Here is a 57,671-nt window from a genome sequence, read left to right as displayed (position 1 = left end):
GTCCAGCAGGCACGCGAACGCCTCGAAAAAGCGGGCTACGAAACGATCGTTTTTCACGCGACCGGAACGGGTGGAAAAGCGTTGGAACGGCTGATCGAGGAGGGTGTGATCGACGCCGTCCTCGATATTACGACCACGGAGCTTGCTGACGAATTCGTCGGTGGCGTGTTGAGTGCTGGACCCGACCGACTCACTGGGGCCGGTAATCGTGGCATTCCGCAAGTCGTCTCGGTTGGCGCGCTCGATATGGTTAACTTCGGCCCTATGGACGACGTTCCCGATGCGTTCGCCGACAGAACACTGCACGAACACAACCCACAGGTAACGCTGATGCGGACGACCCCTGAAGAGTCCAAGGTGCTCGGACAACGAATCGCACGGAAGCTCAACGACGCCACCGGACCGAGAGCAGTTGTGATTCCCACTGAAGGGATCTCGATGCTGTCCGTCGAGGGTGAGCCGTTCTACGATCCCGATGCGGACGCTGCCCTGTATAACTCCTTGCGAGCGAATCTGGACGATGCTGTCGAACTGATCGAGGTTGCCACAGCGATCAACGACGAGGCGTTCGTCAGTGCGGTCGTTCAGAAACTTGAGGCATATCTCGAATCAATGCCCACAAATACGTAAGACCATGGTACACTCACACGCTCGATCACAGCTCTCGTTCTTTGTGCATCCGGCTAACGATGTCGATTCGCTCGACATCACTGGTGTTCTTGAGGACGTCAATCAGCTTTCCATCACGCATGATAGCAATCCGATCAGCGATATCGACGACAATATCGATTTTATGAGAGATGAGAATGCCCGCCTTTCCCTCCTCGGGAATCCGTCTGACCAGATCGATGATCTTGTCCGTTCCCGTGGTAGAGACCTCGGAGGTGGGCTCGTCTAGGATGATCGTCGGCGGATCCCTGATCAAAGCGCGCGCCACGGCCACGGCCTGTTGTTGGCCACCAGAAAGCTCTTCGACGGGTGATTCGGGATCGAAATCGAAGCCGATCTCCTCGAGCAACTGATTGCTCTCTTCGACCATCCGTGCCTTGTCGATTTCTCGCAACAACGACCCCCTGAGGCCGGGCTTGCTTGGCTCGTGACCCAGAAAGATGTTCGTCGCGGCGTCGTTCGTCGGCGTGAGATGCTGGCCCTGATACACCGTCGCGATCCCCGCCTTTTCGGCGTCTTTCGACGACGTGAAACTGCGCTCGACGAGTCGGTCGTCCGATCTGACGTAAATCTGCCCCGCCGTGGGCGTGAGCACGCCAGAGAGCATTTTCACGTAGGTTGACTTTCCAGCGCCGTTGTCACCAGCGATCGCTAAGATTTCTCCGCGATTGATCTCGAGATCCACGTCGATGACCGCGTCGATCGCCCCGAAGGATTTCGAGAGTCCGTCGGTTTTGAGGACGGTTTGCGTGTTCGCTTCGTCGGTTGTCTCCGAATTGTTCGGTTCGGATCCGTCAGTTTCTGTGTGCGATGTGGTGCTGTCGGTCATTGTCATCCATTAGAAGTTGTTCTGTTGCCAGTTACGGAGCTCGCTCCAGGTGTTGCGTTCGATTGCGTAGTCGACGTTTTGCTTATCAACAAACGTGACGCCGAACTCTAAGTGTTTCATTTCGACACCACGCTCGAGATACATCCACGCGAGTGGCACGTTCAGAAAGCCCTGTCCGTACGGATCCTGGCCCATCGTAAAGTCGACACTCCCGTTTTTGATCGCTTCGAGGACCGCCTCAACGAGGTCGAACCCGCAGATGATGAGCTCTCGGTCGATATTCCCCCCCTCGACCGCCCGTGACGCACCGACAGCCGTCCAGAATCCGGCACCCATGACGACGTTGATGTCCTGATTTGTGGCAAGCCGACTTTCGACACGACTCTGTGCCTGGGCAAAGTCCGTGGTCACATCGAGCGTTTCATCGATCAGTGTTACGTCCTCTTTCGTCTCCAGAAACGACCGCGCCCCGGGATCGACACGGCGGGTAACCGCCGGATTCCCGGGCAATCCGTTGCCGATCAACACAGTGTACTCCTGGGCATCCAACTCGCTTTGCATCCTGTCGTACGCTTCGGCCGCCATTGCGATTCCACCCTCCGTATCCCTGATCCCCACGTGCGGTATTACTGCCGATCGGTCGCGGTAGGTAAGATTTTCGCGCATCTTTTCGTTGTTCCACTCGCCCTGTGCGGGTGAAGAGTGGCCGTTGATCACCGCGATATCGTTGTCAAGTGCCCTCTGGATTGGTGCGATGTACGCCTGGCCGTCGAGTATCGTCGTTACCAGCACGTCTTGACCGTTCTGTAGCTCATCGATCATCGTGTTGATGATCTCGATCTGCTCGCTCTGACTCTGTGAGCCCCCAGAGGGACCAGTGACACCGCCATCCCACCCGAACTGGTTCAGCGCATCGTTAAATCCCGCGATCAGCGGTGTAAAAAACGGATTCGCCACGTTCTGAATCACGAATTCGGCGCGTCGGGTGATTCCCGTCTCTGGGTTCTGATTGTCGATTGGTGCAGATGGCGGTTCAATCATGGGAATGCGCGAGTAGTTGAACTCCTGTGGCTGATTGTCCTCTCCATTGGAGTCTGAATCAGCACCACCGTCGTCGGTCGAACTCCCACTTCTGTCTTCGAGAAGGCTCCCACAGCCGGCCAACGAGGAGGCAAGCCCGATCGCACCGAGCTGTTTCATGAGCCGTCGACGTGATACCCCGAGCTCTATCGAAAACGTATCGTCACTTCGAAGTTTTTGGCGATCGATTGCCATGCGTATACACGACACAGTTGATCACTTAACTTTTTCTTTCAGATTACTTTTCACTACTATTGAAGGACCACAACAGTCAGACAAAATTTCAGGGGTCTGGTTTCAGCCCAATTGCCAGCGACTCAGACGAGATTACTCGCAAAGTAGACCGCAACAACGATCCAAACGGCGTAGGTGGCCCCAACGGTTATGGCACCGTCAATAGGCGAAAGGTCGTGTAACGACCGGACGGATATCCACAGGGTGACCGCCATGAGCACAGCGACAACCACGAGCGATCCGTATACGAGAATCGAGAGGAACCCGAACCCATAGAGTGTGAACGGGGCGAACAGAAATATCGCAGGTGCCATCCCATAGCCGACAGCGACGAGCGTACTGTCGCCATTTGAACTGCTGTGGCGGTGGGTGGCAACGGGGTGAACGGTGAACACCGCGAGCAATACCAGGAGTGTGATCACCAGATACACCTCTAGGAGCACCATCACGGCACCAGAGAGATTTGCTTCGGCAATAAACAGGACGAACCGGTCGGCGAACGGTGGCGCAAGGAACGATGCCAGCAACGCAAGCGACGCGACGATTCCGCCAATCGCGAGGATCGAAACTGCGACGAATGCAATGGCTTCAGTGGATCCCTTCTCCGGTGCCTGATCGCTGAAAAACGACCGTGGGGAACGAGCAATCTGAGCGAGCGGTCTGGTGTACCACTCTCGAATAAGCCGGAACGAAAACTCCGAGAACACCGTATCGAGACCAATTGCTGCGATGATGAACAGTCCCGTGATGAGCCGAGAGAATTTCGGCCCGAAGCCTCCGAGCGTGAGGATGTTCTGTGCAAAGCCCAGTACAAGCGCGCCCATCAACACGCCCGTCATCGATCCCTCTCCCCCAGTGAGCTTCGTGCCTCCAAGGACGACCGCAGCAATCACGATCAGTTCAGTTCCTGTGCCGGTTCCGGGCGAGACGCTGCCGACGTATGCCAGTTGTGAGAGTCCGGCAAAGGCGGTAACACCACCCACGATTGCAAAGCAAGCGATCTTGATCCGGTGTGGATCCAACCCCGTCGTTTCTGCGGCGTTGATGTTGTCACCCGTCGCACGGACGTGGTGTCCGAACCGCGTTCGAAAGAGGATGTGATGAAGCACGGCCAAAAGTGCGAGCACCCAGAGTATCTGTGCAGGAAACGATGTGAACGTCTGCGGTTCGTCGTGAACCCCGGGGAGGGCGTAGGTGAGCGCTGGGATCGAAAACAGCGTGACGTCCGTAAACGGGATCCCAACCGGCAGTGGAAGCGTGTACGTTCCACCGATTGCTTTCATAACGGGGCCGGCCTCTGCGGTTGAAATCGTTACCGCCTGTCCGCCTAGCAGGAGAAAGTGAGCGCCGCGAAGGAGCGTCAGCGTCCCGATCGTGACGATCAACGACGGAAGACCCAGCTTCGTCACCAGTAGTCCCTGTGTCACGCCGTAAATCATCGCCAGTGTGATCACGAGAACAATCGTAAAGACGGGATCGAATCCGCCAGATATCATAACTGCCGCGAGCCCACCAGTGATTCCGACAAGCGAGCCGACCGAAAGGTCGAACTCTGCGGTGACCATCAACAGCGACATACTGTAACCAATGATGGCGACGATTGCTGCCCCACGAAACACCCTGATCGCGTTGCTGATCGTCAGAAACGACGATGCATTCATGGCAATTCCGAGCGCGATCAACGCGATCAGGCCAACCAGGACGCTTGACTCCCTTCGATCGACGAGTGATGATTTGATCGACCGTAGTCGGTTCTGAATCGGATTCATTTCTGTTGCCAACGGTGAACACCTACCACTGTAGTTTAGGTGAAAGAACAAATAATTTGTTCCCTGTTTGGCCATGATTTCGCTCCGTACCGGCCAGACATGATTGTCACGACCGCTCGTTTCCCCGCCTTCGCTGCTCGGAGCTGTGTTCAGTAGTCGATCGTTTTGAACGCTCGCGTCTGTGATTCAATCGCTGATTCGGTAGCCAACCGCTCGACGCTTGATGCACCAAAGAATCCCACGACACCCTCGGTGTTGGATAGGACGTATTCTGCATCATCAGGCTGGGCGATTGGGCCACCGTGACAGATCACGTGGATCTCTTCGTCCACAGCGGCGACGGCGTCGCGGTGTGCCTGCACGCGCTCGACGGCCGCGTCCAGATCGAGTGCCGTTTTTGCACCGATGGCACCGGAGGTTGTCAGCCCCATGTGTGAGACGATCAGGTCCGCACCGGCGTTTGCCATCGATTCGGCCTGTGTTTCGGTGAACACGTACGGACAGGTTAACAGCCCCTGATCGCTCGCCTCGCGTATCATCTCGACCTCCTGATCGTAGCCCATTCCGGTTTCTTCGAGATTTTTCCGAAAGTCGCTCGCTTCGTCGATCAGTCCAACGGTAGGGAAATTCTGGACGCCAGAAAATCCACGTCGCCGGAGCTCTTCGAGAAAGACAGCCATCTCACGGAACGGATCTGTTCCACAGACCCCTGCCAGCACCGGCGTTTTCTCGACGACCGGGAGCACTTCGTGGCCCATCTCCATCACGATCTCGTTTGCATCGCCGTATGGAAGCATGCCTGCCAGCGATCCACGACCGCTCATTCGATACCGTCCCGAGTTGTAGATGATGAGGAGATCCACACCACCCCGTTCGGCAAATTTTGCAGAGATTCCCGTTCCGGCTCCGGCCCCGATGATCGGCTCTCCGGCGTCAAGTGTCGATTCCAGTCGCTCCAGTGACTCCGTACGCTTGTACTTCATCGGAATGCAATGCTCACCCACAATACTTCAATATTTCGATAGAATCAGTTCTTCGCATCCCCTCTGCTATCGATTAGTCTTCGGGGAACGTCCCTGGGGGATGGATAGTGGCGTTATCTGCCTCCTGAATTGTTGATTCTGGACCTGCTGGTCCGTAGACGGCAATGAATCTGAGCGGCTCCCAGCCAGTGTTCAGCGTCGAGTGTTCGACACCGGCTGGAATGGAGACCATCATTCCCGGTTCGACGGTTTGTGTTTCGTCGCCGATCATCTGTTCACCGGTTCCGCTGAGAACATACAGGAGTTCGTCGCTTTCGGGGTGGGTGTGGCACTCGTGTCCGTTTCCGGGCTCAAGCACGACGACGCCGCTACTGAACGTGTCGATCCCCGTCGTTTCGGGCTTGTGAAGCCACTTGAGCGTTCCCCAATCGAGTTCTACTGTTTCGGTGGCGTCCGGTCTGATGAATCGCGTTCTGTCAGCCATCGCGTTCAGTTTACTTCCGCAAGTAATTGTAAATATTGTGGTTGTGTGGCTCTCTCGGATGGACTACCCTGCTTTTTCGATATCAATCACACGCTAGCCATCGCGCTGTTTTCATACTGTGAATGACTTCGGGTCGGCTGTGATGTCCAGATCTTCAGATTATCTTTGAAATCATGGTTTTATTTATAATACTGGTTCCATATTCGAATTTAAATGGCGGTTCTGGCGTTTGATTTTGCCGCTACAACTGGTGGCGGACCAACGCTGGAATAGTAATATTCTCATTTTGAAAATTTTCTTTCGGGTTCTTGCCTTTACAACTGTACAATCGTAATGTGGTGGTTCGCGAACGATATCCAGACACTCCCAACCAGAGTCTCCACACAGTCACCTAAAAGCTCTCCACTTCTTGTGTGAAATTGTAGTACGATAGCCCCGATTTAACGAACACGAACGTTCGAAGGCATCAATACCTATCTGCCAACTCTTTACAATAGTGCAATCGAAATTGAAATTGAAAGTAGTTAGATTACGAGTAAGACAATTGGGATGAGTACATTGTCGAATTACTGTATACTGCTTTTTCAATCGTTTGAATGTCTCACTACCTTCCCCTTCTCCCCCATAGCATAATAAGAACTGTCCGTAGACTATAGAATGCTCTCTCGTCTCGGGTATCATATGATACAATAGTAGCGTCCGGAGCGATCTCCCCCTGGAACCAATCGGTTACATTGTTTCGATTGCATCGAGAATCTGTTCCATCCCCGACGCTCGCAACTGTGGCGTCTCCTCGATCAGTTCTTCACGGGTCCAGAACCGAGCGGCCGCCGCATCATCACCAGCCTGTACGGTGCCATGTGCGTCGGCGACCGGGGCAGCGTAGTTGAACGTCACCATCGTCGCACCATTTTCGAAGGTCAGAAATCCTTCTCCGATGAGTGTTAAGTCGTTAGTATTGACGACGAGATTCGTCTCTTCGTTTAGTTCTCTGGCAGCTCCAGCGCGTGCGGATTCCCCCATTTCGATGTGTCCACCGGGCAGTGCCCATTCGCCAACATCTGCACCGCGTCCACGTTTGATGAGCAGTACGCGATCGTCGTCCACGACGGTGGCACAGGCGGCTGGTGTGGGATTTTGCCAAAGTGTCAATTCGCAGTCTTGGCAGTACGGGATGGGATCGTTCTCTCGCGTCCGCTCTTGGAGGCGCTCACCGCATGCGGGACAGTAGGTTGTGTCTTCGTATGGGATGATACAGGCCATATAGATGTATCTTGTGTCATTTATAAAGTTCTGACTATCCGTGCACTCACTTTCCGGCCCTGCTCAGTCCATCACTTCCACCAGTTCGACTCCGTAGCCGTCTGGATCTTCGACGAACGCAACACGCGTATCCGCACCATCGGAGTGAGACGGTTCGAGACGCACTGCACAGCCGGTTTCGTCCACCAGTCGCTCGAATTCGGCATCCACGTCCGCTACCCCGACTGCCACGTGGTCGTAGCCATCGGACTCTGGGGGAACCCTGTCTGGTCGGTGTTTGAACTGGATCTCGGCCTCACCAGTACCACCCACAAACACGTTGGTGGTCCCATCATCACCGACGAACTCCCATCTCTTCTCAAGACCGAGTGCATCGACGTAGAACGAAAGGGTTGTCTCGAGATCCGAAACCCACACCGCGTTGTGTAGTACCTCCATGTCTCGAGTTGATTCCCGTACTGATATAAATTGACTGGTTATCGGAGCATCCTGGATGTTTCTTTGTGTGATCCAAGACGAAATACGCCAATACTCGATTCACGGTCCGAGAACCCTGAAGTTTGTTCGATAATAGCAGACGCTTATTCGCACTAGGCGAGTGGGCCACCAATATCATTTTCGAGCAGTGCGAAACTTCGTGCTATTAGTAACAGCTTTCATCCCTTCCTGAAGCGTAGCTGGCTGTCACCTATGGTGCTGTTCGCAAACGCCGATTCTCTCTCGAATGTGATTACAGCTGTACGTGCGTAATGCCCTGCTGTGCGGTCTTTTGAGAATCGGTGGGTTCTCTCCCTGTTCAGGGTTGGTTGTCTTTTCCCATCGGGCCGGACTGTTCGTGATTGGATCGACAGTCTGTTGTAATTTGACTATTGATTCCATTAAAATCACTTAACTAATAATCAAAAATAAACACTTGCCGACAGTCTCTATCGATGGCATCCTTGAGATATCCTCCAGATAAATGGACCGTTGATTTCTAGAGTACTCTCCCAACGCTCTGCAATCGCGCCACAATTTCCATGTATATCTCGATCCACCCAGACTATACTCTCAGCAGATATTATTCTCACATATATTATTTATAAATATGATAGATTAATTTTGATATACTATGGACAGTATTAAACATAGTTTAGAATTGCCTGATCTACAAGTGGGCCAGAACTACCACACAGATGGCCTCCAAATTTGTGAATCTCGATACTCTCGAAACATTGTTTAGTAAGGGGCAAAATTGCAAGTTATGAACGCAAGCAGGTCGGTTGATTTCGACACGGAGGCGGCCGTCGAAGCCTGCCTGTCTTCACTCCCTGCTTCCCCCGGTTCGCACACTGTTGCGTTCGGATTCGACGGCGTGATCGATACGGTCCGAGAAATGGTCGCACAACGACAGGGTCCAGACGACTACGTTCGGATCGGTGAGCTGTCGACGCTCACAGATCGAATTGGCGAATCGGCCGCGAAAGAAACGTCAGTGACGATTGAATGGGTCGATAAAGGAACCAGGACGGGCGGGCTCGTCGCACACCACACGAGGGCGTTTGCAAAACTGGGATGTAATCCAAGGATGATCGGATTTTTCGGCGATCCGATCACAAGCGAATTCGAATCCGAATTCGCTGCGTTTCCGAAAGTAACGCTTGGCACGCCTGGGCGGACAGCTGCAGTTGAATTCAACGATGGAAAATTACTCTTGACCGAGACGACGGGTCACCACAACCTCGACTGGGCCACGTTACAACGACGCCTTGGTCACGAACGGCTGGCGAAACACCTCGATGAAGTTGATCTGCTTGGTGTTGGCTATTGGGCGATGATTCCCGGGCTCCCATCGATCATTGAGGGGCTAGCGACGGAGCTGTGGCCAACCCTTTCGTCACCACCAGCCCACGTACTGTTCGACCCGGCCGATATCCGTCACTTTCCGTCCCAAAGACTGGCGGCCGGACTCGACCCGCTTTGTAAACTCAACGAAACTGTTCCTGTGACTGTCAGTGGAAATCGAGGGGAGGCCATCGCGTTCGCTACGCTCGCCACCACTGGAGTCGATCATGAGTCACTGGCTGCGGTGGCAACCCACGCCAGAGAACACCTGGGGGTAGACCGGTTCATTGCTCACGGGGCCAGTGGCGCTGCGACCGCGACAACAGAGACAGTTGCACGCGTCGAGGCGCTCCAGACGAACGATCCCGTTCTCACGACCAGTGCGGGTGATCACTTCAACGTCGGCGTTGGATTAGGGCTCCTGGAAGGCATGAACGAGGGCGCACTAACCGCGCTCGGAAACATCGTCGCTGGGTCGTTCGTTCGGTCTGGCAACGCACCCTCCTATGAGGATATCCTATTGTATGCCGACACCTACGCGAGTGCTGTGGGCTCGGGAATGATGATGTAGCGCAATCAGTCTGTGGCTAATTGAGCAGTTGTATACGACTGATCCAGAGTCACCCAATCGTTCGTCACGACTGGCGCTGGGCATCGAGATGGCAATATTCGCGGCCTACTGCAATAACGGACTGTTATGGCGCTGGGTCCCAATTGGGAGGTAACGTCTACGATGGTACCTGCAAAACGCCGGCGATTGATTGTTGAGTTGATCACCGACCGAGGTGGCTGTTCGGTCACCGATCTAGCGGCTGAAATGGACTGTTCTGCGGCGACGATTCGTCGCGATCTGGACCACCTGGCGAATCGAAATCTCATCGAACGATCCCACGGTGGGGCCGTTCCAGCCACGGCTGTCGGAAACGAGCAAACGCATGGACAAAAGGAGCTGCAGAACCTGGAGGGCAAACGCCACATTGCCCAGGCGGCACTGACAGAACTCCAGGATGGACAGGTGGTGCTGTTCGACGCTGGGTCAACGACCATGCAGATTGCACACGCACTCTCCGAGGATCGATCGTTTATCGGTGTGACGAATTCACCAGTGCTCGCGCTCGAACTCGGATCTCCCTGCGATACGGTGCAGCTCACCGGTGGATCAATGCGCCAGCCCACACGTGCACTCGTCGGACCGACGGCAGAGCGATTTGTCGAGCAGAGAACGTTCGATGTCCTCTTTCTCGGCACGAACGGTATCGACCCATCGAGCGGACTGATGACACCGAACGAAGAAGAAGCACGGCTGAAAGGGCTCATGATCGACAACGCCACGAAAGTCGTCCTCACAGCTGATATCACGAAGCTGGGCAAACAAAGCTTCATCAGATTCGCAGAGATCTCCGATCTTGATGTGTTTATTACGGATGGCGAACTCGCGACTGGTGCCCGCGAACCGTTCGAGAGTGCCGGTGTCGAGGTAATCGATGGGTTACGGGCATGATCGCGACGATAACCCTGAACCCCGCCGTGGATTATACGGTTCGGATCGATACGCTACCGGGACCCGACGAGATCGCTCGGACGGACACAACTCGGCTCGATCCCGGCGGCAAAGGAATCAACGTATCGATGTATCTCGATGCACTCGGAACGGCAACGGTTGCAACTGGACTGGTTGGGGGCGTTCATGGCGATTATCTTCAGGCGGCACTCGAACGCGCTTCTATCCCCCACGATTTCGTCGAGACTGAACGGTCCACGCGCCTGAATACGACAGTACTCACGAGCACAGCCGAGTATAAGATCAATCAAACCGGCCCTGTTGGCGATGATTCACAACTGGATGCGGTCGTCGCCGTCGTCGAGCGCCACGATCCTGAAATGGTTCTGATCGCAGGTAGCCTCCCGGAAAAGATCAAGCCGTCTGCGCTAACGCGGATTGCTAGAGCTGGGTCGTGGTCCACCGTGATCGATGTCGATGGTCAAGCACTTGGAGAACTGACAGAAGGGTTCGACATCTGCAAACCGAACCGAACGGAACTTTCAGTGGCAACCAATCGGCCGGTCGAGTCGGTTTCTGAGTGTCTCTCTGCGGCGAAAGCCCTGCGTGAGAATGGTGACTTCGAAGTAGTTGTCGGTTCACTCGATACGGATGGTGCCATCCTGGCAACTGAAACTCAGTGCTTACACGCCCCAGCAGTTGAAACGGACGTTGTCGATACAACCGGCGGGGGCGATGCATTGCTCGCTGGATTTCTGTCTGCACGAGACGACGGAGGAAGCTATCGAGACGCACTCCGTCTGGGAATCGAACTGGCCTCCTGTGTGGTCGCCGTCAGGGGGACCAGCCTTCCTCGAGCGAGCGTCCGTGGCTGCGATCCGACCAGCGTTCCAGTCACACCGATATGAAATTGGTTATCACGAGTATTGACGTCCGGCCCACCAACGTCGATTTCAAAAAACACCAATAATTAATAGGAATGGGGACTTGCCATGATACTGGTTGCCATACTGGCAACCAAATCAGTCTATGACGAACGACAAACGCAATTCAGACGGTTCCCATTCAGCGCTCTGGGCACCTGGACGATCGTATAGCCGGCGAACGATGCTCCGATCGATGAGTTATGCCCCATTGCTGCGGACAGTCCTCGGTGGTGGACTTCTCGGGACAGCAATGCTGGCCCAACCAGTTACGGGAACGAACGGCGCTGCTCCGTATCGACCGGCCTACCACGTTACGCCACAGCGTGGATGGATGAACGATCCAAACGGCCTGGTCTATCACGACGGAACGTATCATCTGTTCTACCGGGCTGGAGAAGACTTTCGTCGATGGGATCATGCGACGAGCCGGGATCTCATTTCGTGGACCCACCACGGAACCAAAATTCCACACACGGACACTATTCAGGCGTTTTCGGGCGGTGCGGTCGTCGATACGGAAAATACTGCCGGGTTCGGCCATGAATCGATCGTGTGTCTCTACACGGGCCACCACACCGCGACGGGCATCGAAGACCAGCGATTGGCGTACAGCACCGATGGTGGTGACACCGTACGGAAGTTCGTAGACAATCCCATTCTCTCCGACGGCCACGATGATTGGCGCGACCCCAACCCGTTCTGGTACGCCCCCGACGACTCTTGGCGGTTGGCTGTCGCTCGTGTGAGTGCGAACGGCACAGACCGACCGGCGGGCATCGAGTTCTACGCTTCAGACGATTTCCGCGATTGGACGTATCTGAGCACGTATGAATCGAGTGGCGTTCCGTGGGAGTGTCCGGATTGTTACCGACTTCCCGTCTCGAACACCGGGATGGACCGGTGGGTGGTAACCGTCTCGACAGGATTTGATCACGTCGAGCACCACATTGGCTGGTTCGATGGCTCGACGTTCACCGCTGAGAAAACGGTGCCCGCAGATTTCGGGTGGGATTTCTATGCTGCACAGTCCTGGAGCAACGAGCCAGCAGTGGATGACCGATTGCTGGTGGGATGGATGAACAACTGGGCGTACGCCAGAGAGACGCCACCGAGTGGCTGGCAGGGTGTTCAGTCCTATCCACGCCGACTCGGGCTAACGATGACTGAAAACGGAGTTGTCCCGGTACAGACTCTCGATGAGTCGTTTTTCAACCGCCGCCAACATTCTCTCGTAGAGATCGAGAATGCACCGGTCACGGCAACGAATGACCCACTCGCCGATCACCAGACGATCGGTGTTCCGTACTACGAAATCGTCACAGAGATCGATCCTGGCACGGCGGATGCAGTGACGATCGCGACACGCGTAGACCACGGCGTCGGACAGGAAATCCGGATCACCTACGACTGTCGCCAGCAGCTGTTGACGCTTGACCGGTCCGATGCTGGAGTCTTTTTCGGCGACCGGCCACAGACCTCGACGAATCATTCCCTGCGCCCCGGTGAGAACGGGACCATTCGTCTCAGAATGTTGGTCGATCGGAGTTCGATTACGACGATCGCCAACGGCGGCGAGAAATGGCTGTCAGCTCGCGTGTTTCCAGATGAGACGAGCACCGACACAACCGTTAGCGCAACCGGTGGACGGGCGGTTCTCACGGCGTGTTCGGTGTACACTCTTCACCCCGCGATTGAGGATGGTGGTGTCTATCGCATTGAGAACGTCAATAGTGGGAATGTCCTCGACGTTCGGAACGGCGACACGAGTGATGGTGCTGTCGTACAGCAGTGGGAGGATCTGGGATACGACCATCAGCGGTGGATCGCACACGAGATCTCAACGGATCGATACTGGTTCGAGAGCGTCCACAGCTCGAAGGCGCTCGACATCGAAAACGCCGCGCTACAATCAGGAGCCGAGACGACTCAGTGGGAGTGGCAAGGAGCTGCAAGTCAGCAGTGGATCCCACAGCAGATCGAGAATGGAATCTATCGGGTGCAGAATGTGAATAGCTCACTCGCACTCGATATCACGGACGCATCACGCTCGAACGGTGCACGGGGGATGCAGTGGGAGTGGTGGGGAGGCGACAACCAGAAATGGCGATTCGAACGCGTCGGATAATACAGAACCAAAAAACGAAACGAGGAGATCCGTTCGCTGGTGAGTGGATCCCATATCTTTTTACGACATCACATACACCTCCGGATATGGACCGTTCGACAGTCGCAGTCACCGGTGGGAACGGCAAAATTGGATCGGCAATCGTTGATCACCTCTCGGAATACGGCTATGAAACGGTGAACATCTCCTGTGGAAACCGCCAGGAACAACGCGCAGATAGCTACATCACGGCGAATCTGCTTGACGCCGGTGATACGTATGGGGCCCTCGCGAAAGCCGACGTAGACGCAGTCATCCACATGGGGACGATTCCGGATCCCTACTCTCATCCCGACCACACGACGTATGAGAGTAACGTCCTCTCTGCTGTGCACATTCTCGAAGCGTGCGAGGCCCTTGGAATCGAATCGGTCTGTCTGGCCTCAAGCATCAATGCGATAGGAAGCGAACATCAACAGAGACCAGCACAGATTGCGTATCTCCCGATCGACGAACGACACCCGCGACGCCCTGGGGATTCCTACGGCATTGCAAAACACGCCATGGAGGTCACCGCTGATGGATTCGGCCGTCGAGGGTCGCTTACCATCGCCTCGCTCCGATATCCATGGGTGGCAACATCGAGTGAAATCCACGATGCGTTCATTGACGCCGATCGATCGATGGCAGGACTCGCGACTGCATCCGATGCAACCACACGCGATGTTCTCTTTTCGTATCTGCACATCGACGATGCGGCCACAGCTGCACGGTGTGCAATCGAAGCGACGTTCGGTGGGCACGAACCGTTCTGGATCACAGCAAACGATACAACCGCGGCGGTTCCAACCGACGAACTGATCGAGACGTTCTATCCCGACGCCACGGTCGAAACCGAATGCACAGGCCATGAAAGTCTCATTAGCTGTCAGAAAGCCAACGAACTGCTCGGATGGGAGCCAGAGTACCGCTGGCACGATCTCTAGTTACGGCTGCTTTCGGTTGAGTCACAACAATTTTGAGAACCGGCTCGGAACGTTCGTGCGTTCAGCCTATGAGCGTTGACATCGATCCGCAGGATCCACACTCTCTGCGTTCGCATCTCGACACCATCCTCGAGTTCTACCACCCGGACTGTCTCGACGTTGAGAATGGTGGGTACGTTGCCCAGTTCGACGAACGGACCGGAACGATCTACGACAGTCGATCGAAACACCTCGTTGCAGTGTGTCGATTCATCCGAAACTACAGCATTGCACACCGTCACGGCACACGAGACTGGTCTCGATCACCAGTCGAACACGGTCTCGAGTTTCTCCGATCGGTACTGTGGGACGACGATCACGAGGGATTTCACTGGATCGCCACCGAGCGCCAACCCAGTGACAGCCGTCGGCTGTGTTATGGCCACGCATTCGGCCTGCTGGCGCTCGCTCGAGGGACTGATCTCTCCATTCGTACTGCAATGGATTTGCTACCGTCAGTTGCTCGGGTGATCGAACAGCGGTTCTGGGAATCCAACCATGGGTTGTATCGGAGTGCATTCGACTCTCAATGGTCATCTCCGAGTGCCTACCGTGGCCAAAACGCGAATATGCACATGTGTGAAGCACTGATCGCCGTCTACGAGGCGACAGGAGAACGGCGATATCTTGAGCGGGCGCTCACGGTTGCTACCGGCGTGACAATCGAGTTGGCCGAGAAGACTGATGGGATGGTGTGGGAGCATTACACCGAGGACTGGGAGCCAGATTTCGAGTACAACCGTGACGATCCGGACAACACCTTCCGCCCGTGGGGGTTCCAACCCGGCCACCAGATCGAGTGGGCGAAGCTGCTGGCGATTCTCTCACGATACAGTGATGAACCGTGGCTATGCGATCGGGCGATCGAGCTGTTCGAAGCCGCAGTCGATCATGGATGGGATGACCGTCGTGGTGGGTTGTACTACTCGGTGGATCTGAATTGTGAGCCAGTCGTCACGGATAAGTATTCCTGGGAAGTTGCCGAGGCGATCGGGGCTACAACAGCCCTCTACGAACGTACTGAGAATCCAGAGTATCTGGAGTGGTACAAACGGTTCTGGTCGTATGCAAAATCAACGTTGATCAATCCCAACCACCAGAACTGGTATACGAAAGTCACTGTGGAGAACGACCCGGTGCCAACGAGCTCTGGGATCGCCGTTGAACCCGGGTATCACCCCATCGGAGCGTGTTTCGAGGCGATTCGATCGCTGTAATCAACGAGTAACTACGCCTGGTTGTTCGTCCGAGATAGTCGATCCAGCGCGCGCTGTGTGTCTGCTGTCAGCACGCAACACCATAATGTATTTATAATAAATGCAATGACCTAATAGTGGACGATAGTTGGTGACGTCTATCCAATGACTGTAACAGAAACGAAACCACGTATCGAGGTAGCGGGAGTTCAGAAACGATTCGGCACTGTCGAGGCGCTGTCGGATGTCTCGCTGACGCTCAATGAGGGTGAGGTGCTCGGACTCGTCGGTGACAATGGAGCGGGAAAATCGACGCTCATCAAAACACTCGTTGGCATTCACCAACCGGACGCGGGCGAGATTCGTTTTGATGGTGAAGCAGTGACGATCGATGGACCGAAACACGCCCGGACGCTGGGTGTTGGCACAGTTTATCAGGATCTCGCGCTCGTTGATGAGCTATCGGTCGCAGAGAATCTCTTTCTCGGTCGGAAACCGGTTCGAAAGCTCGGTGGTGTGTTGCCAGTCATCGACGAACGGACGATGGCCGAGCGGGCAGAACGAATCCTTCGCGAACGGCTGGACATCGAACTGGACCCCGACACTCCAGTCGAGTATCTCTCCGGCGGTGAACGACAGGCGATCGCCATCGGTCGAGCACTCGTTACCGATCCGGACATCGTGTTGCTCGATGAACCCACGTCTGCGCTGTCGAAAGCCGCCGTTGAGCGCGTTGAGCAGTTGGTCCAGCAACTCAAGGCGTCTGGTCACTCGGTTATCATCATCGATCACAATCTCGAAGAGGTGCGGTCGATGACCGATCGGATAACCGTTCTCTTTCAGGGCCGCACTGTCGATACACTCGAGACCGCAGCGGTTTCACGGGACGATATTGTGTCGATGATGGTGTCGGGCAAACCCCTCGGTGGCCCTGCAAATAATGGAGCTGATGGGCAATCGTCAGCCACACAGCACTCTACGTCCGATTGAGTCGGCTCTCACACGATGGGAGTGGGTGGTCTTCTGGAGTTACCCATTCTTATCCTCTGGATGAATTTTCGTGGGTGGCGATTCTCACTGACTCCAGTACTTTTATTATCTAACAAAATATTGGAAGTGTATGTCAAGCAAAGACGCCCCTGATAGGGGGATGACTGGCATGACTCGTGATAGCATCGAACGCGTAAATACCACTGGCCGTCGCGGGTTTTTGACAACAGCGGCGTCAGGCCTCGCAATTGGTATTGCGGGATGTCTCCGAAGTGATACCAATGGAGGTGGAACAACATCGTCCGATAGCACACAGCATTTCGGGGTCTCAATGAAGGGAATGGGACAGGCCGGACTGTTCGTCCAGGGACAAGCTGCAAAGTGGTACACTCAGGATATGTCCGACGTGACGGTGACCGTTCTCGATGGCCAGCTTGATGCAACAAAGCAAAATCAAGACGCGATAAACCTGATCAATCAGGGTATCGATGGCTTGCTACTGAACCCATTCGATGCGAAGGCTTCGACACAGATCGTTGAGGCTGCGACTGAGGCGGACGTGCCAGTGATGAACTTCGATACGGCGACGCTATCGACAGACGTGCTTTTGGGTGCAATGTTCGGTCAGTACCGTGGTGGGAAGGTTGCAGCCGAACGATTCACCGAGTTGATGGAAAAGCGGGGAATGGAGAGTGCAACGGTGATAACGAGCGTTTTCAATTTCGAGTCGACGACGAGCCAACAGCGACTGCGTGGATTCACCGAAAACGTCCCCGATAGCGTCGAGATCGTCGGTCGGATCGAGAGTGATGGGACTGCAGAAGCCTCCGCGCCAAAGACACAGAGCGCACTCCAGGCAAACCCAGACGTTGACGCGATTTACTCAAACAACGTGGGAAGTGGAATGGGTGCTCTGACAGCACTGAAGCAGTTTGGCGCATACCACAAAACGGACCACGACGACCACGTGATGGCGTTTGGAATCGATGGTGGCCCAGAACTCAACCAGGAGATTGGAAAGGGGTACTACGATTTCGCCATCGATCAGCCACTCCACATGTATGCACCACTGACCCTGGAGCTGTTGTGGGCCTATCTCGATTCAGGCCAAAACGCACTCCCAGAAGTGGACAGCACGGTCACTCCCGGCGATAATCTTGCGATTGAGAATAAGACGGTGTTCGATATCCAGCCGTGGAGCAAGCAGTTCTGGGGCCCAGCCGAGATGCGGACCTACGAATCTGATGGGACGTCCTGGTGGCCGTGGTTGCAGTGTAACCACGCCACGATAACACAGGATAACGCCGATGCGTCGTATCTCTACGGAAATGTGGCACGCGTATATGAAAACAACAACTGAACGACGTTGATTATGACCAATCAATCACCAATCCTTGCCCCGCTTCGAACGCTCCGAGATTCGAACCGAACGAAGCTGGTGTTGTTCACCCTGGATAACCTTATCTGGCCCATTCTGTTGGTGGCATTCTTATTTTTCTCAGCATTATTGCCAGAGATTTTCACGCAGTACCGCAATATTCGATTTTTGCTCTACACTAGCGCTGGGCTGGGGGCAATCACCCTTGCCGAAAGTATCTGTCTGATAAGTGGCAATTTTGATTTATCGGTCGGCTCAGTTGCCGGATTCTCGGCGATGGCTGGCGCGTTATTTCTCACGGAGTGGGCTCCAGGAGCACCTGGAGTGATTGGCATTCTCGTCTTATTGTGTGTTGGGGGAGCGATCGGGCTGTTAAACGGTGTCTTGATAGCCAAGATGGGTGTCAATCCATTTCTGCAGACGCTCTCTACGCTCATCATTTTTGAGGGCGGCATTCTCGTTCTCTCATCGCAGTCGGTGTATGGGCTCCCAGTGAGCTATCTGTGGCCGGGTGAGGCGGTCATTTCGATTCCAGTAATCAACCCAATTCCGGTTGCCATCTTCATCATGTGTGGATTGTTTGTTGGCCTCTGGTTTGTATTGTCTCGGACGCGATTTGGGCGTGCGGTGTACGCAGTCGGTGGTAACGAAGCCTCAGCCGCTGAGGCTGGCATCGATACGGACCGCGTCATCATCGCTGTGTACGTCATTTCTGGCGTCCTTGCAGCGACTGGTGGGTTGTTGCTCACCGGATTCAATGGCGGTGCAACCCCAACGACCGGAACGTCACAGCTGTTTCCAGCGTTTACTGCGGCGGTTATCGGTGGAATTAGTCTGTTTGGCGGCCGTGGGAACGTGATCAACACACTTGGTGGTGTCTTGTTGCTGGGAACAATCAGCGCCGGTCTCGTAATGCTGAACATCGATCCAACGGTCATCCAGACGGTGAACGGGATCGTACTACTGGCGGCGATTTTGCTCTACACCGTCGTTCATCAGTATCGAGAGCGACTGCTTTCGGATCTGTGAGCCGTCTCAGAGTCCGTTGCGTGCCCTTTGCATCCGCATGGGACACGAGTTTGCTCACCAGCACAAGCCTGCTCGCTGCGTGTACAGTGCTCTGAAAACATACCAGTTTGGTGACTGAATATTTATGTGTGATTGGCAACTGTACTACGTATGGAGCCTACTATGCTGCTTCCCTCTCGACCAGATCGTCGATGGACACTCGCAAAACAGCTCGGTATTTCCACTGCTGTCGTGCGGTTCTGGGGTGAATCATCCTGGTGGACGTTCGATTCTCTTCAGCGGACGGTTGCTCGGTTCGACGACCACGGACTCTCACTCGATGTCGTCGAGGATCGACCGCCGATGACGAAAACAGTGCTCGGGCTCGATGGCCGGGATGCGGAGATAGAACGGGTCCAACGCTTGCTGCAGAATATGGGCCGCCTCGGTATCGAGACGTACTGCTGGGTGTGGACGGAAAATCCCGTTGGGGTGGTACGGACCTCGGATTCGATCCCTACACGCGGTGGGTCCCGAACGGTGGGCTACGACCATCAGCTCGGAGAACTGGGTCCAGACCATCCCCGTGCCGGCATCACCGAAGCCGAGCTCTGGGAGAATCTCGAGTATTTTTTGGATGCGGTCGTTCCAGTCGCCGAATCTGCGGGCGTCAATCTGGCCTTGCATCCGGATGATCCGCCACTTTCACCTGTCCGCGGCGTTCCCCGGTTGGCCACCTCCGTCGAGAACTACGAACGGATCCTTTCGCTTTCGGACAGCGACCGCCACGGGATCACGTTCTGTCAGGGCAACTTTGCCGCAATGGGGGCGACCGTCCCCGACGTGATACGCTCGTTTGGCGATCGCATTCATTTCGTTCATTTCCGCGATGTGGACGGTACGGCCGATTCGTTCGTCGAAACGTGGCACGACGCCGGTCCCACTGATATGAAGGCTGCTATTGAGGCCTATCGATCGATTGGCTTCGATGGTCCAATTCGCCCGGATCACGTCCCGAAGATGCTCGATGAAGAAGATCGTGATGCGACTATGACGGGATATACGGATATGGGTCGGCTGTTCGCCATCGGCTACATTAAAGGATTGTTGGAGTGAGCGCTCTCACCACCTTGTTCGAACGAGAAATTCGACGGATCCACCACCCAGATACACGAGCAAATAGACCGGCCCGAGCCCGATGGCGTACAGCCCGAGTCCGAAGATCGTCTCGACCATCAACAGTCCATTTCCGACGGCAATGCCGAGCCAGAACAGCACTACAAGGCCGAACACCACCAACGGAATCACGAGGTTGAACTGACGATAGGCGATGATCGGGATCGCAACCACAGCGATGGTGCTGACAGTCAGTACCAGCAGCCAGCCGACCGTTTCAACAGATAGATGGTTGATAAATTCGGTGATGCTCCAGCCACCGAACAACAGCCCGGCGACAACATACACCACAACCACGAGAACGCCCAGCCCGATCGCTGACACCCATTCGTTGGTGAGTCGACCACTGAGAAAACCTGGTAGTCGCATATGAACTCATTTTCATTGTTCACTGTAAATTCACCGACCCTCTCATTCACGATTGATACCTTCTTCTAAATAATACTCGATCTGATCACGGGTGGATTCGGCTGTTTTGACGAACTTGACGACGCGCTCGCCGCTTTCGGTGTCGTCCTCGAGCACCACCAGTCGAAGCGATTGGTCCGTCAAATGGTCGAATAACGCGTCAATCTGTGCCGGCGTCCCCCGGACGACGAATCGTTCACCGATTGGCTCACCGTTCTCGACGTCGCGAATCGTCTCGACTATGGGAAGAAGAATCGATTCTCCCATCGTTCGGGCGCGTTCACGCAGCGCTTCGTCATCATCCTCGAATTCAGCGGCCTGAAACGCCTCACGCACGATACGTGAGAAGACGAAATCCCGACCGCGATCGAACGGCAACGAAAACCCGTACGCCAGCTCGTTGTGGTGTTGCGATCGTGTCGTGTACTTTGCCATCACCGACCCATCAAGGGATTTCAGCACGACACCCTCCCGGTTGGTGGCATCGAGTTCCTGAATGATCGATCGAACGACGCTCGGTGCGGTTTCTGTATCGACCGTCTCGAATAGCCTGGGCTGATCGAAGCCGAACTCCTCACAGAGCGCCCGTCGTTCGGACACCCCAAGAGAGACACCGCTCTCTCGGTCGCACACATCAAAGACACAGAATGTGTGGGAGTCGATGTCTGGATAGTCGTGTGTGGTGTAGGGCGTCTCCGGCCCAACGAGTTCGGCACAGAGCAGCTTATCCGGATGGCGATCGAAAAATGCCCCCAGCTCTAGCAACTCGCTGGCCCTGGCGGTGGTATACGGACAGTGATAGCCACTTCGTGTGAACGCCATTGGCGCTTCGACGGCGGCGATTCTGACGTTGACGCCGTCGAGTTTCTCCTCGATTGCGATTTTCCCGTCGAAAAACGACCCGATACCCGTCTCGAGCCGTAGAATACGGGGAATCTTCGGATAGCCACGGACGATCACCGACGGCTCCTCGATCACTACCGTTCCGCGTTCGATACCGTGTCTGGCGTTCGATAGCGCCAGGTAGTTGTATCGATCGGACTCGCGGCGTTCGAAATGCTCGAAGAGACTCTCGGGATCGCCCGCCTTCGAATCGAGCCGTTCGAAACACTCCCGCCTGTCCATATATTTTACTCCGGCTTCGAGCGTGAAAAGTGCTCACATGGTGTGAGAAAGCCACCGGTGCGTTCCGGAGGAAGATGCCGCCGTCAGTACGGAATCACGATCAGTGCCACGGCGAGAAACGGAATCAGTGCGAGCAACATGGTGACAGCGTAGCCAAAAACGTCGCGGGCGGCCATTCCGGTGATGCCGAGCAATGGGAGTGCCCAGAAGGGCTGCAACAGATTCGTGTGCGCATCGCCGACCGCGTAGGCAACCGTCGCCTGTCCCACGGGGACGCCAAGATCGGCTGCCGCAGTGAGGATCGACGGTCCGATAACGGTCCACTCTCCGCCACCGGACGGAACGAACACGTTGACAATGCCTGCGGTGAGCCAGGCAATCGCTGGAAACGTCGTTGGTGTCGAGATAGCAATCAGCTGGTCTGCGATCGTTGCTGACAATCCGGACGCATTCATCATGCCCATTATCCCCGCATAAAACGGAAACTGCAGGACGATCCCGGATGTGGCTGTGATTGCTTCATCGAACGCGGACTGGTAGGCCTGTGGTGCCGAATACAGCGCGAGACCGACGAACAACATCCCGAAGTTGACCACGTCTAGGTTCAGCGCCCCGAGTCCCTCCGTGACGAACGTCGCGATGGTCACGAGCACACCACCGAGTGCGAGCAGTCCACCAAGCACTCGTCCAGTTGTCCACCCGCCCTCAGACTGATCGTCCGGGTCGTTCGATCGCTGTGGGGACCGATCGCCAGAAGCGCTTCGCTCGGGCTCGTCGAGAAACGCCGTGATTGGCTCGCTTTCGCTCTCCGGTGGTGTTAGCACGTACAACACACCGAGACTGTACGCTATTCCCAGGACGACGAGCGCCAGCGTGTACGGATGAAAGATCGTCTGGGAGGTCGAAACAAGGCCATCGACAATTCCAGCCTTGATGAAGACGTTTCCTGGGGTGTTCATCAGGAGTGGCCCAGATGCGGCGAGTCCCCAATGCCAGGTCAGTCCCAGCCCCATGTAGCCCGCAACACAGAGCAGGGGATAATGGACCGTAATCTGGCGTTCGTGTGCCCGACGACCCATCTCCCGTGCGAGAATCGCGCCAACGATCAAGCCCAGTCCCCACTGAATCCAGGCTACCACCATCGAAACCGCTCCCACGAGCACCACGGCCTGTGGACCAGTTGACGGCACAGCCGTCAGTCGATCGATCCCGCGCTGTACGAGTGGATGATACGCTAGCACGTAGCCCGTTGCGAGGATCAACACCATCTGCATGCCAAACGAAAGCAGATTCCAGAACCCGTCCTGCCAGAACTGCACCATTTCGACGGGACTCCGACCCTCGACGAGCAGTCCTGACAGAAACACCACATAGGTCAGTCCGATCGCAAACACGAACGGACTCGGCATCCACGACTCGACGAACGCAGAGATTCGTGCGCCAGTTCGCTGTATCACTGTGCCACTGTATTGTGATGACATTACACGAATGACATCGTGAATGATCAGGTAAATACGTGTTGTATTTCTCGATATTATTTTGGATAGAATAAAAACTCGCAGGTCGATCGGTACTCAATTATTGATCTGACTCACGCACGTAGCGTTCGATCACGTCATCGTCGATCCGTTCGAGCAGTTGGCTTTGATCCAACTGTGCGACGAGTCGGTCGTATCCTTCTGCAATCCGTTGATCGACGGTGTCTCGGTCGATGTGTGAGTTTGTAAACAGCTCGATTGCTGTCGCACGAACGCGCTCGTGAACGCTGTCGTCGATATTGTGGTCATCGGGGAGTCTGGTTGCATCGAACAGTTCATGGAGGGCTTCGGTGTCGTCGAAGTCGTGCTGAAACGATTCCGTCCGTCTGCGCCAGTCGTAATGTGGAGCGACTTCATCCCACCAGCCGTCGGCTCGTCGAACGTCTTCGAGGAGTGCACGTCCCACGGTCATGCCGTGACCAGCAGCGATCAGCGCCTGTTCACCGTGACCAGCCAGCCCGCCTGCAACGTAGAGTCCATCGATTGGCGTTCGTCCCTGTTCTCGAACGTACTCGCTGTCGAAATGCTCGTGTGTCTCGCCGTCGTGGCAATGTGTCTCGAACAGCTCCGTATCATCGTCGAGTCCCCGGAGATAGCCACCATCGTACGAGGAAGTTGCCACGACGAACGGAGCCGTAATAGTGCGATCATCATCCGTGTCCACTCGAAACCCCGAATCGATTGCAGTTACGTCGCACACCCGATCGGCGATCACCTCGCCGCCAGCAGACGAAACGTGATCGTGCATGAGGTCGTAAAACGTTGGAACGTCGATGCCACCGGGGAACCCAAGAAAGTTCTCCAGATACGCACACTGTCGAAGCGATGCGTTCCCTCGGTCGAAGACGAGCGTCTCGAGTCCGTATCTGGCCGTACTGATTCCAGCGCCACAGCCGGACGGGCCACCGCCAACGATCACCACGTCGACAGCACATTCGGACTCGTTCGCTGGAGGTTGGCTGCTCGATGGTCGATGTGCTGAGGGTGTATCGTTCATACTCAATCCCTCACCGACGCGATCAAAACGGTTGTGGTTGGATACTCGTAACCGTCCAAATGGGCTTACGCGTCGCGTTCGATTGTTTGTAGCCGTTCGATTCGTTCTGTCGTCTCTGGGTGCGTTTTCAGGGCGGGATGGACGTATCGCACGTTCAGCCAGCGGAGCGGCCGACGCACCTGACGGCGAATCGACCAGAAGGCCGGACGGCCGCCAGAGTACGTCAGTGCCGGTCCGGGATCGTCGTCTCCATCGGGAACGATCGACATCGATGCCAGCGCCACCTCCCGGGCGTCTCTGTCTGGGGCTTTTGGAACCGTTCCGTCGAGTGTCCGTAACGCACTGGCCACCGACGCGGGATCACCGATGAGCGCGCTAGCCCCTCGATCGGCGGCGATTTCCCGTGATCTGGCGAGTGACGCGACGAGCAAGCGACCGAGTGCCCAGTAGCAGTACGAGGCCACCCCGATGGCCAGCAGTTGAAGATGCCCGGTCTGATATTGAAACGATCTTCCAAGCGCTCTGGCACTCGACAGTGGCAGTTCGACGAGCGTCATCACCGCAGCGTCGCGGTTTTTGATGTGGGCGATTTCGTGGGCAATGACGGCCTCAAGCTCTGACTGATCGAGTGATTCGAGCAGCCCCGTCGAGACGACGAGCTTCGTTTCATCCGTCGTGAGTCCGGTCGTCACCGCCAGCGGCCGGTCACGGTACGATCGATACACGCCCGGCATCGGTACGTCAGCCAACTGTGACAGCCGCGCCACTGTTGCATGCAGTTGTGGCTCAGTGTGCGGATCAATCTCCCGGGCCCCGAACGTATCGACGGCGTCCGTTTTGAGTGCTCGATAGAATACGGCGACCGCCGCCAGAACGGTTATTATGCCGCCGAGGAGGAGCTGTGTTTCATACGCGATCGAGACGTCGAACAGCCCTTCGAGCCACCCGATTGTCCACGCCAGAACGCCGGTGATACCGGCTGCAAACGCCAGGGTCAACGCCAACAGCCCGAGGAGGGTCAGGGCCATCCGACGGCGCAGTTCGTTGTCGAGGGACCAGTACATGGCAACTAGTTGTTCACATTCCTTCAAAAAACCCGGGGTATCGAGTCGGTTTTCTCGTCGTGAAAGCACGTGGATTAACTCCGATGGGACCCTGTTCGTGGTATGGACCGGTATCAGAACACGCGCCAGCCCGACTGGGAGTGGTGGTCGGTGCTCTGGGACGACCCCAAAGCGGTCCTCGAGACCCTCGACATTCGTCCCGGAGAGAGCATTGCCGACGTGGGTGCGGGAAACGGCTATTTCACACTCCCTGGAGCCGAAATCGCTGACCCAGCGACAGTCTACGCGATTGATATCGATCAGGAGCTGCTTGATGAACTCGAAGCAGCCACCGACCGGCGTGGTTGCTCGAACGTCCGAACGATCCAGGGCGACGCACGAGAACTGCGTCGCCTGCTGCCTGCGTCGGTCGACGTTGTTCTCCTTGCGAACACGTTCCACGGCATCGAATCACCCGCCGTGTTCGCCCAACAGGCGTACGAATCGCTCACCCCTGGGGGTCGATTGATCGTGTTGAACTGGAGAGATCGACCACCCAAAGCAACACAGGTTGCTGGCTCGCCACGCGGGCCACCACACGACCTGCGCACACCCCCCGAAGAAACGATCGAACGGTTGTCTACCGCGCCGTTTGCGTCCTTCCAAACTGTAGCTGTTCCACCACACCATTACGGTGTCATCTGCGAGCGGTAACGACAACGAGTTGCTGATCCGAATGGTAGGCTGAACGCTTTGTGGCCGGCGACCCAACCACCTTTCATGCCGGGTACACTGCCACGCCAGCGATTCGTGCTGGACACCTCGCTGTTCATCACGGAAGCGATCCGTGATGACGACCAGGCGCTCGAGCCGGCGATTATCCATCTCCTGGATCTCGTAACGACAGCCCGACTCGAACTCAATATCTCCTGTTATATGCCACCGTCAATCCACGACGAACTCGCGGGCATGCTTCGAGACCGCTCCGTCAGCGAAGCGGTTCACTCCCGGATCGACACGTGGATCGTTCGAAAGAGTCCGGATCGATACGGCGTTACCATTCCAGCCGATATCGTCTATGAGTTTATCGACGAGATGAGCCACCGAGTCAACCGGGGACGGCGTGTGTCCGAACAGGCCATACGCGAGGTCGAACAGCTTGACCCCGCCGAACTGTCGGAAGGGAGCGGTGGAGACAGCGAATACATGACAGAGGCCGATCGGATTCTCTCGAACATGCGAGATAAATACCGAAAGGCGCTCCGTCGGGGCGTTCTCGACTCCAGGGAGGATTTCGATCTGCTCGTTCTCGCGCGTGAACTCGATGCTGGTGTCGTTACAGAGGATCGTGGTATCATCTCGTGGGCAGACGAGTTCGGCCTTCGATACGTTCGAGCAGGTGCGTTCCCCACACTCCTTGAGGAGTACCTCCGTGCAACCGGCACAGCAATCGACCGGACTGAGTGAATACCTTCGTCATCGTACCAACCCATTTTCTCACCCTGTAGATTAATCGCCATTCTCGATGAGTTATTCTCATTTGTGTTCATGATTGCTAGATATCTGTACATCTATGACAAAATTAATGGGCCAGTATCCATTTTCTTCCCAAAGGATTTATTGCACAATTAATTGTATATTGAAAAGAACATTCAAATAGAAATAATATCCAATTGAATCAAGAATGGATTTCAAATAAATACTAGCCAAACGATGACTACAGGAAGGACCAAACGGTTAGGGACGATCGTAATGGTGGCTGTTCTGGTCTTCTCAGTGGTTGCACCGGCAGTTTCCGGTCATACCAGTGGAGACAGTGCGACCCAGCCAGCCACGGCACAACAAACGTTCTCCGAAGAGAGGGCCACTTCGCAGGGAACGACCAATGAGACGTTACAGGCCACAAACGGGACGGTAGAGGTTCTCGTACAGGTTACAGAGATCGAACGCAAACGGGCGAGTTCGGCAGTTAATGCGAGCTCGACGCTCCGCGAGCACGCCGAACGGACCCAACAACCCGTGATCTCGTTTGCAAAATCACACTCGGATGCGATAACGGTGAAACAACAGCTCTGGCTGTCAAACACGGTGTTACTTGAGGTCGACACCTCGAGGGTTCGACTGAAAGAGCTCGCGGCCGTCTCGGGTGTCGAACGACTTTCACCGAATCGACGCTACTACGCACCCGACGAGAAATCGAGTTCGAGCGAGTCTGCGTCGGCTGTGCAAAACACGACCTACGGACTGGATCAGATCAACGCCACCGAGGTGTGGGACGCCCACGACACGAAGGGTGATGGCGTGAAGGTGGCCGTTCTCGACAGCGGTATCGCGCTTGATCATCCTGATCTCGAGTTGCACACGGACGACGCCAGCGATCCAACGTATCCGGGTGGGTGGGCAGAGTTCAACACGGACGGTGAGCAAGTCCCCGACAGCGAGCCCAGCGCGGTCTGTGGCGACCACGGCACGCACACAAGCGGGACGGTCGCCGGTGGTAAAGAAAGCGGCGAGTGGATCGGCGTTGCACCGGATGCCGAGCTGATGCACGGTGCGGTGTTGACCGAACAGTCACTGTTAGGCTGTGGTGGCTCGACAGTAGAAGTGATTGCTGGGATGCAGTGGGCGGTCACCAACGACGCCGATGTGATCAGCATGAGTCTCGGTGGGCCGGCTGATGGCTCGATGGTGTCGGCCGTTCGGAATGCCGATGCGGCAGGCTCACTCGTCGTCGGCGCGATCGGCAACTCGGGACCAGGAACGATTGGGTCACCAGGTGCCGTCTACGAATCGATATCCGTTGGTGCAACGAACGAGGCGCTGGGAGTCCCTGAGTTCTCTGGCGGTGCAGAGATAGATACGAGTGAGACGTTTCCCGATGCGCCAGCCGAGTGGCCCGACAGCTACGTCGCGCCGGATGTCGCCGCACCGGGTGCACAGGTGAAAAGCTCGGTTCCCGGTGGTGGCTACGACTCGTTTAGCGGAACGTCGATGGCAACGCCCCACGTTGCTGGCGTCGCGGCGCTGTTGCTTTCGATTGGCGGCGAGGAGATGGGTCCCGATCAGGTAAAGCGAACGCTGTATCAGTCAGCGTTCAAGCCGGCAGACTGTTCTCCAAGCTGTTCGCCGCGCGATGGAAACGACACGCGATACGGCACCGGTATTGTTGATGCGTACGCCGCCGCCCAGCAACTCCAAACCATTCCGGAACACGAGCTGGGTGATGTGGATGCAAGCGGGTCCATCACCGTCCAGGACGTACAGCGCCTGCAACAGCATCTCGCCGGAACGCTCGATTCGGACGCGACGTTCAACGAGAATCTCGCGGATCTCGACCGCGATGGGTCGATCACGTACGACGATCTCCAGCTGTTACAGCTCAAGCTCCGCGGTGACATCACGCCCGGCCAACTGCAGCTCTCGAATTTGAGTGCGCCCGAAACAATCGACCACGGCGAAACCGCAACTGTCACCGCAACGGTGACGAATCCGGGTGATGAAGGCGTCTACGACACGGTCGCCTATCAATTCGACTCGAATGAGCGCGCGACGACACCGGTCGAACTCCAGCCCGGCGAATCCACGACGGTGACGTTTTCGCTCGAAACGAACGACTATGCACCCGGAACGTACGATCATGGGGTGGTGTCGGCCGACGACAGTGCGAACGGATCGCTGACAATCGCAGGCGCGAACTTCGCCGTCTCGGAGTTTGCTGCTCCTGATGCAGTCGAGCAAGGGACACAGTACTCTGTTTCGGCGACGGTACACAACGACGGCAACGAACCGGACACCAGGGCCGTCCATTACCGGCGGGATGGTGTCACAGTCGCCACACAGAACGTGACGCTCGAATCTGGCGCGTCGACGCAGGTGACGTTCGAGGATCTCACCGTCACGTCGCTTCGTGGAACCATCACACACGGCGTCGCCACGGCTGACGATACAGCAACCGAGACGATCACTGTGCGGGCCGGAGCGTTCTCCATCACGGAGACACAGGCCCCAGAGAACGTCACCGCTGGCGAGTCCTACGGCGTGAACGTGACGATAACGAACACAGGCAACGCTGGAGATACCCAGCAGGTCGAGTACACCCTCGCTGAATCACCGCCGTCCGTCGCGGTTGTCGACTCTGATGAGGGGTATGGCCCACAGGTTGCCTCGGCGCTCAACGCCACGCTACCGGAGGGCTACACCGTCACGCTCGTCAAGGATGCGAACGCAACGGCGGCGATCGATTCCCACGACGTGTTCGTGATGCAGGACGTCTCGCCGACAGCGCTCGACGTTCCGGCGTTCGTGGATGCGACGAACGACGCTGGCGTTGGTGTCGTCTGGCTCGACAACTGGGGGAGCGATTCCGACGCGATCGAAGAGCGATCGAACGCAGTAGGCGATCCTGCGAGCACTGATCAGGAAGACGCTGGCAACGCGCCGGTAGCCTACACGGTGACCGAATCGCATCCGATTCTAGAGGGACTCGGTGGCCCCGGTGAGCAGATCCCGATCCACCAGGCAAACTTCGGTGACCGCAGCTGGTATGAAAACTACAGCGGACAGACGATAGCGACCGTTTCAGCGAGCGGCTCCTCGGCTGGCGGCCCCGCACTCGGTGTGGATGCTGATTCGGCGACCGTGCTCGCTGGCACCCTCGGTCGGGAGTATTTCGTCGAAAACGGAGATTTCACGCCCGAAGCTGATGCAGTGTTGGCGAACGCAGTGACGTGGGCAAACGATGTGGCAACGGTCTCAGGACACTCACGCCAGTCGAACGGAGCGAACGAGACCGTAACGCTTGAGCCGGGTGCGTCAACGACGGTGACCCTGACAAACACCCCACCTTCGTCAGTCGCAGAATCTCAAGATTGGCAACACGTATTCAGCACCGACGACGAGACCGTCTCCAAGCCGGTGACGGTTCGACCGCCGACTGGTGGCGTCGGTGGGATGATCACGTCGGCTGCTACCGGTGATCCGGTCCAGAACGCGACGGTAACCGTCGGCGGTGAGAATCTCTCACGCAACTACACCACCAGCACCGACGCCGATGGCACGTATTCGGTCGATGACGTTCCTGTTGGGACCCACACGATTTCTGTCAGCTCCGATCAGTATCAGGTGACCGCACGTTCGATTGCGATCGAATCCGGCGAAACCGCGACGGTTGATCTCTCCGTTGAGCCACGCAACGGGACGATCGGCGGTGTTGTCACCGCCGCTGATACTGGCGATCCAATCCAGAACGTCACGATCCGTCTCGAAGATGACAAAAGCTCCGTCACCACGGTAACGACTGGTGCGGATGGCACCTACGAGGCGTCGGTGGAGCCAGGCTACTACGTCGTGAATGTAGCCGATGGGCCACCTGAGTACGGTGCCGAACAGATCATCACTGTCGGACCAAACGAGTCCGTGACAGACATCGACTTCGAGCTTACCCCGGAAACGGGGACGATCACCGGCTACGTGACGAACGCGGCCGGCGCGCCGGTTGCGGACGCGCACGTCATCGATGCTGATGGAAACGCGTTCAACGTCACGACCGGCGAAGACGGTTCCTATGAGATTCCGGAACTCGACCGGGGCACCTACGCGCTCCGCGTCAATGGGCCAGGCTACAACCAGACGGACATCTCCTTTGTCGAACTCGGCGCGACAGAGTCCGTCGAACAGAACTTCACGGTCGGGTCGTATCTCACCGTCACGGACCTTCAGGGGCCAGCGAACGCAACCCACGGAGAGACGATCACTGTCGAGGCGACGGTTACGAACGTCGGCACCGAATCGGTCAGTCGGTCGGTCGTCTACTTCCCACCGGGAACGCCGTTCAGTGACGGCCAGTTCACAGAGGCAAGCGACGGTGTCCAGACCGTGACGCTCGATGGTGGCGAGAGCACGACGGTGACGTTCGAGTACACCGTCGAGGAGTCGCTCTCGCCGGGCGAGTATCAACACGGCATCTCGGCGGATGAGATGGCCTCGACCACCATCACGATTGAGGGCAACAAGCCCGACCCCGCGGCTCTCCGCGTGACGAACGTCTCAGCACCGGAAACAGCCACGCCAGGAGCGACGATTGGGGTGAACGCCACGGTCAGCAACGATGGGAATTCGACCGTGAGCGGTCCAGTCAGCTATCATTTTGACGGGGAACTCGTGACGACGAAAAACGTCACCCTGTCGGCCGGAGCAACCACAACGGTGCTGTTCGATCACAGGCTCTCAGAGGCGACCGGAACGTTCAATCACAGCGTCGAGTCGGAGACCAACGCGGTTACTGCCGAGCTTTCGGTCGAAGCGGCCGGCTCCGAGCCGGCCTACTTCGCGGTGTCGAATCTCACTGGGCCAGACAGCACTGCACCCGGCGAGACGATCACCGTGAACGCAACGGTCACGAACACGGGCGATGAAACCGGAACACAGTCGGTGTTCCTCTTTTTCATGGCCAGTGAACAAACGAGCTCATTCGCTCCGTCGGATGTTGGCACAGCGAAGATGACCGCGGCGTTCCAGCCAACTGCCGTCCAACAGGTCTCCCTCGACGGTGGTGAGCAGACACGGCTCTCGTTTACCTATCAGGTTGCGAGCGACGCTTCCCCGGGTGAGTATGAGTACGCTGTCTCCTCATTACAGGAGACCGCTGTCGAACCGGTTACCGTCGCGGAATCGAGCGGCGAGTCTCAGCTTCTTACGCCAGAGACCGTTACAGCGTCTGCCACCGGGTAGCCGGTACGGACGCGCGGTCTGTTGTGGCGATCGAACGCACCACTTGCGTTGTGGCACAACGCACGGAATTCGGGAACGGTATCTACTTTTGTATGTGATATCTGCTGATTCGAAGCCCACGTTGAGGCGCTCGAAGTCTGCTTGAGCGCTAATCCATCCACCCTCGATACGTGGTGTTGATCTCGATCACGCCTGCGACGTTCCGAATCTCCTGCGGTAGCGTTTCGTAGAACGTTTCGTCGTCGATCGACTCAACGCTCGCGCTAACTGCGATCGCACCCAGCAGCTGGTCGGCTTCGGTGGCCAGCCCAGTCGCAACACACCGGATGCCGTCGTGGTGGTCCTCGTCGTCAAACGCGATTCCACGCCGTCTGATGTCGGCGAGCTCATCGGTGAGCTGTGCTCGATCCGGCGGTGCGCTCGCCTCTCGGTCAGCACGATCGAGCACACGTTTTCGTGCATCCCCTTCCATCGCCGACAGCAGCACTTTGCCGGTCGCCGATGCATACAGGGGCTCGCGACTCCCGAGATGGGTGTCGCCGATCGGCTCATTATCTGCTGTCGATTGATACAGCGTCACCGCGTAGCCTCCGCGCTCGACGGCCAACCGAGCCGTTTGCTCCGTATATTTTGCCAGTCGATCGATCCCGTCTTTGCCAACGCGGTAGACCCACTCGCGCTCTCTGGCGATCCCACCGTACGTGAGCGACCGCAACCCCAGTCTGTATCTCCCAGCTGACTGCTCGACGAAATCGTGATTGGATAGCGTCGTCAGATAATGATGAACGGTTCCCTTTGACAGTCCCACACGATCGCTGAGTGCCGTCACGCCGATTTCATCGGTCTGTGCGATCACCTCCATGATCGCAATCGCATTTTCGACCGATTTGATCGTTTTGCTGTCTGACACACCCTCGTCCATACCAGTAGCTACAGGACCTGCACCAAATAGTCTCTCATAAAGGAAACAATATTGACAGTATTGGCCCCCTACTCGATCAGCTCACCGTTGTCCGCATAGATCCTGTGAACGAGACGCTGTATCGCGAGCGCCTGCTCGAGCGTGTTGATCGAGGGATCTCGCCCTGTCGCAACCGCCTCGAGGAATGTCTCCATCTGGGCGACGTACGGGTCGTTCGGTGTCGTCGTGACCGTCGAATCGAGATAGTGGTGGGCCCCACCAGTGCGTGCTTCATAGAACGTCAACGACTGGTGAACGTCCGTCGAAGCGTTCAACACGTCAGTGATGTCGAGCAACGCGCCGGCCTCTGTCCCGTGGATGTGATACTGATGGGCCGATTCTGCATTCGTGGCCCACGCCACTTCCACCGTCGCCGTTGTTCCCTCAGAAAATGAGAGAAACGCTGATACGGAATCCTCAACATCGAACATGTTCGCATCGTCGTCTTCGCCCCACATATCGAGATACGCATACGACTCTCTGGAGCCAAAATCACACCGTGTCGTAGCCATCATCTCTGTAACGGTCGTCTCTTCTAAAAAATATAACAGCAAATCGAACACGTGAATCCCGATGTCGATCAACGCACCGCCACCAGCGATTTCTTTTGCGGTGTACCACGACCCACGCCCTGGAACGCCTCTTCTGCGGCGGTACGCCGTTTCGACGTGGCGAATCTCACCAAAAAATCCCTCGTCAATATACTGTTTGAGAATCTTGCACACATTTAAAAATCGACTCTGATAGCCGACCATACAGAGCCGACCGGTCGATTCTGCCACCCGTTGAATGGTGCGTGCGGCCTCGAGGGTGTGTGCGAGTGGCTTTTCGATGAACACGTCATGGCCGCGTTCCATCGCTTCGATCGCGGCCGGGGCGTGGAACTTATTCGGTGTCGCAATGATGATGCCGTCGAGTTCCATCTCGAACAGCCCCTCCGGATCGGTCACGTGGTGCTTTTCAAACTTGCGGTCGAACTGGTTGCGAGCGTCCTTGCTGGCGTCGGCCCCGAACACTCGCTGGCCGGCGTTATCGAGCAGCCGGGCTCGGTGTCGGCCGTGTGTCCCCAGCCCAACGATGCCAATGTCGAGCTCGGTCGTCGGATCCATGGGTTCGTGTTACTTTCTGCACACAAACCGTTTACGACGATGAGGATTCTTCCTCTTCGAGCCGTGGAGAGTTCCAGTACGGACTCCCATCACGAACGCGGAAACACCGCACATCTGCACCGCCTGCTGGGAGTGGATCGGGCTCGACGGCTGTGCAGTGCTCTCTGGCCTCTGGACAGCGGGTGTGGAACCGACACCCACTTGGTGGATCGACCGGATCCGGAACGTCGATCGTTCGCATTGGGATCTCCTCTGGTGTGGAGACGTCGCCACCGAGATCCGGCGTCGCCCAGCGAAGCACCGACGTGTAGGGGTGCTGTGGATTGTGAATCAGCTGCTCTGCCGAGCTGATTTCGGCGATTCGTCCGAGATACATCACCGCGATCTTTCCGCTGGCGTGTTGGGTGAAGTATCTGGCGTTCGAGAGATCGTGTGAGATGAAAATAAACGACGTGTCGAACACGGCCTGCAGTTCGAGCATGAGATCCATCATTTCGACGCGGAGCGAAACGTCGAGCGCACTGATCGCCTCATCAGCGAGGATCACGTCGGGGTTCATCAACAGTGCCCGTGCGAGCGCAACACGCTGTTGTTCGCCACCTGATAGCTGGTGTGGATAGCGGTCTGCGAAATCCGGCGCAGGATTCATTCCTACCCGTTCGAGCAGCGAGTAGATCCGCTCGCGCCGCTCGCTGGCGCCGAGTGCTGGTCTGACCTGCCGGAGTGGCTCCGAGAGAATTGATAAGAGCCGCCGATTGGGGTTGAGCGAACTGCCCGGATCCTGATGGATGATCTGTAATGAACTACGCACGTCCTCCCAGCTCTGTGTCGTCTCGGCTGACCCATCTCGGATCGCCCAGATGTCCTCACCACGGTATCGTACCGTCCCGCTGGTTGGACGCTGGAGGCCAATCGCCGTCTTCCCGAGCGTGGTCTTCCCACAGCCGCTCTCGCCGACGAGCGACACGACATCATTTGTTTCGATCGTGAGCGATACGTCATCGACGGCCCTGACCTGTTCGGATTCGTCGCCGAACTCGAACAGTCCGGGGCGGTTTTCGAACGCTACTGTAACACTATCGAGTTCGAGTAATGGAGGTTCCTCACTCATGAGTGATCACCGCCTGGCTGGTCTGTCGCATAGTTCAGTTCGATCTCCCACTGGGCTTTCTCCCAGTAGAAACAGGCAACGCTGTGTTCGGGGGCGGGTGAATCCATTGCGGGATCGGTCGTGCGACACTCTTCGGTGGCGAGCGGACACCGGGGGTTGTACGAACAGCCACTCGGGACGTTGATCGGTGCCGGGCTCTGGCCCTCGATTGGACGCATTTCTGCCAGCGGCGCCTGCAGATTCGGCGTTGAGTTCAACAGCGCCCGGGTGTAGGGGTGCGATGGATTGCTGAGCAACTGTTGTTTCGGTGCGAGTTCGACGATGTCGAACGCGTACATCACTGCCAACCGGTCTGCGAGCGCCCCAACGAGTGCCAGATCGTGCGTGATGAAGATCATGGTCAGCTGGTATTTCTCCTGGAGTTCTCGCAGCAACAACAAAATCGACTGTTGCATCAACAGATCCAGGGCAGCGGTGGGTTCGTCCATCACGAGCAGTTCGGGATCAAGCACGAGTGACAGTGCGATCAGTGCGCGTTGTTGCATTCCACCGCTCAGCTCGTGAGGATAGCTCTCAAGAACGCGATCGGGATCGAGATACAGATCTGAGAGGAGCTGGCGGGCCCGATCCATCCCGGCCTGGACCCCCCCGTTGTGGGCCTCAATCGTCTCGATGAAGTGATCTCGAATCTGCATGGTGGGGTTGAACGAACTCATCGCCCCCTGGAACACCATCGAAATCTCCTCCCAGCGAAGCGATCGTAGCTCGGATTGACCCAGCTCGAGCACGTCGATTGTTTTTTCTTCCGCCTGGTAGGTAATCGAGCCGCTGAGATACCCCGGATCAGGAATCGCATCGAGCAGCGAGGATGCGAGCATCGATTTTCCAGAGCCGCTCTCGCCAACTATTCCGAGAATCTCGCCGCGTTCGACGTGTAAAGAAACGTTATCGAGTACGAACGAGGTACCGTCGTCGTAGGTGACCGAAACGTCCTCAAGCGTCGCAATCGGGTCGTCTGGTTGGTGTGTTTGTGCCATCAATGAATCAGCTCCGTGGAGCGTTGCTCTTCAGCGTCGTCTGCGTTCGATTCAGATTTCCCTGCGAGTCGAGTTCTGACACGTGGATTGAAGACGCGATCGAGACCCTGTGCCAACAGAATCAGTGACAGCGCAATACCCATGATCGCGATCATCGGAAAGACGAGTAGGTAGAGATTTCCGTCGGCAACGAGTGCGCCCGCGTTTTTGTACGCCTCATCGAGTTGCAGCCCCCAGTTTTCGACGGATTTCGGCAGGATTCCCAGATAGTAGAGTCCAACGGATGTGAACACCACATACCGGGCCGCATTGGCGAAGTTGACAAGGATGAACGGCATCAGGTTTGGGATGATGTCCTTGCGGAGAATTCTGAACGTGTTCACCCCCATCGTTCGTGAGGCCTCGACGTAGGGCTCTTCACGCAGTGTCAACACCTGTGACCGAATGGACCTGCCCAACCCGGCCCAGTAGTTGATCGTGAGCAACACACCGATCACCAAGGGGTTCGATGGCCGGAACACGACTGCCAGTACCATGATCAACGGCAACCCAGGAATCGACATCGCCGCATCCGAGAACGACGTGATCGCTCGGTCGATGCGCCCACCCTTATATCCGGCGACGGTGCCGATCAGCGTCGCGATGCCTGTCGCGAAGATGCCCCCAGCGAAGATCATCTGAAGCATCTCGGGTGTTGCGTGGATGATCATCGAGAGCACGTCCTCACCAACGGCTGTCGAGCCGAGTGGAGCGTCCACCGTGGTGAATGGTGCGATTGATCTGTCGACCTGATTCGATGTGGGCGCTGGATAGACCAGTACCCCGACGGTGCCCATCAGCAGGTAGCCAAAAAACAACAGCCCCCCGATGACGGTCCGCCGATCTTTCGACGCGACGATCGCGGGCTTGTAGATGAGCTCATCGAACAGCTCGCGTGCTCGCTCTCGATGCGTTAATTCGACGGCATCGTCATCGTACTCGAACGAAAAGGTCTCTTCCTCGCCGGTGGCTGTTGCGACGATTGATGGTCGCTCACCGCCATCCGTTTCAGTAGGTTTCATTCGACTCACCCGTTGTGATCCGTGGATCGATCAGTCCGTACGTCAGATCTGCGATGTACACCGAGATAACCAGGGCCGTGGTGATAATGAGAAAGATTCCCATCATCAACGGATAATCCCTATTGTCGAGGCCGAGAAACATGTAGTAGCCGATCCCGTTGTAGTTGAACACCTCTTCGAGGATCACTGACCCGCCAAGATTGAACCCAATCAGTGTCAGAAAGCCGGTGTACATCGGCAAGATTGCGTTTCTGGCCACATATCGGACCGCAACTCGTCGGTCAGAGAGCCCACGGAGTCGGGCCACGCGGACGTAATCAGCTCCGAGCACCTGAATTGCGTTACCTCGCATTGCAAGTGCTTGTAGTCCGACACCAGCGAGCACCATGGACAGAATGGGGAGATACGCGTGATCCAGTGCGTCGAGGATAAACACCAACAGCCCCGATTCAGGATCGATACCAGAAGTCGAGCGATAGCCCGTGGGCAACAGTTCGAGCTGGTAGCCAAAGACGATGATCAGTGCAATACCAAGGACGTAGAACGGCACCGAGGAGAGCACAATTGAGGCCCCCGATGACAGCAGATCGAACGCTCCGCCCTCTCGATAGGCCATCAGTGCGCCCCAGACGATTGCGATCGCAAAGATCAGGAACGTTGCCGTCACCATGACGAAGATGGTCCACGGCAGGGCGTCTGCAATGATCGTCATCACCGGTTTGTTTCGCGAGATCGATGTTCCGAGATCACCCTGTATCAGTGCCACAACGTAGTCAATGTACTGTACTTCGATTGGTTTGTCTGGATGGACGTTCTGATACGTCTGCAACATTGCATCCACCTGCCCAGCCGGCACGCCCTGACGAAGGAGCTTTGCTTCTAGCTGCGCCAGTGGCCCACCGGGAAGCAGCCGAATCATCCCGAACGTAGCCGTGATAACGACCCAGATCGTCAGGACCGCACGGGCAGAGCGTTGAAAGTAGTAGTTGATCATTCGTTCATCGAATTGGAATGTGTAATCGGTGAGTTCTCGTGTTTGATTCTAGCTGGCGGTTAGCCCTTGTACTCCAGATCGCCCGTTCGTGGCAACCAGGTGTTCGGATACCGGATACCGAGTGAATCGGTTCCCTCATCTGGCATGCTCCACTCGCCTTCGGCGTCGATGAACGACTGTCCCATCTTCTCCATGACGGGCAACATCGGGAGATCCTGATTGGTGACCCAGGCGAGCTCGACCGTTATTTCGTTGATCGTCGCTTCATCAGACGCGACCGCGAGCTCGTCCAATCGGTCGGACGGATTGATGGTCTGCTCGCCAGAGCCGTCCATCGCTGGCACCGTCACGTCGCCACGGTCGCCGCCGCGGGTTGTATCAGCTGCCGGGTAGTTATACGAAAATCCACGGGAGTTTTTCACCAACTGGTGGTGAAGCGAGAAATATGGATAAACACCCTGTGGGACGCCATCAAGCCATCCGCCGGTGGTGATTGCGAAATCGCTGTTCGGCCAGACGGTGTCGGTCAGCGTTCCGTAGTCGCGTGATTCCGAACTCGCTGCAAAGCCAAATGAGCTGAGCTGATCGACGATCGTTTTCGTCGCATCGTTCCAGTCGTTCCAACCACTGGGCTCGACGATCGGCACCTCAACGACGTTTCCGTCTGAATCCACCCAGTTTCCGTCCTGTTGTGCGTAGCCTGCGTTTTCGAGCACTTCAGTCGCTTTCTCCGTCGCGGCGGTATCAGCGCCGTAATCGTCGAAGGCGTCGGTGTGGTCTCCGATCCACTGTTCTTGCTTCGAGGAGGGGATTCCAACTGGATATGGCGGCACCGATTTCGAGGCCGCAGAGACGTTATTGACGACCTGCTTGCGGTTGATCACGTACTGAATAGCCTGTCTGACCGCGCGATCACCCATATGCTGGTGATCGTGGTTTGGAACCAACCCGTACCCCCACGCTCCCGGCGTCTGGACCTGCATGAAGTTCTCCGGGAACGATTCCACGACATCAGGCGGAGCGTACAGATTGAACGCCGAGTCGATCTCGTCGTTTTTCAGGGCCTGATACACCGAGTTGTTATCCTCGTAGTATTTGAAGACGTACTCGTCAAAATTGATGTTCCCAGCATCGGGGTGGTCGTCACGCTTTTTCAACAACAGCTGTTGCTGGTCTTTGCTCTCGATCGTCCAGGGACCACTCGCGATCGGCTCCGAGTATGCAAACTCGGTGAGCGCCTGCAGCCCGGCTTCTTCATCCTCCTCGATCTGATCGAGAAACTTACCGAACTCGCTCGCTTTCTGGTGGAGATACCGAGCAGCGAGGATGTCGTATTTGGGGATCTGCTCACCGAGTTCGGAGTTAAAGGTGAACGTTACCGTCGTATCATCTGTCGCCTCAATGCTCTCGGTGTAGCCGGCATACGACGCGCCGGTTTTGAGCCCGAGATTCAACTGCGTGGCAACGTCTTCGGCCGTTACGTCGTCGCCGTTCTCCCAGGTAAGATCCTCCCGGACAGTCAGCTCGAATGTATTGCCGCCATGCGACCAGTCGGAGATTGCATACCCCTCGAACTCCCCGGTTTTGATGTTGTATGCCACGAATCGATCGAAGATGGCGCGTCGGGAGATCTCCGCGCGGGTAGACGGATTCGAGTTATTCCACTGAAGTTCCGCAGGGATCTTGTTCGTCATACTGACGTGGCGAGCGCCCGACCCATCACCGCCGCCACCGTCCGTCCCATCTCCTTCGTTACTAACGAGATCCGCACACCCCGCAAGCGAAATCGCACCTGCCGCACCGCTCAATTCGATAAATCGACGCCGATTCAACTGCATGTGTCGGCTTTCGTCGTTCTCTACCATGTTACACGTTAACCACGAGACACACTGGACAATAAATGTTGTGGTAATAACATCTATTCTTGATATTCCAACGTAGCAGATACGAATATTCATACGATTACACTCAAACAAGTAGTTATGTCCTGGGTAGATTCGTTCTGGGCGTACGTTTACGAGCAACGCGCGTATGGAGTCCTGATGCTGGCGTTTCTCTCTTTTATGCTCGTGCTCTCGTTCGTCCCGCTGGCGTTCGGAGAGCCAGGGACGGCGTCGTATCGGCTTGGACTGATAAATATTGGACTTATCGTGATTGCTGGAGGAACGACCGTTGTTCTGTTCGCCTACAGTTATCGCCGTCGTCGGTCGTTCTAATTGCTCAATTGATGCAAATGGTGTTCACAGGATAGAAACGTCCGCACGGATTCATCCCCACAGGATCTACCACTGGTTGACAACCCAGGACATTGCTAGCCGTCGAATTTCTCTTGTTACCGTCTTTCATCTCCCAGTCGTTCCATTCTACGGCCAAACACAGCTAGTCGTTTGATTCTGTACAACGGTGCTGTCTTTTACTGACTCCGTTTGATACTATCAATAACAGTTTCCAGTGTCGAAACACGCCGCCAATCCGAATCGATTGATCGATATCCAGATCTGTAGCGGTGAATCGATCGTGATTCGCGATTGGCGGTCCGTTACACGAGTACGGATGTAACACGTGGCCGACTGGCGTTTGACACTGTGAAACGGCGGTGTCCGTACCGCCCTTGTGTTTGTGATCGGTTAGATACTGGTCTGTCGGGCATTTGCTGGCGTCAGCAGGAATGAAATGGATTATCCTGTTAGATACACTCAAACAAAGTGGGTGGTTGCTGATTGTGAGCTAGCGATTCAGGATGGCTGCGCCGGTCTCGAGCGACTGGAGTGGATTCGTCGGCTCGTCGTGTTCATACACGAGAACGGAACTGTCGGCTGCGGTGAGACACCCCTGGATATCAACATCGCCGGTTCTGACCTCGACGGGGGTTGCGGTTTCACTGTCACAGTCGGTAACGTGGAGCAGTTTACACCGATCGCCGTACCGCTCGAGAAATTCGACGGGATCGCTGCCACCGGCTTCGATCCAGCCGATATCGAATTCGAACCCCAGCGCGTCATCAGTTTGCTCGATGAGCACCTCAAGTGCCGTCGACCCCGCAAGCTCTCGGAGCTCGTGGTCGTGATTGTGGTAGTGCAGCGTCGCGCCTGCGTCGGCTACGTCCTGGGCAAGCGTGGAAAGTCGCGTTGCGGTCTCCTCGATCGTGTCGGCTGTAAACGCCTCCGGATCGAGCCATGGCACGACGAACGTATCACAGCCGACAGCACTGTACGCCTCGATAACGCCTTCGAGATCGGTTTCAAGCCGCTCGATGTCAACGTGTGCACCGACCGCCTCGAGTCCAGTCCGTTCGAGAACTCTGTTCACCGCCGCAGTATCGCAGTCGGCAAACCGATGAGCGAACTCCACGCCGTCGATGGTGGTCTCCCCAATTCGCTCGAGCAACACGGGCAACGGGTGATCGATCTCTCGGAGCGTGTACAACTGAATTGCTGTAGAGCTCACGTTTGGCGTTTTGTCTCCGATGATAAATATGTATTCCTGGAACGAAATTGCTATTTATCAGGTACACTCTGTGTTACTGTGCGGATGAGTCAGCACACAGTAGCAATCATTGGAACCGGTCCCGACCCCGCTACTCCAACGGTGGAGGGGTTCGCGATGGGATACCGGCATGCAGAAGCGTATCGAGCGAATGACCAGTGTCAACTCGTGGGGTGTGTCGATTTGATCGAGGAGCACGCGGTCGCGTTTGCAGACGAGTTCGATCTCCCAGACGAGGCGGTGTTTACCGACACTGCATCGATGCTCGATACGCTCGAGCCCGAAATCGTCAGCGTTACCGTCCCTCCGTCGGCCCACGAAGCTGTCGTCACGGAGTGTGGAGCTCACGAGTGCGTACAGGCGATCCACTGCGAGAAGCCGATTGCCGACACCTGGTTGGGTGCACAGCGGCTGGTCCAGGCGTGCTGGCGCACCGGAACGCAACTCACATTCAACCGCCAACGCCGGTTTGCAAAGCCGTTCACGGAGGCAAAGGCTTTGCTCGATGCCAAAGCGATCGGCACGCTAGAGCGCATCGAAATCGGCTGGGGTGATTTTTTCGACACCGGTGCTCACACCGTCGATCTTGCCGGTATGTTCGTCGGCGAATGTCCCGCAGAGTGGGTTATCGCTCAGCTCGATTACCAAGCAGAGGACGTTCGCTTTGGCACCCACCAGGAAAATCAGATGTGGGCCCAGTGGCGGTACGATTCTGGGGTCCACGGGATGCTCGCCACCGGCGAGGCCAGTCACCTCGTCGATGCGACGATGGTGCTTCGGGGCACTGATGGAACCATCGCCATCGATTCCTCCGATGGAGCGACCCTCGAACTCACACAAAATGGGGAAACGTCGTCGATCGACGTGGATGGCGAGTCGATTCATCACACGCCCGCCGATAGCGAACTCTACGGCTCACGGCTCCACTCCCGGGCAATCGACGAGATGCTCACCGCGCTAGAAACCGGGACGGAGTCGAATTTATCCGGGCGAATCGGCCTCAACACGGCCGAAATTCTGTTCGCCGGTTACGAATCAGTCCGTCGGCGCGAACGGATTGATCTCCCGCTCTCGATTGCAGATCATCCACTCGAATCGCTCGTCGAAAGCGGTGAGATAACCCCGACACCTGCTCAGGACTGAATCGCACGCCACATTCACGGCCGTACGTGGGGTCGAGAGTGACCACGCCAGCCTGGATGATCTAATTCGGTTCGGTGGTCGCCGAGAATTGTTCACCAATCCTCATCAGATTTTACGAACTGTATATAGTAGTAAGAATTAATAGATTGGAGTATATCATACAATGACGTACCACGCAGAATAGCGTGGAAACGTCAGCGGACGATGGGTGGGTACCATCATGAGTGACAACAGTAACAATCGAACGACCGAGGAATCGAGCTCTCTGAGCACGGGACTGGGCGCGTCTCGTCGGGATTTTCTCCGGGCGACGGCGGCGACGGGATCCATTGCGCTGTTCGGGGCTGGTGCAGTCTCGACGGCGGGCGCGGCGGAGATACCAACACCACGGCTCCATCGAGACGGGAATTTGCTCCGGGATCCGGACGGCAATCGGGTGACGCTGCGCGGGTTGAACATTGCAGATCCAAAACGAGTCGACGTGACGGCCCCGGCCAGGGGGATGAATGCGGTTCAGGTGATCGACAGCCTGACGGACACGTCGAACGGCTGGTATCCACGGGTAATTCGGTTGCCCGTACAGCCGGTTGACATCGGCGAGTACGAGCCAGGCTCTGGACCACCGATTCCCGCGTTCACGGAGTCAGAGCTCATCAGCTACATGGACGACCATCTGGATGCGGCCGTCCAGCGCTGTAAAGACCGCGGGGTGTACTGCATCATCGACTACCACAGACACCGTGATGTATCGTGGGCAGAGGGCCAATCAGGGCCAGTGAACACGGCACTACAGGACGAGGTGGATCTGTTCTGGGACGTTGTGGCTCCCAGATACGCGGATGAATCACACGTGCTCTATGAGGTGTACAACGAACCCCAGGAGCCGGGGATGTGGAACGATCCGACCACGACAGAGTGGGTTGCAGACATCTGGCAGCTCTGGCTGGAGATGGCTCAGCCATGGGTCGATACGATCCGTTCACATGCGGACAATCTCATCCTGATGGGCTCGCCGAGCTGGTCACAGAGTCCGGAGGGAGCACTCGTTGAGGAGTTCGACGGCTCGGACATTGCCTACACCTATCACATCTATCCCGGGCACAACTCCAGTCAGCAAAACGACTGGGAGGATGCTACGAACAACGGCGAGGGCGTCGCCGGCGTCTACGAGCAGGCTCCGCTGTTCGTCACGGAGTTCGGCTGGGAAGAAGGTGCTGGCCAGTATATCGGTGGTACGGATTCGGGATTCGGAAATCCATTTCTCGACTGGTTAGAACACCACGAGGCGATCCACTGGACGGCGTGGGTTGCGGATCCGGTCTGGCGACCGGTGATGTTCGAGCGGCCGTTCGCGGATAATGCCGACGATTCGATCGGCGATCCGTACAATGGTACCGTTCCGACGGACTGTCCAGACCGGCCGTGTGAATGGTCGCTCACGACTGGTTCTGGTTCGATGGGCGATGATGTCAAAACCGCCCTGTACGAGAACCGCAACGACGGCATTCCCGGCGACGGCGGTGGTGGCAATGAGGACTCGACAGCACCGACACCACCTTCGAATCTCACTGTAACAGAGACGACTGCCAGTTCCGTGACGGTCAGCTGGGACGCAGCCAGCGACAGCGGTACGGGCGTCGATTCGTATCTTCTCACGGTTGACGATCAACAGACACAGACCGTGCCGGCCGGAACCACGAGTGCCACGCTTTCGGGGCTCAGTTCAGATACCAGCTACTCGGTCGGTGTCTCGGCACTCGATGGCGCTGGCAACGAATCTGGTGTCGTAACGGTGACCGCGACGACGTCGCCTGCAGACGATGACGATGGCGATGACACGACTGAACCACCCGCAAACGCGCTCGTGATCGACGATTATGACGGCGACCCCGGCTGGGCAAGTAACAACAACGATCTCGGTGAGTGGTGTGGCGCTGGATCGTTCGTCAACGGCGGTGGCACCGAATCCGGCGGCACACTTACCCTTGAGTACGACAACGGCGGCTGGTTCCAGAGCCAGATCAACCAGACGATACCCGATTACACCACGCTCGTCATCCGCGTCCGCGGTGCGAACGGGGGCGAAGAGAGTGACATTCTCTTCGATATGGGCGGCGTCCGGACGCTGCTCGCGAACGTCACCGACGATTCGATCACCACGGAGCTCTCGAACGTCGCGGTCGATCTCGAGGCGGCTGGCGTCGACACGTCGGCATCGTCTGGGTCGCTTCGCTTTAACTTCTGGCAGGGCGGTGCCAGCACGATCGACATCGAACACATCTATCTCGAATAATACGACAATGACACAACACACGGACGACACAACGGAGACAGGAGAGACTGCACAAACGACTGAATCGACGGCACAAACGGGCAGATTCACCCGACGGAGCGTCCTGAAGGCGGCCGGGGCTGGGGCACTCACGCTTGGATTCGCCGATGCACTGGTCAGCTCGGTGTCGGCTGTTGGCATTCCCACGCCGTGGCTCCATCGGGATGGCAATCTAATCAAAGATCCCAGCGACAACCCGGTGATTCTTCGGGGGGTGAACATTGCGGATCCCGCGCGGCTGGCCAGAAGCTGGCGCAGCAAAGACGCGATGGCGGTGTTCGAGAAGGCGACGAACACCGACGAAGACTGGTACAGTCGCATCATCCGAATCCCAACTCAGCCACAGGACATCAGCGGTGTGAACAACAGCCTCCAGATGGCACACGGCGACGATTGGGGGCCATTGCTTCCGGGACAGTTCAGCCAGGCGGATCTCGAGACGTTCTTCAGCACGTACATGGATCCCCTCATTGACGCTGCCGAAGAGCAGGGACTCTACGTGATGATCGACTACCACCGCCACTTCCCGATCTTCCATCAGCCACAGCACGAGGAGGACCTTGGGGAGTATCAATGTGGGAATGAGAGCTTCCCGAATGACATCGGCTTCTGTGGTGAGCGGGGTGTGCTATGGAATTCAGAAGAGCAGGCGTCACAGCTCGATGGCTACACCGAAGAGTACGCCGCTGCACTTGACGATGAGCTCCGGATGTACTGGGAATTCGTCGCGCCTCGGTACGCCAACCGATCACATGTCATCTATGATGTGTACAACGAACCGACCGGTCCCTACGCCGGTGACTGGGGTGCCCCGGATACACTCCCGCATTCTGGTAATGATGAGGGTGGCGACGACACTGATGTGACTGATCCAGTTTGCAAGGACTACTGGGACATGTGGGTTGACCGGGCTCAGCCGTGGATCGATATCGTACAGGAGAACGCTCCACAGAACCTCGTCACGATCGGGTCGCCACGATGGAGTCAGTACACCTACTGGGCACCGGAAAACGAATTCTCGGGTGACAACATCTGTTACACCGGTCACGTGTACACTCACGATTCGATGCGGCCGCTCTCGACGTACTTTGGCGAACCGGCCCAGGACGTTCCGATCTTCTTCAGCGAGTTCGGTTGGGCGGAAGGCGGCGGCAAGGACAACTTCTCGTTCCTTGAGGGGACGGCCTCCGAGTATGCCGACGAGTTCGCGACGTTCATCGAGAATAACCCCGTTCACCCGATCTGCTGGAACTTCGATCACACCTGGGAGCCGGCCTTTTTCCAGCACGATTCGAGCCAGGACGGCACCTGGGAGATCTGGGACTACGAGGCCCGTCCCGGGCAGTGGTGGCGTGAGTTCCTGGCGACCCACCAGTCCGACGATCTGCCCGGTGGTGGTAATGGGACGCCGACACCAACAGCGACTTCGACGACGACCACCACCGACACCACGACCACGACGACCTCGACGACCACAACCAGCCCCTCGCCGACACCAACGGAGCCGCCGGGCGATGCGCTGATAATTGACGATTTCGACGGTAATCCGGGCTGGTCGACGAATTCGAACGATCTCGGAGAATGGTGTGGGGCAGGCTCGTTCGTCAACGGTGGGGGCACTGAATCCGGTGGCGCGCTCACGCTTGAGTACGACAATGGCGGCTGGTTCCAGACCCAGATCAACCAGGATATCAGCAACTATTCGATGATCGTCATGCGGATGCGTGGCGATACCGGCGGCGAAGAGAGCGAGTTCGTCTTCGACATGCCGGGCGTCAGAGCTCCCCTCTCGAATGTCACCGGCGATTCGATCACCACGAGCTTCTCGAATGTTGGCGTCGATCTGGATGCTGCTGGCGTTGACACCTCGTCGTCGTCGATTTCGCTGCGCCTGAACTTCTGGCAGGGCCACTCGAGCACGCTCGAAATCGAGGAGATCTTCCTCGCCTGATCGCGCCCTAGACACTTTCTTTTCTCTTGCTGTTGATTTTGAAGCAAATGATCACACGACACCAATGACACACCCGAGAAACGACCGACCACACAACACAGTCCGACCGAGCGTTGCGAGCACACTCAGAATTGAGGAACACAGACACGAATAACGAGTGGATTTACGATGCCACAGGACGATATACACGACACCGACCGAACGACCGAGGAGAAGCCACCGACACGCGTATCGCGGCCGTCACGTCGCACGTTTCTGAAAACGGGGGCCGCATTGGGGGCAGGAAGTCTCCTGGTCGGATACGGATCGACAGCCATGGGACAGAAAGTTGAAGCAATCTGCAACGGCGAGGGATCGATTTCCGTCAGCGATGGCTTTTCGTTGATCGGCAACGAGTGGGGCAATTCCGGGGCAGATCAGTGCATCTGGCGCAACGACGACGGCAGTTACGGCTACGAGTTCGACGCGAGAAACACCGGCGGTGGGATCAACTATCCGGAGGTGTTTGCCGGAACAAGACCCTGGGGGTCAGACACTGGAATACCGGAGTTTCCAATCCAGCGCCGGGATATTGATGAGCTGATCATCGACGTTGCGGCCAGCTATTCGATGAGCAACGGCGAGTGGGACTGGGCCGAAGAGTGGTGGCTCCTCGAACAGCCACCGAGCCAGCAGCCCGAAACCCACCAGTATGAGGTGATGTTGTTGCTCGACTGGGGTGGCGGTCACAACCACGGCCCCGTTCAGGACGAAGCGGCCTGGACCGACCAGTTTGGAAACACGGTTGATCTGTGGACGACCTACGACTCCGGTGGAACGGACGCCTATTTCTACATTTTCCGCATCCAGGGGGGCCACGACGGCGGCAAGATCGATATGACCGAGATCGTCGACTATCTGACGGCCGATGGCGTTCGTGAGGATCTCTACGTTTCAGGGATCGAACTCGGCAGCGAGTACTGGCAGAACGCCATCGGTGAGATGACCTACGAAACGTTCGATGTCACGATCAACGGATCGACGTATAGCTCTGGGAGCGACGGTGAGCCGACGCCCACTCCAACGGCGACTGCAACTGACACGCCGACAGAGACGGACACGCCAACGGAAACCCAGACCGACACTGATCAACCGGGCGATGTACTGGTGATCGACGACTTCGACGGCGATCCTGGTTGGTCGACGAACTCGAATGATCTCGGTGAGTGGTGTGGTGCAGGTTCGTTCGTCAATGGTGGGGGCACTGAATCTGGTGGCGCGCTCACGCTTGCGTACGACAACGGCGGCTGGTTCCAGACGCAGATCAACCAGGATATCAGCGAGTACGCCACGCTCGTTATGCGGGTCAGCGGTGCGAACGGGGGCGAAGAGGGCGACATTCTCTTCGATATGGGCGGTGTCCGCACGTTGCTCGCAAATGTCACCGACGATTCGATCGGGACGTCCGTCACGGATGTGCGCATCGATCTGGATGCGGTGGGCGTCGATCGCTCCTCGTCTTCACTTTCGCTTCGCTTGAACTTCTGGCAAGGCGGTCACAGCACGATTGAAATCATAGCGCTACAGCTGCAGTGATAATCATGACACAACAGGAAGATACCACCAACTGCATCGCCAACCCGGTACCGGAAACACACTCGGAACCGCGAGTGAGCCGACGGCATACGCTTTGTGCCATCGGAATGGTAGCTGGTTCTCTCGTAACTGGTCGAGCCAGTGCTGGGGTACCAACGCCACGACTGCACACCGATGGCCGGTGGCTCAGAGATCCAAACGGCAACACCGTACAGCTCCGGGGGATGGCGACCGCCGATCCGGGATTTTATCGACGGTTCCATCCAAAATCATTCCAGGAGGTGCTCCAGTGGGCGACCGATGAGAGTAACGGCTGGTATCCAAACGTCGTTCGGCTTCCGATAACGCAGGACAGCGTCGCCCACTTCGGGATTACAACGCTGATCGAGGAGATCATCCGTCCGGCAGTGAATGAGCTTACAGCACGCGATGTGTATGCGTTGATAGATTTTCATCTCATCAGACCGTACACACAGCCCGCAACGGAGACGTACAACGAGGAAAATGATGAAAACTTGCTTCCAATCGACGACGTGATGACGACGTTCTGGTCGGCGGTCGCCCCCGAGTTTGCCGATGACGAACACGTGCTGTTCGAACTGTTCAATGAGCCTACACAGCCAGCGATGTACGGTGACGACGCTGGGGCCTGGCAGACATGGCGAGACGCGGCCCAACCGTGGGTGGATCTGATCAGAACGTTCGCTCCGAGTACACCGATAATTATCGGCTCGCCACGCTGGACATCAGTCACCCATATGGCTCCGGAGTTCCCGTTTTCCGGTGAGAATTTGCTGTATGCCGGCCATATTTATCCGGCAAACGGCGCACCATCGTCGTTCGACCAGTACTACGGCACTCCAGCACTCGACGTTCCGGTCGTGATCACCGAATTCGGGTGGGATCCGGCCGGTGGAAGCGTCGATCAGGGAACTACCGAGGACTGGGGCGAACCGTTCCGTCAGTGGGCCGAGAGCTATCAGAATATGGGCTGGATATCGTGGTGTTTCGACGATTCGTGGGCCCCGACGTTCTTCGACTCCCCGGACGCCGGTGCAAACGAACCATGGACACTGAAGACAGACTCCTCTCAGATGGGTGGCTACGTCAAATCATGGCTCGCCGATCGACGCAATGACAGCATTCCAGAGTCACCGATCGACGACTCGCAGTCGCCGCCAACACCACCGAATCTTACCGTCACGCAGGCCACCGATCAGAGCATTGAGCTCTCCTGGGAGAGTGTGACCGACCGTGGAGATGCGGGTCTTTCACACTACGTGGTGTCGGTCGATGGGTCGTCTGTGGTTGCGGTTCCTTCAGGTACTACGATGGCAACAGTGACTGATCTTGCCCCTGACACCACTTACGAAGTGGGCGTTATCGCAGTCGATCAGGCTGATAACGCGTCTACTCCGGCACGTATCACGACAACAACGCCCGGTGATGATGGGGATGGAACGGAGCCTCCACCGGACGCGCTCGTGGTGGACAACTACGACGGCGATCCGGGCTGGTCGAGCAATCGGAACGATCTCGGTGAGTGGTGTGGGGCAGGTTCGTTCGCAAACGGCAGTGGTATCGAATCAGATGGTGCACTCACCCTTGCGTACGATAACGGTGGCTGGTTCCAGACGCAGCTCAACCGCGATATCAGCGAGTACGCCACGCTCGTCATCCGCGTCCGCGGTGCGAACGGCGGGGAAGAGAACGATATCAGCTTCGATATGGGTGGTGTCCGGACGTTGCTCGCAAATGTCACTGACGATTCGATCGGAACGACAGTCTCTGATCTCACGATCGATCTCACCGAAGCCGGCGTTGACAGGACGGACCCGTCCAGCTCCCTCCGACTGAGTTTCTGGCAGGGTGGAAACAGCACACTCACTATCCAATCGATCCATCTCTCATAATGCACCGAACAAACCCAAACAACGGCGATACGACACTGAGTACAGAGGCGACAACCGAAAATCAGAGTAAATCGACGAAAGCGTCGTGTCTCTCCGCACGGGCGAGCACGTCACGGCGGTCGGTTCTGAAGGGAATGGCCGGAGGAATGGTCCTTGGGCTCAGTGGAATCGGCTCGACGAGCGCCACTGGCGCATCGTTCGGTGATGGAGTGAATCTCCAGCCGTCGTATTTCTGCAGCGGCGACCAGCAGTTGGGATGGGGACTGATGAACCAGTATCCCGACATACAGACGGTTCGCATCGAGATCGAGCCGTTTTCGTTCGACGAAGTAATCACAACCCGCGATGACGCAAAGCGGTGGATCGATGAGGCCACGACGAACGGCTACGACGTAATCGCCAGCTACCACCACTATCCGGACAACGGCGCATCTGACGCTGGCTCACTCCAGTCGGCTGCCGAGTGGTGGGTGGACCACTACGACTATCTCACGCAGGACGCCTCGATCACGATCAATCTGATGAACGAGTGGGGTGATCACACCGTTACGGCCGATCAGTACGCGAGTGCCTACAACGAGGCACTCGAAACGATTCGCTCGGGAACGGGGTACGATGGTCCGATCGTCTGTGACGCGCCAGGCTGGGGACAGGAGACACACCGGTTGGTTGAGGCAACGACGATGATCGATGATTCGAACCTCATCTGCTCGGTGCACGTCTACCCAAGCGGGTGGAATCAGCACGTCAACGAGGCGCTTTCGCCTTCTCATCTCGACGTGCTCGATGCGACGGGCTATCCGTGTCTGATCGGCGAATTCGGGAACTGGGCGGCGAGTTCGAGTGGGACGGACTGGGAAGCAGTGGTCGATCACGCGAAATCGCTCGGCTGGCCAGTGATTGGCTGGGCATGGAACGGGGATGGCTCCGACGAGCCGATGAACATGGCAGATCCCTACTGGGGTGATTCGTGTTCGGCGAGCTCGTACACCTCGAGCGACTACTTCGATGTTGTCTACGCCAAACTCGGCGATTCAACAGCCGATACCACACCTCCAACCGAGCCATCGGGACTGACGACGACGCCTGGGGAAACGACCGTTGCGATCGACTGGACTCCAGCCACGGACGCAGAAACCGGTGTCGCACAGTATGTAGTGACTGTCGATGGATCGAACGATCACACCGTTCCCGCCGGTACCACATCAAGTACTGTCTCTGGACTGACACCAGAGACGACCTACCAGCTCGGTGTTGTCGCCGTCGATGGCGCAGGCAATTCGTCGAGTCCAGCGACGACCACCGTAACGACGGTGGCCGACGACACTGATCCACCAGCGTCGACACTGGTGATCGACAATTTCGACGGCGATCCGGGTTGGTCGAGCAATCGGAACGATCTCGGAGAATGGTGTGGTGCCGGGTCGTTCGTCAACGGTGGGGGCACTGAATCCGGCGGCGTGCTCACGCTTGCGTACGACAACGGCGGCTGGTTCCAGACCCAGATCAATCAGGATATCAGCGACTACTCCACGCTCGTCATGCAGGTCAGTGGTGCGAACGGCGGCGAAGAGGGCGACATTCTCTTCGATATGGGCGGTGTCCGCACGTTGCTCGCAAATGTCACCGACGATTCGATCACGACGACCGAATCCGCTATCGCCATCGATCTCGTTGGCGCGGGCGTCGATCGCTCGTCATCTTCGCTTCGCTTGAACTTCTGGCAAGGGGGCACGAGTACACTCGAAATAACGACGATCAGACTCGAAGAGCAATGACAGGCGATACTCAACCACCAAAAACAGACGAATCGACCGCGACAGACACGGGCGTCGGTTTCGATCGACGGGCGTTTCTCAGGGCTGTGGGTGCGCTGGCGCTCTCTGCCGGGCTCACCGGATCGGCTGCCGGCGAAACGGCGGATACGTCGAAAACGGTGGCCGAACGGATCGACGAACATCGAACGGGAACGCTTGAGGTCACCGTCGAACGAGAAGACGGCACGGTCGTTCCCGACGCCCAGGTCGAAGTCACGATGTTGGAACACGATTTCGACTTTGGCACTGCAGTCAACGCGAACACACTGCTCAATGAGTCCAGTGTAGGGGACAACTATCGGACGTACATTCCAGAGCTGTTCAACACTGCAGTGCTCGAAAACCGGCACAAGTGGCGCTTTTTCGAGACCGAAGGGCAGCTGGCCGATGATGCCACAGACTGGCTGCTGGGAGCAGGACTTGATGTACGTGGTCACGTCTGCATCTGGGGTAGCGATGGCGTCAGCGCGATTCCGGACGACGTGCAGACGGCAATCGACAACGGCGATGCCCAGACGATTCGAGACCGGTCGATGGCACACATCGAGGAGATCATCACCCACTACGGCGAGGACATCACCGAGTGGGAGGTCGTCAATGAGGCGATGCACGCATACCAGCTCCAGCGCGGTGTGTACGGCGACCAGATCGACACTGAAGAGCCCTGGACCGGCGAAGTCATCCCATGGAGCTCTCAGTTGCTCACTGACTGGTATACCACGGCCGAGGCTGTGATCGAGTCGAACGATCTCGACGTTGGGATTGGCGTCAACGACTTCAATCAGTTCGCCTACGACTACGTGGACGGCCGGTACGAAACCCAGATTGACCATCTCCAGTCGAGTGTGGATCTCGATACGATCGGACTGCAGGCCCATGTGGCAGCGCGTACCGGCGAAAACGATACGAATTCGAATCCCGACGCAAGGATTTCGGCCAGCCAGGTCGCGGCCGAGATCAACCAGTGGGCAGACCACGGCGCGCGCGTGAAGATCACTGAATTCGACATGTACAACGGTGACGACTGGACTGACGACGAAGAGCGGGCGACCGTTCTCGAAAACTATCTTCGTGGCGCGTTCAGCCATCCCGGTGTCGATGCGTTCATCATGTGGGGCTTTTGGGATGGTCGCCACTGGGAGAACGAAGCGCCGTTGTTCTATCAGGACTGGTCACCCAAACCCGCGTACGACGTGTGGAACGAACTGGTTTTCGGCGAGTGGTGGACCAGCGAGGGCGGACTCACCGATTCGGATGGGACGTATTCGACTGCCGTCTATCTGGGTGACCACGAGATCACTGTCAGTACTGACACCGACAGCACAACCGCCACCGTTTCTGCAACCGACGCTGGGACGCCGGCTGCGGTCACCGTGACGGTCTCGGGTGATGGAACTGGCGAAGACACGACGCCACCGGCCACCCCAAGCGGTCTCTCGGTGCCCGAAACAACCGCCGAGACGGTGACGCTCTCCTGGGAGGCCGCCACCGATACGGGTGGCAGTGGGCTTGATCAGTACGTCGTCACCGTCGATGGTACGACCACACAGACGGTTCCGGCCGGCACGACACAAACAACGCTGTCGGGACTCACGCCCGAGACCACCTATTCGATTGGTGTGTCGGCCGTCGATGGTGCCGGCAACGAGTCGGCTGCGACTACTACGACGGCAACGACTGACGCCGGCAGTACTGACCCACCGGGTGACGTGCTGGTTATCGACGATTTCGACGGCGATCCAGGCTGGTCGGCCAATCGGAACGATCTCGGTGAGTGGTGTGGTGCTGGGTCGTTCGAAAACGGCAGTGGATCGGTGAGCGATGGCGCGCTACTCCTGGAGTACGACAACGGCGGCTGGTTCCAGACCCAGCTCAATCAAGATATCAGCGAGTACGCCACGCTCGTACTGCGGCTTCGCGGTGCGAACGGGGGCGAAGAGAGCGAGGTTCTCTTCGATATGGGCGGGGTGCGAACACTGTTGTCGACCGTTACCGACGATTCGATCACCACGAGTTTCACTGATGTGGCGATCGATCTGGAGGCGGCCGGCGTCGATCGTACTGGTTCGTCGCTATCGCTCCGATTGAACTTCTGGCAGGGTGGCTCGGGCACGATAGAAATAGAAGAAATTAGACTAGAATAGGATAATCAACTTCCTTACAAAATCAAATTTCAAAGCGTATTCATTGCCAAACGCCTATGATAGTTCCAAATTACTGCGATAATAGAAAAATATGTCGATATACTATATGGATCTCCCCCGAGTAATTGGAATTGACTAATAAATTTTGACGCGAATTATTATAAATACTTATCTGAGGATATAGGGTGTGCGTGGCCACATTAGTGGAAGATCAAATAAATTAGCATCTTCGAAATCACAGCGTAGAAGCTCTAAGATGGGAGAATTACTGAACAAGCTAGTTAGGCAAAGTCGTGTGGTTTTAAGAGCTTTCCACAGGGAAATAGCATAAGACAACGATGAGTACTTTTAGGGAAATTCAAGATGTGCCGAATACAGGACAGGAAAAAGGTGACTCTGTATTTGACCGGCGTGATCTAAGCGATATACATGATGAAATAAGGGAGGTCTATCTTGCGGATAGACGTCCCTGGGTAATCGGTTATAGTGGTGGCAAAGACTCGACTACCGCTCTCCAACTTATCTGGTACGCGATCTCTGACCTGCCTGAGGAACAGCAAGATAAGCCAGTCTATGTCATTTCTAGCGATACCTTGGTAGAAACACCAAAAATAGTCAACCATATCGTCAGTACTCTTGAGAATGTAAATGAATTTGCGGCCAAGGATGATTTACCGTTTGAAGCTCATAAAGTCACACCACAAATCGATGATACATTTTGGGTGAACCTGATTGGACGTGGATACCCGGCGCCCAACCAGAATTTCCGTTGGTGTACGGAACGGATGAAGATTGACCCAGCGGATAACTTCATTAAGGAAAAAGTATCAGAGCACGGTGAGGTTGTTGTTATCCTCGGTGCACGGAAAGCCGAATCTTCAACCCGGAAACAGGTAATGGATCTCCATGCTATTGATGGCAGCGTACTTTCACGCCATTCCAAATTCGCTAACGCCTTCGTCTATACCCCGATCGAAGACTGGATTGTCGATGATGTCTGGTCCTATCTGCTACAGGTTGATTGTCCGTGGGGTAAGAACAACCGTGACCTTGCTGCCCTCTACCAAGAAGCTGACGACGAGTGTCCCATGGTGATCGACACCAAAACCCCGTCCTGCGGCAATAGCCGGTTCGGTTGCTGGACCTGTACTGTCGTCTCGGAGGACAAAGCGATGCAGAACATGATCGACGAGGGAGAAGATTGGATGGAATCTCTCCTTGAGTTCCGAGACTTTCTCAAGATGACGCAGGATCCCGAGAAAAAACCGCAGTACCGAGAGGTAAAAGGCCGACAGCATGGACGGGTCAGGGAGAAAACCAACGGTAGCGACGGTATCATTCCCCGTGCCTATAAATTCGAATTCCGCAAGGACCTGTTGGAGAAACTGCTGCAGACCCAGAAGGAGGTGAACGATGAACTACCAGAGGACGAAGAGGAGATGGTGCTAATTCGTAAGGAAGAACTCCGTGAAATCCGACGACTCTGGAGAGAGGAACAGTCCGACTGGGAAGACTCCGTGCCCAAGATTTATCGAAGGGTTATGGACGAGGATACAATGGAGTGGGTTCACGACGATCTCGGAACCTTCGGGGCGGATGAAGCCGAACTCCTCGGAGAGATCTGTGAGGATCATGATGTCCCGAGAGAACTCGTTCAGCGCCTTCTCGACACCGAATTTCAACACTACGGAATGAAGCGACGGGCCTCGATCTATAACGAATTAGATAGGGTGCTGAAAGAGGATTGGAGACCAACGGACGAAATTATCGCTGAGATCGAAGGAGAAGACCGCGTCGAGACCTGGAAATACCCAGGCATTGAAGGATAATACCTCATATATGAAATTCAATAAGCTTGTTATCGAGGATTTCGGCCCGTATCGTGGGCTGAACGAACTGGATCTCACCACTACAGATGACTCACCTATCATCCTGTTTGGTGGGCAAAACGGAGCAGGGAAAACTACCCTATTCGAAGCCATCCGATTTTGTCTCCACGGACGCAGTGCTCTTGGCCGTCGTGTGGCGATGAGAGAGTATCATCAGACCATTCGAAGCCGTCTGCATGACTACCCAGACCGTAAGGCAGAAACAGCATCAGTCCGGCTTGAATTCGAATATGCCCACATGGGTGAGAAGGACCATTATTCCGTGGAACGAACTTGGCGTGACAGAGGAAAGAGCATCGTTGAAAACGTGGAGATGCGTCGGAACGGAAAGATTCCGACTGAACTTGACAAAGATCAGTGGCAGGATTTCCTCCAGCAATTGGTTCCGCCTGGTGTCGCTCAGCTGTTTTTCTTTGACGGCGAAAAAATACAGGAACTCGCCAGTGCTGTCGAGTCTGATGACAGCTTCACAGACTCGATGTACTCTCTTCTAGGCCTAGACCTCGTCGACCGGTTAGATACTGATCTTTCTATCTACGTTTCACAGAAGCTCGATAGCTCCGGTGTTGAAGGTATCAATGACGAACTCGAAGAATACCGTGGGGAGAAGGAAGCGTTAGAAGAAGCAATTGAACGGTTAGGTGCAGAAAAATTCGAGAAGAGAGAAGAACTCGGCGCAATCCAAGACGAGATCAACAAGATTGAGGCTCAAATCGCATCCGAAGGCGGCTCCTACGCTACCCGCCGTGATGACCTGAAGGAACGCCGAGCCGAACTTAAGGCCAGTATCGCTTCCCATGAAGAGCAGATTGAGGAAATAGTCACTGGAATTTTCCCATTCACATTGGCACCAGACCTCTGTGAAAACG

44 protein-coding genes (2 of these 44 running past the window's edge) are annotated in these 57,671 nt (G+C 56.4%); 24 read left to right on the top strand and 20 right to left on the bottom strand.

All coding sequences use genetic code 11. From position 1 onward, the window contains the following. Window positions 1-630, top strand: the 3' portion of a protein-coding gene (locus tag JXQ78_RS16715; RefSeq protein ID WP_330632975.1) for a Tm-1-like ATP-binding domain-containing protein. It extends 591 nt beyond the left edge of the window; the window shows 630 of its 1,221 coding nt (coding positions 592-1,221); its start codon lies off the left edge, out of view; it ends in the stop codon at window positions 628-630. 25 nt (window positions 631-655) lie between these two features. On the opposite strand, the gene JXQ78_RS16710 is transcribed toward JXQ78_RS16715, so the two are convergent. The 7 genes from JXQ78_RS16710 to JXQ78_RS16680 form a co-directional block, all read right to left on the bottom strand. After that, on the bottom strand, window positions 656-1,498 hold the full coding sequence (locus tag JXQ78_RS16710) for an ATP-binding cassette domain-containing protein (protein WP_330632974.1): 843 nt from the start codon (window positions 1,496-1,498) through the stop codon (window positions 656-658). A 9-nt stretch (window positions 1,499-1,507) separates the two neighbouring features. Further along, window positions 1,508-2,773, bottom strand: a complete 1,266-nt coding sequence (locus tag JXQ78_RS16705) for a substrate-binding domain-containing protein (RefSeq protein WP_330632973.1) — start codon at window positions 2,771-2,773, stop codon at window positions 1,508-1,510. 122 nt (window positions 2,774-2,895) lie between these two features. Further along, window positions 2,896-4,581: an ABC transporter permease gene (locus JXQ78_RS16700; RefSeq protein WP_330632972.1), complete on the bottom strand. Its 1,686-nt coding sequence runs from the start codon at window positions 4,579-4,581 to the stop codon at window positions 2,896-2,898. A 149-nt stretch (window positions 4,582-4,730) separates the two neighbouring features. Beyond that, window positions 4,731-5,564, bottom strand: a complete 834-nt coding sequence (locus tag JXQ78_RS16695; RefSeq protein ID WP_330632971.1) for a phosphoenolpyruvate hydrolase family protein — start codon at window positions 5,562-5,564, stop codon at window positions 4,731-4,733. 73 nt (window positions 5,565-5,637) lie between these two features. Beyond that, window positions 5,638-6,048 carry a cupin domain-containing protein gene (locus JXQ78_RS16690; RefSeq protein ID WP_330632970.1) on the bottom strand — a complete coding sequence of 137 codons (411 nt, stop codon included), beginning with the start codon at window positions 6,046-6,048 and terminating at the stop codon, window positions 5,638-5,640. 729 nt (window positions 6,049-6,777) lie between these two features. Next, on the bottom strand, window positions 6,778-7,311 hold the full coding sequence (locus tag JXQ78_RS16685; RefSeq protein WP_330632969.1) for an NUDIX domain-containing protein: 534 nt from the start codon (window positions 7,309-7,311) through the stop codon (window positions 6,778-6,780). Between the two features lie 63 nt (window positions 7,312-7,374). Continuing rightward, entirely contained in the window at window positions 7,375-7,749 is a 375-nt protein-coding gene (locus JXQ78_RS16680) for a VOC family protein (RefSeq protein WP_330632968.1), read from the bottom strand. An 805-nt stretch (window positions 7,750-8,554) separates the two neighbouring features. Between JXQ78_RS16680 and JXQ78_RS16675 the strand changes: the two genes are divergently transcribed. The 10 genes from JXQ78_RS16675 to JXQ78_RS16630 all read left to right on the top strand — a co-directional run bounded on the left by JXQ78_RS16675 (window position 8,555) and on the right by JXQ78_RS16630 (window position 20,379). Beyond that, window positions 8,555-9,706, top strand: a complete 1,152-nt coding sequence (locus JXQ78_RS16675; protein ID WP_330632967.1) for a PfkB family carbohydrate kinase — start codon at window positions 8,555-8,557, stop codon at window positions 9,704-9,706. 162 nt (window positions 9,707-9,868) lie between these two features. Continuing rightward, window positions 9,869-10,636, top strand: coding sequence for an HTH-type transcriptional regulator GlpR (gene glpR / locus JXQ78_RS16670; protein ID WP_330632966.1), 768 nt, complete (start codon window positions 9,869-9,871; stop codon window positions 10,634-10,636). Then, window positions 10,633-11,544, top strand: coding sequence for a hexose kinase (locus JXQ78_RS16665; protein ID WP_330632965.1), 912 nt, complete (start codon window positions 10,633-10,635; stop codon window positions 11,542-11,544). The genes glpR and JXQ78_RS16665 overlap by 4 nt, the downstream gene beginning before the upstream one ends. A 211-nt stretch (window positions 11,545-11,755) precedes the next feature. Continuing rightward, window positions 11,756-13,687, top strand: a complete 1,932-nt coding sequence (locus JXQ78_RS16660; protein ID WP_330632964.1) for an RICIN domain-containing protein — start codon at window positions 11,756-11,758, stop codon at window positions 13,685-13,687. Window positions 13,688-13,773: 86 nt separating this feature from the next. Beyond that, window positions 13,774-14,652 (top strand): NAD-dependent epimerase/dehydratase family protein, encoded by an 879-nt coding sequence (locus JXQ78_RS16655; protein ID WP_330632963.1) that lies wholly within the window; start codon window positions 13,774-13,776, stop codon window positions 14,650-14,652. Between the two features lie 68 nt (window positions 14,653-14,720). After that, window positions 14,721-15,908 carry an AGE family epimerase/isomerase gene (locus JXQ78_RS16650; RefSeq protein ID WP_330632962.1) on the top strand — a complete coding sequence of 396 codons (1,188 nt, stop codon included), beginning with the start codon at window positions 14,721-14,723 and terminating at the stop codon, window positions 15,906-15,908. A 144-nt stretch (window positions 15,909-16,052) separates the two neighbouring features. Further along, on the top strand, window positions 16,053-16,877 hold the full coding sequence (locus tag JXQ78_RS16645) for an ATP-binding cassette domain-containing protein (protein ID WP_330632961.1): 825 nt from the start codon (window positions 16,053-16,055) through the stop codon (window positions 16,875-16,877). A 130-nt stretch (window positions 16,878-17,007) separates the two neighbouring features. Continuing rightward, window positions 17,008-18,237: a sugar ABC transporter substrate-binding protein gene (locus JXQ78_RS16640; protein WP_330632960.1), complete on the top strand. Its 1,230-nt coding sequence runs from the start codon at window positions 17,008-17,010 to the stop codon at window positions 18,235-18,237. Between the two features lie 12 nt (window positions 18,238-18,249). Beyond that, window positions 18,250-19,284, top strand: coding sequence for an ABC transporter permease (locus JXQ78_RS16635; RefSeq protein WP_330632959.1), 1,035 nt, complete (start codon window positions 18,250-18,252; stop codon window positions 19,282-19,284). A gap of 150 nt (window positions 19,285-19,434) precedes the next feature. Continuing rightward, window positions 19,435-20,379 carry a mannonate dehydratase gene (locus JXQ78_RS16630; protein ID WP_330632958.1) on the top strand — a complete coding sequence of 315 codons (945 nt, stop codon included), beginning with the start codon at window positions 19,435-19,437 and terminating at the stop codon, window positions 20,377-20,379. A gap of 6 nt (window positions 20,380-20,385) precedes the next feature. On the opposite strand, the gene JXQ78_RS16625 is transcribed toward JXQ78_RS16630, so the two are convergent. The 5 genes from JXQ78_RS16625 to JXQ78_RS16605 form a co-directional block, all read right to left on the bottom strand. Beyond that, on the bottom strand, window positions 20,386-20,808 hold the full coding sequence (locus JXQ78_RS16625; protein WP_330632957.1) for a hypothetical protein: 423 nt from the start codon (window positions 20,806-20,808) through the stop codon (window positions 20,386-20,388). 42 nt (window positions 20,809-20,850) lie between these two features. After that, the gene (locus JXQ78_RS16620) at window positions 20,851-21,972 is read right to left on the bottom strand and encodes an RNA ligase (protein ID WP_330632956.1); all 1,122 of its coding nucleotides are present in this window, start codon (window positions 21,970-21,972) and stop codon (window positions 20,851-20,853) included. 83 nt (window positions 21,973-22,055) lie between these two features. Beyond that, window positions 22,056-23,453, bottom strand: a complete 1,398-nt coding sequence (locus JXQ78_RS16615; protein ID WP_330632955.1) for a short-chain fatty acid transporter — start codon at window positions 23,451-23,453, stop codon at window positions 22,056-22,058. A 97-nt stretch (window positions 23,454-23,550) separates the two neighbouring features. Then, the gene (locus JXQ78_RS16610) at window positions 23,551-24,507 is read right to left on the bottom strand and encodes an FAD-dependent oxidoreductase (RefSeq protein ID WP_330632954.1); all 957 of its coding nucleotides are present in this window, start codon (window positions 24,505-24,507) and stop codon (window positions 23,551-23,553) included. 65 nt (window positions 24,508-24,572) lie between these two features. Next, window positions 24,573-25,571 (bottom strand): M48 family metalloprotease, encoded by a 999-nt coding sequence (locus JXQ78_RS16605; RefSeq protein ID WP_330632953.1) that lies wholly within the window; start codon window positions 25,569-25,571, stop codon window positions 24,573-24,575. A gap of 102 nt (window positions 25,572-25,673) precedes the next feature. On the opposite strand from JXQ78_RS16605, the gene JXQ78_RS16600 reads away from it, so the two are divergent. The 3 genes from JXQ78_RS16600 (at window position 25,674) to JXQ78_RS16590 (ending at window position 32,279) form a co-directional block, all read left to right on the top strand. Beyond that, window positions 25,674-26,264: a class I SAM-dependent methyltransferase gene (locus tag JXQ78_RS16600; protein WP_330632952.1), complete on the top strand. Its 591-nt coding sequence runs from the start codon at window positions 25,674-25,676 to the stop codon at window positions 26,262-26,264. Between the two features lie 66 nt (window positions 26,265-26,330). Then, window positions 26,331-27,017, top strand: coding sequence for an RNA ligase partner protein (locus tag JXQ78_RS16595; protein WP_330632951.1), 687 nt, complete (start codon window positions 26,331-26,333; stop codon window positions 27,015-27,017). A gap of 285 nt (window positions 27,018-27,302) precedes the next feature. After that, on the top strand, window positions 27,303-32,279 hold the full coding sequence (locus JXQ78_RS16590; protein ID WP_330632950.1) for a S8 family serine peptidase: 4,977 nt from the start codon (window positions 27,303-27,305) through the stop codon (window positions 32,277-32,279). A 148-nt stretch (window positions 32,280-32,427) separates the two neighbouring features. Here the strand turns inward: JXQ78_RS16590 and JXQ78_RS16585 are convergent, their stop codons facing one another. The 7 genes from JXQ78_RS16585 to JXQ78_RS16555 all read right to left on the bottom strand — a co-directional run bounded on the left by JXQ78_RS16585 (window position 32,428) and on the right by JXQ78_RS16555 (window position 40,417). After that, window positions 32,428-33,201 carry an IclR family transcriptional regulator gene (locus JXQ78_RS16585; protein ID WP_330632949.1) on the bottom strand — a complete coding sequence of 258 codons (774 nt, stop codon included), beginning with the start codon at window positions 33,199-33,201 and terminating at the stop codon, window positions 32,428-32,430. A 68-nt stretch (window positions 33,202-33,269) separates the two neighbouring features. After that, window positions 33,270-34,349 carry a Gfo/Idh/MocA family protein gene (locus tag JXQ78_RS16580; RefSeq protein WP_330632948.1) on the bottom strand — a complete coding sequence of 360 codons (1,080 nt, stop codon included), beginning with the start codon at window positions 34,347-34,349 and terminating at the stop codon, window positions 33,270-33,272. A gap of 31 nt (window positions 34,350-34,380) precedes the next feature. After that, complete coding sequence (locus tag JXQ78_RS16575) at window positions 34,381-35,460, bottom strand: ABC transporter ATP-binding protein (RefSeq protein ID WP_330632947.1); 1,080 nt, start codon at window positions 35,458-35,460, stop codon at window positions 34,381-34,383. Continuing rightward, entirely contained in the window at window positions 35,457-36,497 is a 1,041-nt protein-coding gene (locus JXQ78_RS16570; RefSeq protein WP_330632946.1) for an ABC transporter ATP-binding protein, read from the bottom strand. The genes JXQ78_RS16575 and JXQ78_RS16570 overlap by 4 nt, the downstream gene beginning before the upstream one ends. Continuing rightward, entirely contained in the window at window positions 36,497-37,558 is a 1,062-nt protein-coding gene (locus JXQ78_RS16565) for an ABC transporter permease (RefSeq protein ID WP_330632945.1), read from the bottom strand. Before JXQ78_RS16565 ends, JXQ78_RS16570 begins: the two co-directional genes overlap by 1 nt. Continuing rightward, window positions 37,545-38,552 carry an ABC transporter permease gene (locus tag JXQ78_RS16560; protein WP_330632944.1) on the bottom strand — a complete coding sequence of 336 codons (1,008 nt, stop codon included), beginning with the start codon at window positions 38,550-38,552 and terminating at the stop codon, window positions 37,545-37,547. Before JXQ78_RS16560 ends, JXQ78_RS16565 begins: the two co-directional genes overlap by 14 nt. 59 nt (window positions 38,553-38,611) lie before the next feature. Beyond that, the gene (locus tag JXQ78_RS16555) at window positions 38,612-40,417 is read right to left on the bottom strand and encodes an ABC transporter substrate-binding protein (RefSeq protein ID WP_330632943.1); all 1,806 of its coding nucleotides are present in this window, start codon (window positions 40,415-40,417) and stop codon (window positions 38,612-38,614) included. Between the two features lie 117 nt (window positions 40,418-40,534). On the opposite strand from JXQ78_RS16555, the gene JXQ78_RS16550 reads away from it, so the two are divergent. Beyond that, a complete protein-coding gene (locus tag JXQ78_RS16550) occupies window positions 40,535-40,768 on the top strand; it encodes a hypothetical protein (RefSeq protein WP_330632942.1) in 234 nt (77 codons plus the stop codon). 511 nt (window positions 40,769-41,279) lie between these two features. Here the strand turns inward: JXQ78_RS16550 and JXQ78_RS16545 are convergent. Continuing rightward, window positions 41,280-41,999 (bottom strand): sugar phosphate isomerase/epimerase family protein, encoded by a 720-nt coding sequence (locus tag JXQ78_RS16545; protein ID WP_330632941.1) that lies wholly within the window; start codon window positions 41,997-41,999, stop codon window positions 41,280-41,282. Between the two features lie 84 nt (window positions 42,000-42,083). Between JXQ78_RS16545 and JXQ78_RS16540 the strand changes: the two genes are divergently transcribed. From JXQ78_RS16540 to dndD, 9 genes are all read left to right on the top strand, one after another. Beyond that, window positions 42,084-43,181 carry a Gfo/Idh/MocA family protein gene (locus tag JXQ78_RS16540; protein WP_330632940.1) on the top strand — a complete coding sequence of 366 codons (1,098 nt, stop codon included), beginning with the start codon at window positions 42,084-42,086 and terminating at the stop codon, window positions 43,179-43,181. 220 nt (window positions 43,182-43,401) lie between these two features. Then, a complete protein-coding gene (locus JXQ78_RS16535; protein ID WP_330632939.1) occupies window positions 43,402-45,474 on the top strand; it encodes a cellulase family glycosylhydrolase in 2,073 nt (690 codons plus the stop codon). 7 nt (window positions 45,475-45,481) lie between these two features. After that, the gene (locus JXQ78_RS16530; RefSeq protein WP_330632938.1) at window positions 45,482-47,464 is read left to right on the top strand and encodes a cellulase family glycosylhydrolase; all 1,983 of its coding nucleotides are present in this window, start codon (window positions 45,482-45,484) and stop codon (window positions 47,462-47,464) included. A gap of 168 nt (window positions 47,465-47,632) precedes the next feature. Continuing rightward, window positions 47,633-49,039, top strand: coding sequence for a twin-arginine translocation signal domain-containing protein (locus JXQ78_RS16525; RefSeq protein ID WP_330632937.1), 1,407 nt, complete (start codon window positions 47,633-47,635; stop codon window positions 49,037-49,039). 5 nt (window positions 49,040-49,044) lie between these two features. After that, window positions 49,045-50,952: a cellulase family glycosylhydrolase gene (locus tag JXQ78_RS16520; RefSeq protein WP_330632936.1), complete on the top strand. Its 1,908-nt coding sequence runs from the start codon at window positions 49,045-49,047 to the stop codon at window positions 50,950-50,952. Further along, window positions 50,952-52,730 (top strand): fibronectin type III domain-containing protein, encoded by a 1,779-nt coding sequence (locus JXQ78_RS16515; RefSeq protein ID WP_330632935.1) that lies wholly within the window; start codon window positions 50,952-50,954, stop codon window positions 52,728-52,730. Before JXQ78_RS16520 ends, JXQ78_RS16515 begins: the two co-directional genes overlap by 1 nt. Beyond that, complete coding sequence (locus tag JXQ78_RS16510) at window positions 52,727-54,913, top strand: endo-1,4-beta-xylanase (RefSeq protein ID WP_330632934.1); 2,187 nt, start codon at window positions 52,727-52,729, stop codon at window positions 54,911-54,913. Before JXQ78_RS16515 ends, JXQ78_RS16510 begins: the two co-directional genes overlap by 4 nt. Before the next feature lie 338 nt (window positions 54,914-55,251). Then, complete coding sequence (gene dndC / locus JXQ78_RS16505; RefSeq protein ID WP_330632933.1) at window positions 55,252-56,742, top strand: DNA phosphorothioation system sulfurtransferase DndC; 1,491 nt, start codon at window positions 55,252-55,254, stop codon at window positions 56,740-56,742. Window positions 56,743-56,752: 10 nt separating this feature from the next. Further along, window positions 56,753-57,671, top strand: partial view of a DNA sulfur modification protein DndD gene (gene dndD / locus JXQ78_RS16500; protein WP_330632932.1) — the start only. Its footprint extends 1,106 nt past the window's final position; 919 of the gene's 2,025 nt are visible here — the first part of the coding sequence; it begins with the start codon at window positions 56,753-56,755; the stop codon falls past the right edge of the window.

The organism is Halocatena halophila, from assembly GCA_027563145.1.
Classification (GTDB): domain Archaea; phylum Halobacteriota; class Halobacteria; order Halobacteriales; family Haloarculaceae; genus Halocatena; species Halocatena halophila.
This window is presented reverse-complemented; position numbering and strand designations above follow the sequence as displayed.

Bases quoted from the DNA above. Each gene is read 5' to 3' on its own strand.
- JXQ78_RS16710 (WP_330632974.1), bottom strand. From the start codon at position 1,498: ATGACCGACAGCACCACATCGCACACAGAAACTGACGGATCCGAACCG.
- JXQ78_RS16705 (WP_330632973.1), bottom strand. From the start codon at position 2,773: ATGGCAATCGATCGCCAAAAACTTCGAAGTGACGATACGTTTTCGATA.
- JXQ78_RS16700 (WP_330632972.1), bottom strand. From the start codon at position 4,581: ATGAATCCGATTCAGAACCGACTACGGTCGATCAAATCATCACTCGTC.
- JXQ78_RS16695 (WP_330632971.1), bottom strand. From the start codon at position 5,564: ATGAAGTACAAGCGTACGGAGTCACTGGAGCGACTGGAATCGACACTT.
- JXQ78_RS16690 (WP_330632970.1), bottom strand. From the start codon at position 6,048: ATGGCTGACAGAACGCGATTCATCAGACCGGACGCCACCGAAACAGTA.
- JXQ78_RS16685 (WP_330632969.1), bottom strand. From the start codon at position 7,311: ATGGCCTGTATCATCCCATACGAAGACACAACCTACTGTCCCGCATGC.
- JXQ78_RS16680 (WP_330632968.1), bottom strand. From the start codon at position 7,749: ATGGAGGTACTACACAACGCGGTGTGGGTTTCGGATCTCGAGACAACC.
- JXQ78_RS16675 (WP_330632967.1), top strand. From the start codon at position 8,555: ATGAACGCAAGCAGGTCGGTTGATTTCGACACGGAGGCGGCCGTCGAA.
- glpR (WP_330632966.1), top strand. From the start codon at position 9,869: ATGGTACCTGCAAAACGCCGGCGATTGATTGTTGAGTTGATCACCGAC.
- JXQ78_RS16665 (WP_330632965.1), top strand. From the start codon at position 10,633: ATGATCGCGACGATAACCCTGAACCCCGCCGTGGATTATACGGTTCGG.
- JXQ78_RS16660 (WP_330632964.1), top strand. From the start codon at position 11,756: ATGAGTTATGCCCCATTGCTGCGGACAGTCCTCGGTGGTGGACTTCTC.
- JXQ78_RS16655 (WP_330632963.1), top strand. From the start codon at position 13,774: ATGGACCGTTCGACAGTCGCAGTCACCGGTGGGAACGGCAAAATTGGA.
- JXQ78_RS16650 (WP_330632962.1), top strand. From the start codon at position 14,721: ATGAGCGTTGACATCGATCCGCAGGATCCACACTCTCTGCGTTCGCAT.
- JXQ78_RS16645 (WP_330632961.1), top strand. From the start codon at position 16,053: ATGACTGTAACAGAAACGAAACCACGTATCGAGGTAGCGGGAGTTCAG.
- JXQ78_RS16640 (WP_330632960.1), top strand. From the start codon at position 17,008: ATGTCAAGCAAAGACGCCCCTGATAGGGGGATGACTGGCATGACTCGT.
- JXQ78_RS16635 (WP_330632959.1), top strand. From the start codon at position 18,250: ATGACCAATCAATCACCAATCCTTGCCCCGCTTCGAACGCTCCGAGAT.
- JXQ78_RS16630 (WP_330632958.1), top strand. From the start codon at position 19,435: ATGGAGCCTACTATGCTGCTTCCCTCTCGACCAGATCGTCGATGGACA.
- JXQ78_RS16625 (WP_330632957.1), bottom strand. From the start codon at position 20,808: ATGCGACTACCAGGTTTTCTCAGTGGTCGACTCACCAACGAATGGGTG.
- JXQ78_RS16620 (WP_330632956.1), bottom strand. From the start codon at position 21,972: ATGGACAGGCGGGAGTGTTTCGAACGGCTCGATTCGAAGGCGGGCGAT.
- JXQ78_RS16615 (WP_330632955.1), bottom strand. From the start codon at position 23,453: ATGTCATCACAATACAGTGGCACAGTGATACAGCGAACTGGCGCACGA.
- JXQ78_RS16610 (WP_330632954.1), bottom strand. From the start codon at position 24,507: ATGAACGATACACCCTCAGCACATCGACCATCGAGCAGCCAACCTCCA.
- JXQ78_RS16605 (WP_330632953.1), bottom strand. From the start codon at position 25,571: ATGTACTGGTCCCTCGACAACGAACTGCGCCGTCGGATGGCCCTGACC.
- JXQ78_RS16600 (WP_330632952.1), top strand. From the start codon at position 25,674: ATGGACCGGTATCAGAACACGCGCCAGCCCGACTGGGAGTGGTGGTCG.
- JXQ78_RS16595 (WP_330632951.1), top strand. From the start codon at position 26,331: ATGCCGGGTACACTGCCACGCCAGCGATTCGTGCTGGACACCTCGCTG.
- JXQ78_RS16590 (WP_330632950.1), top strand. From the start codon at position 27,303: ATGGTGGCTGTTCTGGTCTTCTCAGTGGTTGCACCGGCAGTTTCCGGT.
- JXQ78_RS16585 (WP_330632949.1), bottom strand. From the start codon at position 33,201: ATGGACGAGGGTGTGTCAGACAGCAAAACGATCAAATCGGTCGAAAAT.
- JXQ78_RS16580 (WP_330632948.1), bottom strand. From the start codon at position 34,349: ATGGATCCGACGACCGAGCTCGACATTGGCATCGTTGGGCTGGGGACA.
- JXQ78_RS16575 (WP_330632947.1), bottom strand. From the start codon at position 35,460: ATGAGTGAGGAACCTCCATTACTCGAACTCGATAGTGTTACAGTAGCG.
- JXQ78_RS16570 (WP_330632946.1), bottom strand. From the start codon at position 36,497: ATGGCACAAACACACCAACCAGACGACCCGATTGCGACGCTTGAGGAC.
- JXQ78_RS16565 (WP_330632945.1), bottom strand. From the start codon at position 37,558: ATGAAACCTACTGAAACGGATGGCGGTGAGCGACCATCAATCGTCGCA.
- JXQ78_RS16560 (WP_330632944.1), bottom strand. From the start codon at position 38,552: ATGATCAACTACTACTTTCAACGCTCTGCCCGTGCGGTCCTGACGATC.
- JXQ78_RS16555 (WP_330632943.1), bottom strand. From the start codon at position 40,417: ATGGTAGAGAACGACGAAAGCCGACACATGCAGTTGAATCGGCGTCGA.
- JXQ78_RS16550 (WP_330632942.1), top strand. From the start codon at position 40,535: ATGTCCTGGGTAGATTCGTTCTGGGCGTACGTTTACGAGCAACGCGCG.
- JXQ78_RS16540 (WP_330632940.1), top strand. From the start codon at position 42,084: ATGAGTCAGCACACAGTAGCAATCATTGGAACCGGTCCCGACCCCGCT.
- JXQ78_RS16535 (WP_330632939.1), top strand. From the start codon at position 43,402: ATGAGTGACAACAGTAACAATCGAACGACCGAGGAATCGAGCTCTCTG.
- JXQ78_RS16530 (WP_330632938.1), top strand. From the start codon at position 45,482: ATGACACAACACACGGACGACACAACGGAGACAGGAGAGACTGCACAA.
- JXQ78_RS16525 (WP_330632937.1), top strand. From the start codon at position 47,633: ATGCCACAGGACGATATACACGACACCGACCGAACGACCGAGGAGAAG.
- JXQ78_RS16520 (WP_330632936.1), top strand. From the start codon at position 49,045: ATGACACAACAGGAAGATACCACCAACTGCATCGCCAACCCGGTACCG.
- JXQ78_RS16515 (WP_330632935.1), top strand. From the start codon at position 50,952: ATGCACCGAACAAACCCAAACAACGGCGATACGACACTGAGTACAGAG.
- JXQ78_RS16510 (WP_330632934.1), top strand. From the start codon at position 52,727: ATGACAGGCGATACTCAACCACCAAAAACAGACGAATCGACCGCGACA.
- dndC (WP_330632933.1), top strand. From the start codon at position 55,252: ATGAGTACTTTTAGGGAAATTCAAGATGTGCCGAATACAGGACAGGAA.